Source organism: Amycolatopsis sp. NPDC004772 (assembly GCF_053601215.1).
In genome coordinates, this window is sequence record NZ_JBSGBK010000037.1 from 1 (window position 1) to 57,671 (window position 57,671).

Consider the following 57,671-nt stretch of genomic DNA (forward strand, 5'->3'; position numbering starts at 1 on the left):
GGGGGGTGGTGTTTGGCTGCGCGGGACGTGATTGACGTGCGGGCGCGGGGTTTGATTCGCGGGCGGCCGGTCATGCTGCTGCGACGACGAGTTCTCAGCTGGGTACCGAGCGCCGGCGTTCATCGGATGGACAATGCCGACAAGTGGTCTTGTCCCACAGGTCGGCCATGATCCGGCGGACGACCACTTTACGGTAGCGTCTTCAAGAAGGCCACCAGGCTACGGGCCTGAACGTTGACGTAATGGCTGTGCCTCAGCAGTTCGGCGAGCTGGCCCGCGGCGACCCAGGTGTAGTCGGCAGGCAGTAGCTCGGGGAGCGTCTCGTCCGCCTCGATTATCATGTACTGGCTCGCCGCGTTCCGGAACCGGCCACCTTCTTCCGAATGGAAAGCGGCGTAGCGAATCCGCTCCGGGCCGGCTGCCATGACGTAGTCCAGCAGAAACGGTGCGTCGCCTGGAGCGTAGTTGGCGGGAACGCATTGCACGGTCGGGCCGAGCTCGATGGCGCCGAGGAAGCCTGCCTCCATCGTCGCGCGGACCAGAACGTGCAGGACGCCGCGGAACTCCGTGACGACGAAAGCCACGATCCCGTGACCGTGCTGCTCGATCAGCGGTTGGTGCCAGCTCGACACCTCGCGGGTTCCCGCGCGAACCGACACCCCGACGACACTGAAGAACCTGCCGTCACCTCGCGTGATTTCCCAGTCGGTGCGGTTCCACTCGGGGAGGTTGGTCAGGCGCACCCGTTGTGCGTCGAGTTCGCTGTCGACCTGCCGTTCGGTGAGCCACCTCAGCAACGCGTGCGTGCTTCGGTGCGCGCCGGGCAGGGTGGCGTCACGCGACCACGCGGGCACCGAACTCGCCGGCAGGCAGGACAGCACCGTCCGCGAGTCCATGTTGACGACGTAGTCGCGAGCCAGAAGTTCGTTGATCTGGCCGAGAGTCAGCCAGCAGAAGTCTTGTCCGACCTCGACGTGCTCAGCTACCTCGACAACCATGTTGCGATTGCGCTTGCGGTAGAACCACGAACCGTGCTCGGACTGAAGCACGTCGACGATCACCTTGCCGCGTCGCGGGCCGATGAAGTGGTGCAGGTAGGCCACCTCGTTGCCGCCGTGCGCCCTGCGGTAGTTGCTCTTCGTGGCCTGCACCGTCGGCGACAGCTGCACGAGGTTGACGTTCCCCGGTTCCATTTTCGCCTGCATGAGGAAGTGCAGGACGCCGCCGAACCTCTTGGCGACGATGCCGAGGATGCCGATCTCCGGCTGGTTGATGATCGGCTGATGCCACTCCGGCACCGCTCCGTCCGTCGCCCGCACCCGCAACCCTTCGACCGTGAAGAACTGGCCGCTGCGGTGGGTCAGATTTCCACTGTCGTCGGCGAACGACCAGTGGTCGAGTTCGTCGAGCGGGACACGCGAGACCTCGAAATCGTGGGCCACGCAACGTTCTGCCAGCCAGTCGTCGAACTCGACAGTGGACACGTGGAATCCACGCGTCGTGGCCGCCGACACGGCGAGGTCCGCGACGAGGTCGGCCTCCGATCGCTCCTGCTCCAGTGGGCTCGCCATCACCGCTCCCGACCGTCGGTGCGCGCCCGCACGCCGACGAGTTGCATCGACACGAAAACGTCGCCGGCTGCGGCAAGTTCGTCCGCACCCGACGTCGGCTGGAGGATAGTGATCACGCTGTGCGCCTCCCTGGGCACGAAGCCAGTCGATCCGGTGCCCAGAGTGTGCGCTCGGGCGGTCGGCAAAGTCGTCTTCCCGAATGCGTCGCGTGTTCTTGCGGTTTACCTGAATTCCACGCCTCGGCGGACCGGACTGCTTCACCCTTGCTCTCGTTGTTCGCCGTGCTGTCGCGAATCGTCCCGGCGTGTCTAACCTTGAATCGTGGAAGAGACTGGCGAGTATCACGCCTACCTGGCACTCGACGTACTACTGTCGATCCAGCGTACGCGGACGGGCGAGCACGACGAGCTGCTCTTTCTCGTGACGCACCAGGTCCACGAACTTTGGTTCAAACTGATCCTCCACGAGCTCGCCAGGTTCCAGGACCACCTGGCCGACGGCGCCGACGGCGCCGCCCTGCGCACGCTGCAGCGCACCGCGGTGCTGGTTCGTGCCGTGGTCGCCAACGCCGACGTGATGGCGACGTTGACGCCGCGCCAGTTCAACGGCTTCCGGCACGCACTCGGCGGCGGGAGCGGGGCGCAGTCCACCCAGTTCAGGCGTATCGAGGCCGTGCTCGGCAGGCGAGATCCGCAGATGTTCGAGTACTACCGGGTCGGTGCTGGTGAGCGCGCCGAGCTCGAGCGGGTTCTCCGTCGACCGACCGTCTTCGACTCGTTCGCCCGTTTCCTCGACGACCGCGGGTATCCCATGCCGGACTCCGTGCTGGACCGCGACGTGTCCAAGCCATCTGCTCCGTCCGAGGACGTGCAGCAGGCCCTCCGGAAGGCCTACCTCGAAGACGGCGTGATAGCGCAGATCTGCGACGCGCTCATGGAGGTCGACCAGTGCTTCCAGCAGTGGCGCTACCAGCACGTGAAGTTCGTCGCGGCGATCATCGGCGACAAGACCGGCACCGGCGGATCGTCGGGAGTCTCGTACCTGCGTTCGACCTTGTTCCACCAGATGTTCCCCGACCTGTGGGCGATGCGCAGCAAGCTGTGACCGGCCGGCGATCCGTTCGCAATGGAGGAGACGCGACCGGGAGTGACACCGGAAAAGATGCCTGAATAGACGTGCACTTCAATTCTGCCCAGGCCGAGGCCACCGAGGAGGCCATGGTGACGACGCTGCAGCCCCCCACCCGAGACGAACTCGTCGACCGAGCGACGAAGCTCGTTCCGCTGCTCCGCGATCACGCCCAGTGGACCGACGAGAACCGGCGCCTGCACGAGGAGACGATCGAGGCCCTCGCGGGCGCGGGTGTCTTCAAGATGCGGATCCCGGCCCGCTACGGCGGTTACGAGTGCGACACCCGCACCGTGGTCGACGTCGCGGCCGAACTCGGCCGCGGTGACGGCGCCGTCGGCTGGATCGCTTCGGTGTGGTGGATCCCCGGGTGGATGGTGGGCCTGTTCCCCGACGCCGTCCAGGACGAGGTCTACGCCACCGAGAACGCCCGGGTCTGCGGGACGCTCAGCCCCACCGCCATGGCCGCGAAGGCGCCGGGCGGTTATGTCGTGAATGGACAGTGGGGCTTCATCAGCGGTGCGCTGCACAGCCACTGGCAGGTCGCGATCGCGGTCACCCCGAACGACAGCGGCGAGATGGAACCGATCGTCGCCCTGATCCCGATGGCGGACCTGGGAATCGTGGACGACTGGAACACCACCGGCCTGCGCGGCTCCGGCAGTGTCACCACGGTCGCCGAAGACGTGTTCGTCCCCGCGGAGCGCACGCTGCCGCTGATGGCGCTGCTGACCAACCAGTCCGCCTCGGTCCTCAACGCGGACATCGACATGTACCGCGCCCCGCTGGCGGCCCTGGCCTCCGCGTGTTCGGTCGGCAACGTGGTCGGCATGGCCCGGGCGGCGTGGGACTGCTTCACCGACCGGATGCCCGGCCGCAAGATCACCTACACCGACTACACCGACCAGCGCGAAGCCACGATGACGCACCTGCAGGTGGCGGAGGCCAGGGTCGCGATCGACGAGGCCGCCTTCCACGCCTACCGGGTCGCCGACCTCGTCGACGCGAAGGTCGCCGACCACAGCGAGTGGTCCACCGAGGACCGGGCCCTGGCCCGGATTGCCATGGGCGCCACCTGCAAGCGCGCGCTGGAGGCGGTCGACACGCTCTACGTCGGCAGCGGCGGCTCGGCGATCTTCTCCAGCGTGCCCATCCAGCGCACCTGGCGCGACCTGCACGCGCTCACCCAGCACGCCCTGAACACGCCGCACATCCTCTACGAGATCTACGGCCGGGTGCTGTGCGGCCTCGCCCCGAACACGCAGTTCTTCTGATCAGCCAAGGAGCGATATGTACGACTACATCATCGTCGGTGCGGGATCGGCAGGCTGTGTCCTGGCGGCGCGGCTGACGGAGGACCCGGACATCCGGGTCTGCCTGGTCGAGGCGGGCCCGACGGACAGCCATCCGAACATCCAGGTGCCCGCCGCGTTCGCCAAGCTGTTCCGGACCCAGGTGGACTGGGACTACGACACGCACGACGAGGCCCAGCTGAACCGCAGGCGGGTGTTCCTGCCCCGCGGCCGGGTGCTCGGCGGGACCAGCTCGATGAACGCGATGGCCTACGCGCGGGGCAACCCGTACGACTACGACTCGTGGAACCAGCCGGGCTGGGCCTACGCGGACCTGCTGCCGTACTTCAAGCGGTCCGAGGACAACGAGCGTGGCGCGTCGGCCTACCACGGCGCGGGCGGGCCGCTGTCGGTGTCGGAGAACCGGTCCAAGAACCCCAGCACGGCGGCGTTCATCGCGGCGGCGACGGAGGCCGGGTTCGCGGCCAACGACGACTTCAACGGCCCGGAGCAGGACGGTTTCGGCTTCTACCAGGTCACCCAGCGCAACGGACGTCGCTGCAGCACGGCGGCGGCGTTCCTGCACCCGGTGATCGACCGGCCCAACCTCACCGTCGAGACCAACCTCCAGGTGCACCGGGTGCTCATCGAAGACGGCCGGGCGACCGGCGTCGTCGGGTACCGGCTGGAGGACGAGATCGTCCTGCGGGCCGAACGCGAGGTGCTGCTCTCCGGCGGCGTGTACAACTCCCCGCAGCTGCTCATGCTTTCCGGTGTCGGCCCCGCCGACACGCTGCGGAAACTCGGCATTCCGGTGGTCGCCGACAACGAGGAGGTCGGCGCGAACCTGCAGGACCACGCGCTGGTGCCGCTCATCCTCACGCATTCCCAGCCGATCAGCCTGCTGGCCGCCGGCGAGCCCGCCAACGTCGAGCTGTACCAGCGCGAGGGCCGCGGGCCGCTCGCGTCCAACGGGCCCGAGGCGGGTGGCTTCGTGCGCACCGACAGCGCCTTGCCCGCGCCCGACGTGCAGTTCTTCGCGGCGCCGGGCATGCTGGCCGACAGCGGCCTCGGGCCGCCGACCGCGCACGCGATCTCGTTCGGTCCCGCGGTCGCCACCCCGCAAAGCCGCGGCCGGGTGCACCTGGCGTCCGCCGATCCCACGGCCAAGCCCCGGATCGTGCACGGCTACTACTCCGATCCGGCGGACATGGAACGCACCCTGGTCGCGCTGCGCATGGCGATGGACATCGGCCGGCAGCCCGCGATGCGGCTCTACAACGAGGGCGTGTTCCGCTACCCGGACTCGGAGTCGGACGCGGACCTGGAGTCTTACGCCCGGAAGTACACCCAGTCGATCTTCCACCCGACGAGCACGTGTGCCATGGGCACGGTGGTCGACGGGGACCTGCGGGTCCGGGGCATCGACGGGCTGCGGGTGGTCGACGTGTCCGTCATGCCGGAGGTCGGCCGCGGGATCCCCAACGCGACGGCGATCGTCCTCGCGGAGAAGGCGGCCGACCTGATCCGCGGCATCCCCGCCCCGGAAGCGGCGGAGTTGCCGGAGGCGAGGGCGCTGGCCGCCGCCGACCGGGGTCGCTGACCGGGCGCCAAGCCACTCCGGGCTTGGCCGAACGGGCCGCCGGAAACGGGGTGGTCACCGGCCGGCGCGGTCCGCGCCAGGATCCCCGCCGCACCCACCTGGAGCCTGCTCCAGGTGGGTGCGGCATTGGCACGCTGGTGCGACGACTGGCCGGCGAGTTCGAGCACGTCGAGGGGTTCGGTAGGTGGCGTGGTCGTCGTGGTGCTGTCGCCGCACCGGGTGTCGACGGAGAACGCGCCGCTTGCTGCGGAGCTGTCAACCACTTCACCGTTTACAGGTGCGACCGCCGCGGTCGAGGCGAGAGCGGCGACACTGCGCCGTACGCGATCGAGCGCGAGTTCGGGGACATTGCCGCGCTGATCGAGGACGCGGGCGGGTCGGCGTGCCTGTACGGGTGTCCTCCTGCGGCGCGCTCGCTCTGGAGGCCGCGGCCGCGGGACTGCCCGTCACCAAGGTCGGCGCGTTCGAGGTTCTCTACGACGTCGTATCGCGGGACGGCATGATCGCGCCGACCATCCGTCGGCTCGGTCGTCCGAGGAGACATCGCGCAGTTCTCGCGCCTTCAGGCATCACCTGAGACGGCGCATGCGCTGGCCGGGTCGCGGACGATCAGCGGCCCTGCCAGCCGTGCACGATGTGATGGCGGGGCCCGAAGTGGCGATCCACTGACATCCTCGATCGTCGTCGTGACAGGTCCTCCACGTCAGTACACGTCGAGCCGCGCTGGGGTCGAGGGGACCGGCCGCAGGCAGGCGGCGTTGTGCTCGTCCAGGAGACGCTGTGCCTCCTCGGTCGCCTGCTCGAACCTCGGACCGGGGTCCGCGCCTGACAACAAAACGTCCTTCATCGCCCTGGTCATGGCGTGCTGGATGCCCGCGAAGTCACCCACCAACGCACCGGACGTCGCGGCGCACTGCGCCGACGTGCTGAGCTGGTCACTGGCCACTCGGTGATGTGGATTGGCTGCGAACCAGCCCTCGCTCTCCAGCGTGTCGTAAGCCTCGTTGGTGATCGGGAGGAATCCGTGCGCCCGGTGCCATCGAATGATGCTCGACGGCTTGATCAGGTGCTGGATGAACGCGAGCGCGCCGTCCCGCTTGGCTTCGTCGAGACCGTCCCGCAGAAACAGGGAGTACCCCGACACCAGGCTCCCCACGTAGGGCACCGACGAGTTGAACGGCATCGGGCTCGCGGTCACCTCGAAGCCGTTCTCCTCGCCGGAACGGACGAACTCCTCGGCCTGCTTCGACGAGCTCAGCGCGAACACCGCATCCTGCCGGGCGAATGTCTCGAACGCGCTCCAGAAGGCTCCCTCTGAGTAGACGTAGTGGCCGGCCGCATGCAAGTCCCGCACCCACTCGACCCACGAGATCATTTCCTTGGAGGCAAGGTCGACCACGGTAGCCCTGGCTTCCCTGCCGTTGCCGTTGTTCGCGATGAGACCGCCCTGTTGCGCCAGTGCCTGCTGGAAGATCCAGCCGTTGTTGGGCCAGGCCGCCCCGTAGGCTGGAGCTTCGTCGAGCCGCGCGACCGCCTCGCACGCCGTAACGAGCTCATCCCAGGTCCTGGGGGGAGTGTCGATCCCGGCCTTGCGCAGAATCGTCATGTTCGAGTACAGCAGAGGAGTGGTGGCCGTCATGGGCACGGAGAACAGGTCGCCCTGATACGTGTAGAAGTTCCGTGAGAGCGGTTCGATGTCGTCGATCAGCACACGCTGCCCCAGCACTTCCTTGCGGCCGCCGAGAGCCCTCTCGATGGAGGTGAACACCGGCTTACCGTCTGGCGTGTAGGTATCGTAGGCGAGCTGGGTCGCGGTGGCGTAGTACTCGGCGATGTCCGGTGCTTCCCCGCGCTCGACGGCGCGCGCGACTTCTTCCGCCATCGTCCAGGGATCGTGACCCTCGACGCGCACCGCGTACTCCGGGTGGGCCCGCTCGAACTCGCGGGCCATTTCCAGAATCGGCTGGAGGTATCCTTCACCGTCGTAGGTTCCGGACGGGCGAGCTTCACCACCGGGCGGAGTGAACTGATGTTCGATGATCCACGCGGTAATTTCGGTCACGCCTGCCCCGGCCATATCCTTCTCCGTTCTCGCCTACGTGAACTGCCAGTGTCCAGACGCCGCATGCGCGCGAGGACGCGCCGCTATTATTTCGGCGACCGGACGGATCCGGCGTCTTCTCGAGTGCGACGTGACTTGCCTCGGGTCGAGGCATACGGCAATCCGTGAGTTCGGCGACGACTCCCGCCGCGCGCTGGCTGCCGGCTATCAGGCGCTGCTCATCGGGGGTGGCGACGGGGTGATTCCCGAGTGGACGCGGCAGCTCCGGATCGGAGCTGCCGCGTGACGACCTCCTAGAGGGTCTCGATCCAGAACCGGCCGACAGCAACGAACGCCGCGAGCAACCCGAGCACGAGCGGCGAAACGAACTGTTCCTTGCGCCGGATGTGCACGACTACCGCGCCGATCATCGTCAGGAGCAGGCCTGTTGCGGCGGTGGGGACGAGCCAGGTGGCCCCCGAGACGAACGCGGGCGCAATGAGGCCGATCGCGCCGAGGATTTCGAGCGTGCCGATGGTCTTGATCTGGGCGTCGGAGAAGTCCTCGACGTACGTCATGCCCTTGTCGTACAGCTTCTTCTTCGGTGTGGCGAGCTTGCTGGCTCCCGCCCCCAGGAAGGCGATCGCGAGCAGACCGGCCACGATCCACAGTGCAATGTTCATTGCGATTCCTCTCGAACTTGATGCTTCAAGAAAGCAGCCTGACCGCCGGTTCAGCTCGTCATCGCCGCACCGACATCGAACTCCGTGCCGAACGGGTCCGTGATGTTCGCGACCCGCCCGTAGATCATGTCGTAGGGTTCGGCCGAAGTCCCACCCGCGTCGACCGCTCGCTGCGCCGCCGCATCGGCGTCGTCCACCTGGAACAAGGTTCCCCAACGGGACTTCGTGGCCGTTGGGTCACCGGCGATGCCGCCGATCTCGTGGCCATCCGGTCTGCGCAGGAACGTGAAGTCGAGCTCAGGCCGGTCCGGGTGGGCATCCAACGTATGGCCGAAGACCGCGACGTAGAAGTCGCGCGCGGACCCGGATTCCGCGGTGACCAGGTCGTTGCGGAGCAGGGCGTTCGGCTCGTTGACGATCTCGCAGCCGATGTGGGCACCGGCCTGCCACAGTCCACACTGCGCACCGGTGGTGTCCTTGATGATCGCCGCCCGGCCCTGGTCCAGCACGTCCATCGGGCCGGTGACGATCGCGCCGCCCGCGTCCCGGGCCCGGGCGGCCGCGGCGTCACAGTCATCCGTCGCGAAGTAGACGTTCCACCAGAAGTCCGTGGCGTCGGGATCGGGGTTCGGCCTGATGGCCGCGACGGGTCTGCCCCGTAGCAAGCACTGGGTGTAGTGGCCGAACTCCGCCGGTCCCACATCGAACTCCCAACCGAACAACGCGCCGTAGAAGGTCATCGCGCGGTCGAGATCCGGGATGCCCAGATCGATCCAGGTCGGTGTGCCAGCGGGCTGCGTGGTGGTCAGCTCGCTCATCGTCTCTCCTTGTCGTGTCCGGGCCTGGTACCGGTGCTGGCGCTGGCCGAGTGGGCCGGGTTGCCGGAGTTGATTTCGACCGAGTGCTCGCGGTAGCGGCAGCTACTTCTTGTTGCGGTAGCGGGCCATGGTGAGCGGGCCGAAGACCGCGACGAGAAGTACGGCCGAGACGAGCACCCAGCCGATTTCCCCGGCCGGGACCGAGCCGTGCATCAGGCCGCGTACCACGTTCACCAGGTGGGTGATCGGGTTGACGTCGATGACCGCCTGCATCCACCCGGGCATCGTCTTCGGGTCCACGAAGATGTTGCTCACGAACGTCAGCGGGAACATCACCATCATGCTGACCCCCGCCACCGAGTTCGGCGTGCTCAGGATCAGGCCGAGCATCGTCCACAGCCACGACAGGCAGAACGAGAACACCAGCAGCAGCGCGACCGAGAGCACCACGCCGGCGGCGCCACCCTCCGGCCGGAACCCCAGGATCAGTCCGAGCCCGATGACGACCGCCGACCCGATCGAGTAGCGCACCAGATCGCCGAGCAGGGCGCCGACCAGCGGGGATGGCCGCCACACCGGAAGTGACCTGAACCTGTCGAACACCCCCTTCTGGATGTCGGTGTTCAGCGTGATGCCGGTGTTCATGGTGATCATGACGTTCGCCTGCACCAGGATGCCCGGAATCAGGAACTGCAGGTAGTCCCCTGTCGACCCGGCGAGCGCGCCGCCGAACAGGTAGGTGAACATCAGCGTGAACATGATCGGGAACATGGTCACGTCGACGAGCTGCTCCGGGAGGTGCTTGATCTTCAGCAGAGCGCGCCAGCCGAATGTCAATGAGGTGCGCACCGGGCCGGGTCGGGACGGGCGCTCACCGACCAGTAGCACACGGCGCAGCGCGTCCTCGGTGACTGGCGCCGACGCCTGCTCGGCGGGCGTGGTGGTCATGGTGGTCATGCGGCCTCCTCCTCGGGGGTGTTTTCGGCGGCGCGTCCGGTCAGGGTGAGGAACACCTCGTCCAGGCTCGGCTGACCGAGCGCGAACTCGGTGACGTCGATGCCGCTGCGGGACAGTTCGGCCAGGGAACGGGCGACCCGTTCGGGGTCGGAGATCCTTGCGGACAGCGCGGCCGGGTCAGCGGAGAGCTCGACCGGCTCGTCGAGCGCGGCGGCGAGGACCCGTTCGGCGTCGGCCCGCTGCTCGGGCGCACGTAGCCGTACGTGCAGCGAGCCGGCGCCGACCGAGGCTTTGAGCTGGCCGCTCGAGCCCTCGGCGATCACCTTCCCGTGGTCGATCACCGCTATCCGGTCGGCCAGCTGGTCGGCCTCGTCGAGGTACTGCGTGGTCAGCAACACGGTGGTGCCCTGGGCGACCAAGCCCCTGACGATCTCCCAGACCTGGTTCCTGCTGCGCGGGTCGAGCCCGGTCGTGGGCTCGTCGAGGAAGATCAGTTCGGGGGGGACGACCAGGCTCGCCGCGATGTCGATGCGCCGGCGCATCCCGCCGGAGTACTTCTTCACCTGCCGGTCGGCCGCCTCGGCAAGGCCGAACGCGTCGAGCAGGTCGGCCGCCCGCTCCTTGCCTCGGGGGCGTGAGTAGCCGAGCAGCCTGGCGAGCAGCAACAGGTTCTCCGCCCCGGTGAGGTCCTCGTCGACCGACGCGTACTGCCCGGTGAGGCCCACCCTGCTTCGCACCGCCTGGGCGTCACGCACGACGTCGTAGCCGAGCACTTGCGCCTCTCCGGCGTCGGGCTGCAGGAGCGTGGCCAGCATGCGGATCGTGGTGGTTTTGCCCGCCCCGTTCGGACCGAGCACGCCAAACACGCTCCCGGCGCTCACGGACAGGTCGACACCGGCGACCGCGTGGGTCTCGCCGAAGCTCTTCTTCAACCCTCTCGTCTCGATCGCGAGTTTTCCCATGGGTTCGAGTCCTTCTCTCGGTGTTGCGGACGGATTAGTTGAGCCTAGTCAAGTTTGATTACTTGGTCAGAGTGGCACAGGGAGGAGCGTCTAGTCAAGTTTGATTAGAGGTGCATTTTGAGGGGATCGGGGACCGTTCGCCACGACCCCGGATCGTCGGCCATGGTGTAGGCGCCCTCGGACAGTCGTTTGCTCAGGCTCTTCGCCCACTCCAGTTCGGTGCGTGCGTGTCCCGCCCACAGTTCGGCCTGCTCGCGGACGTGCTCGGGGATGTGCTCGGGGATGTCCCGAGCGGGGTGCTCTCGCCACTCGGCCCGCACTGCGAGTTCCGCTTCCAGGCGTGCGACCCGCTCGCTGACGTGCGCGATGGCGTCTGACCTGGTCAGCATGGGCAACATGGCGATGGACGCGTTGAGCATGTCCGGGTCGTGGGTGCGCCGGAGGCCGTCGCGTACCAGTTCGACCAGCTCGTCACGTCCCTGAGCGGTTGCGCGGTAGAGAACGCGTTCCGGTCCGGAGTTGCCCGGCTCGGCGTGTTCGGTGAGGAGGCCATCAGCTGCTGCCTTCTTCAGTGCGTGGTAGATCGAGCCGGGCTTGATCTTGGCCCAGGTTTCCGCACGCCAGCTCTGCAGTTCGGACCGCACCTGGTAGCCATGCGCGCCGCCGGAGAGGTGCACGATACCGATCACCAGGAGCTTCGTCGCCGACATGCGCCCACTCTGCTGAATGTGCCGTCGGCGGACGTCACGCGGAGTGTCGTCTCGTTCATGGCTTCGCTCCACTTCTCGATGCGTGTCCGTCACCGTCGGAGCAGGCCGACCAGGCTTGAGGTCCTGGACCTGCGAGCCCAGGCGATCACCACAGCCCCGACCAGGAGGGCCAGTGGCAGCCACGCGCTCTCCTCCAGAAGGAACACGTTGGTGATGGCCGCGCCGACCAGTACGGCGGCCAGCCCGAGAGCGGCGAGGCCCGAGAGCAGCGGGATCAGCAGCCCGACCGCGCCGGCGATCTCCAGGGCGCCGACCACGTAGCGCAGCCACTGACCCGCTCCGATCTCGGTGAACATTTCAACCATGAAGGGTGCGCCGGTGACCTTCATGATGCCGCCCTCGGCGAACTGGAGGGCCAGGCCTGCCTGCAGCACCCACAACCCGACGTTGGTTGCGCGGCCGGGCTTGCGGGTGATCGCCGGAGCGTCGGTGTGCACTGTGGTGCTCATCGCACTGTCTCCTTCTATCTGCGAACGGATTGCTCGAGCTAGTCAAATTTGAGTACTTGGTCAGAGTGCCACGGGGAGGACCGTCTAGTCAAGTTTGATTAGAAGTGCATCTTGAGGGGATCGTGGACCGTTCGCCACGACCCCGGGTCATCGGCCATGGTGTAGGCGCCCTCGGACAGTCGTTTGCTCAGGCTCTTCGCCCACTCCAGTTCGGTGCGTGCGTGTCCCGCCCACAGTTCGGCCTGCTCGCGGACGTGCTCGGGGATGCCGGGGTTCGGGTTCTCCCACCCCTCGGCCTGCACGACGAGTTCCGCTTCCAGGCGTGCGACCCGCTCGCTGACGTGCGCGATGGCGTCTGACCTGGTCAGCATGGGCAACATGGCGATGGACGCGTTGAGCATGTCCGGGTCGTGGGTGCGCCGGAGGCCGTCGCGGACCAGTTCGACCAGCTCGTCACGTCCCCGGGCTGTCACGCGGTACAGAACGCGCTCCGGCCCGGAGTTGCCCGGCTCGGCGTGTTCGGTGAGGAGGCCATCAGCTGCTGCCTTCTTCAGTGCGTGGTAGATCGAGCCGGGTTTGATCTTGGCCCAGGTTTCCGCGTGCCAATTCTGCAGTTCGGACCGCACCTGGTAGCCATGCGCGCCGCCGGAGAGGTGCACGATACCGATCACCAGGAGCTTCGTCGCCGACATGCACCCACCTCCGCTCAATCGCCTCGGCAGCCAGCGCAAGCGCTGCCTGCGCTCGGTTCACCCACTTGTAGGCACCAGCATATGAGCATCCCGGTACGGACCGCGGTGAGCACGCCGAACCCGATGCGGGCTGACCGTGCCGGAGGCGGCGACATTGCGCGATCTGGTGTTCGCCGGTGCGGCGCTGCACAACACCGTCGAGCGGGCAGACACCGAGGTGGCGGGCGATACCGCGCGGCTCGCTGCCACTGCTTTCCCACAGCGTGCGGTATCCGGCGCCACAGGCCCCGGGCCGCCGGATCCCGTGTCGCCGGCCCCGTTTCACCTGGCCCCGGGGCACCGAACGCCCGGATACCGCCGTCAGCGTAGGAGGTCGTCGGGGGTGAGCGGCAGTCCGCGGACCCCGGACACCGGTGGCGAGGTTACGCCGGCCGACAGTTCAGACTCCGCGGGCTCACGGTTGCAGTAGCCCATCCCCAACCGGACACCATCAGCTCGTGCTGAGCAGAGTCCGTGTGCGTATTGGTCGTGTCCGGAGGGGTGTGGTAACTCAGGACATCGGAGCTGGGCGAAGTCGGCCGGCAGATCCTGTTCAGGGTTGCGCCACGCCTCAGCGCCGACCACCCAGATCTCCTTGCACCGCAATAGCTGCCGCGGCGCCTGGAACGGGGCGATCTCGTACACCATCCGGGCCACCCGTTCCCGTTCCCGTCCCCGGGTGTCGGTGCGATAGATCAGGCTTGACCAGTCACCGGATCCGAGCGGCTATTAGGTCAGGTTCCCCGCTGTCGCGTACCGGCGGATCAACGCCAACGCCTCGATCACCGGCCGGTGATCGAGGCGTTGGCGCTGCGAAACTCCAGGTGAGACCTGGGAATCCGACCTTGAACTGATTTACCGCCGCGCGATGTGAATACAGTGCCCGCCCAGGTGCGGGCGGGCCGTGAGCCGCTGAGGCTCACCGGGATGTGAGAGCCTCGCCTTCGCCCTGTCGCCGCAGCTCGGCGTCGAGCTGGACGCACTGGTCGTACTCGGGCAACAGTCCCTGCCGGGCGGCGTCCTCGAGCGAGATGGCGGCCCGGTCCCGGGGCGAGAGGATCATCTCCAGCCCGTCCGGGATCGGCAGCGCCAATCGAGGGTCCAGCGCCGAGACAGCGAGTTCGTTCTCGGCGACGTAACTGCCATTCAGCATGTAGGACATCACCGTATCGTCCTCGAGGGCGATGAAGGCGTGTCCGACCCCCACCGGGAAGTACACCGACCGGAACGATTCCTGGTTCATCTCGACGCACTCCCACCGTCCGTAGGTCGGTGAGCCCACGCGCAGATCGACGACGATGTCCAGAGCGCGACCGTGGGCGCAGCTCACATACTTCGCGACTCCGGGCGGCGTTCGGGTGTAGTGGACCCCGCGGAGCGCCCCGCGCCGGGACCGGCTCTGGTTGGCCTGTCGCACGGGAAACGTGCCCTGGCCCCGCGCCTGGGCGAGTGCGGGTCCCTGGAACGGTGCCACGAAGAGCCCCCGCTCGTCGGGGTACGCCGAGGGCGTGAACTCGAGCGCACCCTCGACAGCCAGTTCTCGGATCTCCACGTGTCTACTCCTCTTTCGTCGAGCCGTCTCAGATTCTTCCCAGCACGTCACGAAGAGCTTCGACGGTGTGGTCCTGATCGTCGCGCCGCAGCGAAGCGAACATCGGCAGGGAAAAGATTTCGCCCGCGAGTTTCTCCGTTACCGGTAGCGAGCCCTCTCGGTACCCGAGATAGGCGAACCCCGTCATCAGGTGAACCGGCCACCGGTAGCTGACGTTCAGCTGAACACCATGCTCCTGCATCGCCTCGATGATCGAATCGCGTGCCGGGTGCCTCACCACGTAGACGTAGTAGACGTGCTCGTTTCCCTGCACGGTCGACGGCAGCTTCAGCGCGGTATCGCCGAGATCGCGCCCGTAGCGCGCTGCGACCGCGCGTCGTTGGTCGATGTAGCGATCCAGCCGGGTGAGCTTCTTCCGCAAGATCTCGGCGTGCACTTCGTCGAGCCGACTGTTGTGCGCCGGCGTCGCGACGGTGTGGTAGTCGGACTCCATGCCGTAGAAGCGCAAGCGGCGCAGTGCACGGTCGGTCTCCTCGTTCCGCGTCAGCACCGCACCGCCGTCGCCGTACGCACCGAGGACCTTGGTCGGGTAGAACGAGAAGCTGGAGGCATCCCCCCAAGTACCGGCAAGATGTCCGTGCTGGCGGGCGCCGTGGGCCTGGGCGCAGTCCTCGACCACGGCCAGCCCGTGCTCACGGGCGATCGCGCCCACAGCGGCCATGTCGACGCACTGTCCGTAGAGATGGACCGGGACGATCGCCTTGGTCCGAGCCGTGATCGCAGCACTGATGAGGGTCGTGTCCATCAGGAAGTCGTCCTCGCGGACGTCGACGAAGACCGGTGTCGCACCTGTCGACACGATTGCGACAACGGTGGGAGCCGCGGTATTGGACACGGTGATGACTTCGTCTCCGGGACCGATGCCCAACGCCTCCAGCGCAAGCTTGATGGCGTTCGTGCCGTTGTCGACGCCTACGCAGTGCGCGACGCTATGGTAATCGGCGAACTCCTGCTCGAACATGTGCACGCTCTTGCCGAGGACGAGCTTTCCGGAGCTGAAGACCGTGTCGACACACTCGAGTATCTCCTCGCGCTCCTGCTGGTACTCGTCGAGATAGCCCCATACGTGGACCGTCATCGTCAACTCCATTTCTGCTTTCGGTCGCGGGGCGTCTTATCGCGAGTTCGCGGAGGCCGACGACACCGCATTGCGGAACTCCGCGGCAATGCGTTCCACGTCAGCGTCGGTCAGCGCCTGGTGCAGGGGCAGGCAGAGCGTCTGGTCGACAGCGCGCTCGGCGCGGGGCAGGCTCGCCGACGATCCGTAAGCCCGGACACGGTGCAGTGCCGGGTAGCGGAAGGTGGTGTAGATGCCGCGGTCGAGGAGCATTTTCGCCACCCGGTCGCGCACCTCGGTCTCCATCTGGACCCAATACAAGTAATAGGACGACCGGTGGTCGGCGGGGAGCGGCGGGGGAATGCGAACACCGGCCAGGTCGACGAGTTCGCGGTCGTAGAATTCGGCGACCGCCCTGCGGCGCTTGACGAATGCCTCCACCTTGGGGAGCTGCACCAGCCCCATCGCCGCCTGCATGTCATTCATGACCGTGCGGCCGGAGAACGACGAGACCTCGAACTCCCACCAGCGCGAGTCGACCAGGGGTGCTTGCGACAGCCCGCTGAACTGTTCCAGCCCCAGGTACGCCAGCTTCCTGGCGCGCTCGACCATCTCGGGGTCGCGGGCATACAGCATGCCACCGTCGCCGGTGACCAGAATCTTCATGCTGTCGAAGCTCCACAGCCCGATATCGCCCACGGTTCCACACGCCTGCTCGCCGGCGCGCGACGCGACCGAGCAGGCCGAATCCTCGATGAGCAGGATGCCGCGCTCCCGGCACAGACGGGCGATCTCGACGACATTGCCCGGGTAGCCTCCGTAATGCAGGAGGACCACTGCCCGGGTCCGCGGGGTCAGTGCGGCCTCGACGTCGTCCACGGTCGGGTTCAGCGTCCGCTCGTCGACATCGCAGAAGACAGGACGCGCACCCGTCGCGGCCACTGCATTGCCCGCGGCGACGTAGCTGACGGTCGGCAGCACTGCCTCACAGTCCGGGCCGAGGTCGGCGAGCTTCGCAGCGATGAACAGGCCTGCCGTGCACGAACTGATCGAGGTCACCTGTTCGGCGTCGACATCGAGGTGCCCAGCGAACGCCTGCTCGAAAGCATCCGCCCGAGGACCCTTGCCCAACCAGGCCGAGTCGAAGACCTCTGCGAGCGCGGCAAGTTCGTCCTCGCCCACTGTCGGCTGGAAGATTCTGATCACCGAGGCCTCCTGTACTCCGACGTCTCCAGCCGGTGGCTGGTTCTTTTCGTCTGTGATAATGAGTATGCAGATCACCGTTGCCGGTGACCAGGCTGCCGTGCACTCGCCGACTATGAGAATCTCACGAAACCGGTGGGATAGGTCCAGGTTCGGTTCATGTAATTCTCCGTTTCGCCGTCCGATGGACCGTGATACTTTTTTTGATAAATATTTGAGGGAACGGCCTTTCGGCGTGGCGCGATGCGAATCGACCAATGTCCGACACTATCGGAGGAGTACTCGTGGCCGAAGTAACCCCAAGCGAGCACGGGAAACGAGCGACAATCGGGCTCGTCATCCTGGCGCTGCCGACGCTGATGATGGCCATGGATCTCAGCATTCTGTACGTGGCGGTGCCGGCTCTGTCGGTAGATCTCGGTGCAAACTCGACGGAGCAGTTGTGGGCTCTGGACATCTACGGTTTCGTGGTCGCCGCACTCCTGATCACCATGGGGAATCTCGGTGATCGCATCGGACGCCGACGCCTGCTTCTGATCGGGGCGAGCGCGTTCGCCGTGGTGTCGGCGGTGGCCGCGTACTCGCCGAGCATCGAGGTGCTGATCGCGGCGCGTGGTGTCCTCGGCATCGCCGGAGCGACTCTCATGCCTTCGACGCTGGCGCTCCTCAACAGCCTGTTCACCGACAAGCGGCGCCATGCCATGGCCATCGGCGCCTACATGAGCTGCTTCATGGGCGGTATCGCGCTCGGCCCGGTCGTCGGCGGCGTCCTGCTCGAGCACTTCTGGTGGGGCTCGACGCTCCTCCTCCCAGTACCTGTGATGGTCCTCCTGGTGGTGGCCGCTCCTTTCCTGCTGCCCGAGGCGCGGGGCGGCGAGATCCGCGGCCGCATTGACCTGCTCAGCGTCGTACTCTCGCTCGTCGCGATCCTCCCGTTCGTCTACGGCGTGAAGGAGATCGCCAAGAACGGCCTCACGGGCGTCGCCGTCGTTGCCCTCGTCGTCGGGGTACTCGCGGGCGTGATATTCGTGCGGCGGCAGAGTCGTCTCGCCGAGCCGCTCCTCGACGTCTCGCTGTTCCGCAACCGGGTCTTCGCCTCGGCAGCGACCCTCATGTTGCTGATGGGGATCATGTCCGGGTACGCCTTCCTCGTCGCGCTGTACCTCCAATCGGTGGCCGGTTACTCCCCGCTCTCGACGGGCTTGTGGCTGATCGCCCCCACGTTCGCGGGCATGGTCGGGTCCATGCTGGCCCCGGCGTTCACGCGCCGCATCCCGCCGGGCAAAGTGATCGTTGCGGGCATGATCATCTCGGTGCTCGGGCTCATCGCGGTGACCCAGGTTGGCCCGGAGAGCGGCGTGGCCCTGCTCATGTCCGGGTTCGTGGTGGCGTCGCTGGGGTCCGGTCCGGCGGGCGCATTGGGAGCCGGGCTCATCATGACTTCGGCTCCGCCGGAGAAGGCGGGCTCGGCGGCCGCTGTCTCGGAGACCAGTGGTGACTTCGGTGTCTCCCTCGGCATTGCCTTGACAGGCAGCATCGCCGCGGCCATTTATCGCAGCGCCTTCAGTGACCCGGTTCCGGGCGTCGACGCCGCGACCGCACGGGAGAGCGTCGCCGGCGCGATGTCGGTGGCCCAGGGTACTCCAGGGCCGGCCGGCGAGGAGCTGGCGCGCAAGGCGGCCGAAGCATTCACCGATGGGCTCAACGTGGCCGCCGCCTTCGGGGTTGTAGTCGCGCTCGTTCTCGCAGTCTTCGCGGGCATCTCGCTGCGCCACGTCCCAGCCCACGGGGACGGCAAGGACGGGGCCGAGGATGCCGGCACCGCCTCGCCCACGGACACGGATGCGTCGACCGACGACCGCGGCACTGTTCGCGACCTCGTGGACGAGCAGGGCATCGACGGCGCCGAAGACACCGAGCACTCGCGGACGAGCCGATGACGTACGGAGCCGATTTCGTCGACATCTACGAGACGGTCTACAAGGCCCGTGGCAAGGACTGGGTGCGTGAGGCCGAGGCGGTCGTCGCGCTCGTGCGCGAGCGGTATCCGCACGCCGGATCGTTGCTCGACGTGGCCTGCGGGACAGGAGCCCACCTGGAGACGTTCGCAGAGCTGGTGGGCGACGTCGAGGGGGTCGAGCTCTCGGAGCCGATGTTGCGGCGCGCATGGGACCGCTTCCCGTCCCAGGTGCACCGCGGCGACATGCGCAACTTCCGGCTGCCGCGCCGATTCGACGCCGTCACCTGCCTGTTCCATGCCATTGGGTACGTCGAGAGCCGCGAGGAACTCCATGCGGCGATCCAGGCGATGGCCGAACACTTGGTTCCCGGCGGCGTGCTCGTCGTCGAGCCCTGGTGGTTCCCCGAAAATTTCCTTGACGGGTACCTCGCCGCCGACTCGGCGCATGTCGAGGGGAGTGCCATCGCTCGGGTATCGCACACCTCGAGTCAAGGTCGTCACTCGCGGCTCGAGACCCGGTACCTCATCGCCCGCGCCGAAGGGATCCGGGAGGTCACCCAGGTCCACGAACTCATGCTCTTCACCCAGGATGAGTACCTGCAGGCCTTCGAGGAAGCCGGCTGCCCTGCAACGTACTCCGCCGAAGGCATCAACGGGCGGGGCATCTTCGTCGCAGTCAAGGGTTCCAGCACCGAAACCCAAGGCGAGGGGGAGCCGTCATGAGCACCTTCGGTACAGTGCGCTCCCCGGACGGGACGCGGATCGCGTACGAGCGCTTCGGCAGTGGTCCCGCCGTGGTCCTCGTGTGTGGGGCGATGGACGACGGCACCGAGAACGCTCCGCTCGGTCTCGAACTCGCGTCGCGGTTCACCGTCTACAACTACGCGCGGCGCGGACGGGGCGACAGCGGGGACGTCGCACCGTACGCCGTTCGCCGCGAGATCGAGGACTTGGCCGCGGTGATCGACGAAGCCGGCGGGTCGCCCCATGTCTTCGGGGCGTGCTCAGGTGGGGCGCTGGCGTTGGAGGCAGCGGCGGCTGGTGTCGCGATGAACAGGCTGGTCGTCTACGACTTGCCCTACGACATGGGTGCGGACGCGGAGGTTCAGCACGGTCAGTACATACAGCGCGTACGCGCCCTGCTCGACGAGGGCCGGCGGTCCGAGGCGTTCGAGCTCTCGATGCGCGCTTGGGGCTCGCCGGAGGAGTCGGTGCGGCGAGCAAGGAAGCATCCGAAGTGGTCACACCTGATCAGTCTGGCTCATACGCTGCCTTACGACGCCGCCTGCATGGGGACCACCAATCAGCCACCGGCCGAGCGGTTCTCGCGGATCCGCGTGCCCACGCTCGTGCTCAACGGCAGTGCGTCGCAGGACCACCCGACAATGAGCGAGCTCCGACCGAACTTCTTCGGTGAGGCGGCCGACGCCGTCGTCGCCTGTGTCCCCTCGGCACAGCGCGGCGTCGTCGCCGAAGGACCGCACGTCATCGACGCCGAGAGGCTGAAGGGCCCGGTCGGCGACTTCCTGCTCGACGAGTCCCCTGCCCGCACAACTGTGTGAATGGAGAAGCCATGCGTGTCATGATCACGTGCTTTCCGGCGCCCGCTCACTTCTGGCCGCTCGTACCCTACGCGTGGGCGTTGCAGAGCGCGGGTCACGACGTGCGGGTGGTGGCGCCGTCCGGGTTCCCCTCCCCCTCCGGCATCATATCCACGGACTTCGCGCAGCGCGTCACCGAGTCCGGCATCGTCGCTGTACCCTGTGGGCCGCAGACACCGCTGGCGGTACACGATTGCGACGACCCGGGCTGGGCCGACGTGCTCCCGAACCCGGACGAGACCGAGCGATACGTGCGGGCGTTGTCCGTGCACGAGCGCGTCGAGCGTGACATGTGGGACGTCTTCTACCACTACGCGATCCTCGCCATCCGGAACTACCAACCGCCGCGGCCGCGCGAGGACATCGACGACATCGTCGCTTTCGCGAAAAACTGGCGCCCGGATCTCGTGCTGTGGGAGCCGTGGTTCCCCTGCGGCGCGGTCGCGGCCAAGGCGAGCGGAGCGGCCCATGTCCGTACCCTCATCTCTCCCGACTACACAGCGTGGGCCCACGAGCGGTTCGTGAGCAGGGGACTGCCGAGCATCCTGGCGGAGGCGATGCAACCGCTGGCCGAGCACCACGGCGTGACGGTCGACGACGAGCTGTTGATGGGGCAGGCGACGCTCGATCCGATCCCCGCGGGCATGCGGCTACCCACCCGGACTCCCACCGTTCCCGTCCGGTACCTGCCCTACAGCGGCGGGAGCGTGTCCGAGCGCTGGTTGCGGGACGAACCGACGCGACCGCGAGTGGCGATCAGTCTCGGGGTCTCCGCCCGGGCCGTCGACAAGGGCGACAGCACGGGCCGGATCCCGGCGCTGCTCGAGGCGGTGGACGGGCTGGACGTCGAGGTGATCGCAACCCTCAACAAGGACCAGCTCGCCGACCAGGTCGGGACGCTGCCGGACAACGTTCGCGCCATGGACTACGTCCCCTTGTCACAACTGCTGCCGACCTGCTCCGCGCTGGTCAACCACGGGAGCTTCGGGACCGTCATAGCTGGTCTCGCCAATGCCGTACCGCAGATAGTGTGCGACACCGACGAGCCGACGAGGCACTTCGGCCGCGCGACCCCGGACGGCATCGAGTGGGATCGAACGTCGCCCAAACAGGGCTACTCGACCCTCACATCGAACTACCTGGCCAACCGGGGTGCGGGGGGCCGGCTCGACCACCAGAAGCAGTCGATCTCCGAGATCCGCTCGATGCTGCGTCGTGTCGTCGAGGACCCCGAAGTGCGCGACGCCGCGCTCCGGCTTCGGGAGGAGGAGTGGGCGTCGACACCGACTCCCGCACAACTCGTGCCGTGGCTCGAGAAACTCGCCCAAGAACGCTGATGGTGGATCTCGACTCCCGGGAGTGATGCGCCCCGGGTTCTGTGCAGGCTCTGCTCTCAACGAGGATGCAGAGCATGCCGGCGCCGAAGAAGTACGGCGACGAGCTCGCGGTGGTCGTCGACTATGTCGACGGCCACCGCGAGCGGGTTGTCGGGGGGAAGCTCGGGGCGGCCAGGAATCGCGCGCCAAAACCCGAACCGACAAGCCCTCGATCCTCGAGTCCCGCCGGATCGCCGCGAACAAATCGACCTTGCTCCGTTGCACGTTGCGCCTCCACGGTCAACCGCGACGGCATCCTCCTCCGATGACCTTTCAAACCACGCTGGGCGTGCTGGTCTGGTCGCAATATCGAAGACGCAGCCTGCGTTGGCGGCTGGAAGACTCATAGGGTAGGGCAGGCCGGAGCGGCATGGACTTGTGCAGACCGGCAGTCCTGCCGCGCCGGGGAATATTCCGATGGGAGCTTCGAGATGGCCTCTACACTGCCAGAGACCTTTCTGAATCAGGTTCGCCGGCGGCCCGAAGCGGTTGCCGTGCGGTCAGCCGACGGGTTTCTGACCTTCGATGAACTGAACCGCCGGGCCAATCGCTTAGCCAACCTTCTGATCGAGCGTGGAGTGGAAGCGGAGCAGCCCGTAGCGGTATGTTCCGGCCGGTCGTTCGACCTGGTCGTTGCGACACTCGCGGTGATCAAGGCGGGCGCCACGTATGTGCCCCTGGCCACGACGATGCCGCCGGAGCGACTGCGGTCGATCAGCGACCAGCTCAAGGTGCGGATGGTCATCACCGACGGTTCGACGCCCGCGGCCACGCTGTCCAGCTTCGGCGAGGTGATCCCGGTCAGTGACGCTGAACAAACGCAAGAGTCCGAGCCGGTGGTTTCGGTAGCTGAGGACCAGCTTGCCTACGTTCTCTTCACTTCAGGATCGGGTGGCGCGCCCAAAGGTGTCGGAGTTTCTCACCGCAGTGTGATCGGGCTCATCGAAGACCAGACCTGGAACGATCCAGTGTTCAGTCGGATTCTCATGATCGCGCCGTATGCATTCGGAATGTCCACGTTTGAATTGTGGGCACCGTTATTGCGCGGTGGAGAAATTGTACTGGCGCACCCGGGCGAATTCGACATCGATGCGCTGCGCGATGATCTCAGGCGGGGCGGCGCGACCGCAGTTCACTTGACATCGGGGCTCTTCAGGCTCGTTGCCGAGGAGGATCCTACCTGCCTTTCATCCGTGCGTGAAGTCATGACCGGTGGTGACGTCGTCTCGCCGGAGGCGGTGCGTCGGATCCTTTCCGCAAATCCGGATATCCGGGTCAGGGTGATGTACGGACAGACTGAGACCACTCTGTTCGCCACCCAGCTGCCGTTGACGCAGCACGCGCAGGTCGGTGCTTTCGTCCCGCTCGGTCAGGCTCTCGATGACAAGCGACTTCACGTGCTCGACGAGAGCTTGAACCGAGTAGCCGAAGGTGGGGTCGGCGAACTGTACGTTGCGGGCGGCTGCCTGGCGCGGGGGTATGTCGAGCGCCCGGATCTCACTGCGGAGCGGTTTGTCGCGGACCCGTTCGGCGCTCCAGGCGAGCGGATGTTTCGTACCGGTGATCTGGTCCGGCAGACCGCCGGCGGCTCGCTCGAGTTTCTCGGGCGGGCTGACCAGCAGATCAAGATCCGTGGCTTCCGGGTGGAGCTGGGAGAGGTCGAGGCCGCACTTCGAACGCATCCGGCCGTGGCGGATGCGGTGGTCGTCGGCACCGCGAGCGACGAGGATCAGCGGTTGGCCGCCTACGTCGTCCCCGGTGCGGGCGGCGTCGACTTCGGCGAGCTGCGCACCCACCTGGCCAGAGCTCTGCCCGATTACATGGTGCCCGCCGCGTTCGCCGCCATCGACGCGATACCGGTCACCGTCAACGGGAAGGTGGCTCGAGATGCTCTCCCCGAGCCGGAGTTCGACCGGGCCCAGCAACATCGTGCGCCGCTCAGCCCACGTCAGGAAACGCTGTGCGCCATCTTCGGCAAGACCTTGAATGTCGACCAAGTCGGCCTCGACGACAGTTTCTTCGATCTGGGCGGTCAATCGCTCCAGGCGGCGCGACTCGTGTTGCGCATCGAGGCTGAGCTGGGCGTGAAGCTCAGCGTAGTGGAGATCTTCGATGTCCCCACCGTCGCGCTCATTGACCAGCACATCACCGCGCTTCACGGCGACCAGGTCGCCAGGGCGAGCTAACAGGACAGGAAGGATTCCGAATATGTCGAATCCGTTCGACCGCGAGGACGGCCAGTTCGTCGTGCTGGTCAACGAAGCCGGTCAACACTCCCTCTGGCCCGAGTTCGTGGCGGCGCCCGCGGGCTGGCGGGTGGCCCTCGCTGCGACAGATCGCACGTCCTGTCTGCGTTACGTCGCGACGAACTGGACCGACCTCCGCCCACGTGGTGCCGGCCGCAACCAGGGTGTGGCGTGATGGCGGTCGAGCAGAACTCCGTCTACACGGGCATGAGGGTCGACCACGTTCGGTTCTTCGTCGAGGATTCCGCATCAGCGGCGGACCTGTGGACCCGAGGCTATGCCTTGCCGGAGTTCCAGCGGATCGAAGACGGCCGAAGCCGCACCGTCGGAGTTGGGCGCGATGACATCCGGCTGCTGCTCACCGAGCCGCGTGTCCCGGACCACCAGGCCGCCATCTACCTCTCCCGACACGGAGACGGAGTCGCCGACATCGGGCTCGGCGTGGCCGACGCTCGGACTGCGTTCCACGAAGCGGTACGTCGCGGCGCTGTACCGCTACACGGGCCGACCGAAGATGACGGGGTCGTGACGGCGAGCATCTTGGCCTTTGCGGATGTCGCCCATACCTTCGTGCAGCGCGCCGCGAGCGGACCGCTTCCCCCGGCCGGTTCGCCTTCCGCGCGTGACATCGGCGCTGCTGCTATCGACCACTTCGCTGTCTGCCTGCCCGGCGGGCAGCTCGATCCCACCGTGGCGTTCTACGAAGAGGTACTCGACTTCCGCGTCGTGTACGAGGAGAAGATATTCGTCGGTAGGCAATCCATGAATTCCAAGGTTGTGCAAAGTACCTCCGGCGCCGTCACCTTCACTCTGATCGAGCCGGACTTGGCCAAGTCGCCAGGCCAGATAGACGCCTTCCTGCGTGACCACGTCGGTGCGGGGATCCAGCATGTGGCGCTCCGGGTGCCGGACATCGTGCGGGCGGTCGACCAGGTCCAGGCGGCTGGTGTTCAGTTCCTTTCGACGCCCGGACGGTACTACGACCGTTTGGATGAACGGATCGAGCTGGAAAGGCATTCGGTAGAAGATCTGCGCGTACGTGGCATTCTGGCTGATGAGGACCATGACGGGCAGCTGTTCCAGATCTTCGCCAAGTCGGTCACCCCGCGCAATACCTTCTTCGTCGAGCTGATCGAACGCCTTGGCGCGACAACCTTCGGGAGCGGAAACATCAAGGCGCTCTATGAGGCGGTCGAGCAAAACCAAGGTGCAGTCGAGGACGCAGCATGAGCGATGACACGTTTCCGCCAGCGCCGCGCCATCGGCGTTGAGGTCCTCGCACCTCCCCATCAGCGGTCAAGTCTTCGGGGGCGCCGGGCGGCCAATCCTCCTGGGCCATCAGCGGCAGAGGCAGGAAAGTCATACCCGGCACCCCTGGGTGCCGCGAACCCCTACGACCGGCCCGAAACACCTGGCAAGAAGGTAAGAAACCATGACGACCATGGACACTTCGACCGGCGCCGGCGAGCGGTGGCCGCTGTCAGCGAATCAAGAGTTCCTGTGTGCCCTCGATCAGGGCGACGCCGAGGGGCCGTTCGGTCCTCGTCACCATATCGTCCACGGGTGGCGCATCCATGGACAGGTCGACGTGCAGGCGTTGCAGCGCGCGCTCGATGACATCGTCGCGCGCCACGATGCGTTGCGCTCTGTGATCATCCGCGATCCGGAAGCGCGGTGCCAGGTCGTCCATCAGCCGACTCCCGCGGAACTGACCGTTCGGGATCTTCCAGGGATCGAGCCGGAAGAGCGGGGACGCCGAATCGACGCCTTGCTTGTCGAGGAGGAGACGGCCGACTTCGACGCATCCTCGGTACCGAAAATTCGCGCGGTCCTCAACCGGTTCGACGACCACGACGCCCTGCTCGTGCTCGTCGTGCACCACGCGGCCGCGGACGGGTGGTCCGTGCAGGTCATCTTCCGCGATCTCGCGGCCCGATATGCGACCCGGACCGGACACGGGGGCCATGAGCTCGCAGAGCCGCAGCAGTATCGCGACTTCACGACGTGGCAGCTTGCGAGATTGGGCGGTCCCGCCGAGAATTCGTCGCGTCGTTACTGGCAGGACAAGCTGCGCGGTGGGGAAACCCTGACCATGCCTGCGGACCGGCCGCGATCGATGGGCTTGCCGCAGACAACAGCCATGTACCGGTTCGAAGTGGACGCTGAGCTGATGGCCGGCGTGTCCGCGCTGGCCAGGGAAGTGCGTGGGTCCTCCTTCATGGTGCTCCTCGCCGCCTTCACGATCGCGGTCAACCGGCTGTCCGGAGCCACGGACATCTCCACCCCGACTTTGACGCCTGGCCGTGGTTATGGCCTTTACGACGAGGCAGTCGGTCTATTCTTCAATTTCGTACCGATCCGCGTGGATGTCACGGAATGCGCCAAGTATCGGGACGTGCTGCAGCTCACTCGAAACACCTGTCTGGAGGCGTACGTCCACGACATTCCGGCGATCCCGGGCGAAGCGCCCGAGTTCATGCGACCGATGTCGGTGGACAATGAGGTTCCGATCATCTTCCAGGTCTTTCCGTTTCCCTTCCCTGTCGACGGCACCCGGGTGGGAGACCTGGAGTACAGCGAGATCCGGCGGCGGTTCGGCTCACAATCACGCACGTCGGATATCCCGGACGGCGTATTGTGGACACTCACCATCGACACGACGGGCGAGCTTATCGGTAACATCGCGTACAAGGACGGGCTCGTTGACCGAAGCTCCATCGCGCAGTGGGTGAGCCGATTCCGTGCTGAACTGAAGAACTTGGTGACCGGGCCCGACGACGTGGTGCTGCTTCTGCGAAGTGCGTCGCGTAATTTGGTTGAGTGATTGGTGTAGCGGTGACGAGCCATGCCAGCAGGATCTAGCCCCCAGCCTCTCTAAGAGCGTGTCTTAGAGAGGCTGGGGGTGCTGGTGGAGCCGTTGGTTCCGGAGTTCCGGGCTCGCCGGCGGGGTGGCGGGACGGCGCCGTTGCCGGCTCGTGCGGTGTTCACCGCGATCGTGTACGTGTTGACCAGTGGGTTGATGCGGCATCGGTGCGTGCGAAAAGGGGGAATCGCCGACCGGGCCGAGTCCGGTCGACCGCGGCAAGCCCGGTTCGAAGGCGATCCCCGTGATCCGATTCCGCCGTGGCCCACGTCGCCGCAAGCCTGGCGAGCTCCACGCGGACAAGGCCTACGACCCATGCTGAACTACCCGCCTGGGCCCCGCCGGCGCGGCGTCCGGATCGCCCGCAAGGGCATCGAGACCAGCGAGAAAGTCATGGCTGAGCTCGGGATCGAGGGCATCAGCCCCGCGCACGTTCGAAGGTCCGCACCACGGTGACCGACCCGGCGGCGTCGTTCCCGCCGGACCTGGTGGCCCGTCGTTTCGACCAAGGGCGGCTGGACGCATTCCCGCCGCGTGCCCGGGCAGCTCGCTGCCCGGGCGGACTCGAGAGGAACTCCGGCATCGGCCGTGGCCTTGCCGGGGCAGACCCTGGCGAGACAGACCAAGGACCCCGCACGTCACCAGCTCACGGACGAGCGGGAAGACTATTTTCCCGGCAGGCTACCCTGCGCCAGAACCCACAGCCCGCGCCGGGCTTGTCGCCGACGGAACCCGGCCCGGACTGTGTGCCTGACCGAATTCAACTACTACTGTCGACTACGCTGCGGCGCGCGAGTAGTTGTCTCGCTTATACGCCAGGGTCACGCCATCGAAGACCGGCAGCATGCTCAGGTCGACCCGGTCGTCGTCGCATAGTGCGGCGTTCAGCGCGCGGAGTGAGTCCGTCTCCTGGTCGCTGATGTCGGGGTGCGCCACCTTGCCTGACCAGAGCACGTTGTCCAGCACAAGCAGTCCGCCCGGCCGGAGTAGTTCAAGGCATCGTTCGAAGTAGTCGGCGTAGCTTTCCTTGTTGCAGTCGATGAACGCGAAGTCCACAGTGCCGGCGGCACCGTCGGCCAGCAGTGCGTCCAAGGTCTCGACGGCGGGACGGATTTCCACCTGGATACGGTCGGCGACCCCGGCCCGTTCCCAGAAAGGGCGGCCGATCTCGGGCCACTGCGCGTTGACGTCGCACGTGATGACGCGCCCATGTGCGGGGACGGCGCGGGCCATGGCCAGCGTGCCGTACCCGGTGAACGTCCCGACCTCGACGACGGTGGTGGCCCCCGTCAGCCGGACGAGGAAGCCGAGCAACTGCGCTTCCTCTGGTGGAGTCAACATGCCGTGCTCGAACGAGAGCCGCACGGTGGCCGCCCGCAGTTCACGCGCGATGTCGTCTTCGCGAAGGGAAACATCCCGCACGTACTTCTGGATTTTATAGTCCAGTACCAAATTGCGGAGCACCCGGTTCCTCCTGATCTCGGCGATGGCGTGTGGTGAGTTCAGCTCGCGATGCCCAGTTCCAGTTGAGCGAGTTCACGGGGGGCGATGGTGGCCAGATAGATGTGCACTCCGGCATGCGTATGCAGGGTCGACATATCCCGCCAGATCCGCTCGAGCCGTTCGCCCGCACGTACGGCGCTGGTCCCGGCGGTGGGATACAGAATGTCGGATACCGTGGTCCAGGCCATCCGTACGACCTCGCGGCTGATGATCGACATCCGGAGCTCCACCTCACGGGTGACATTCCCCTGCTCGGCCGTCTCATGCCATTGCCGCAGCACGTCCGTCATCGCCGCCCGTGCCGCCGCGATGCGTCCAGCCGCTTCGCCGTAACGGAGCTGAAAATCCGGGTCCTCGGCACGCGGTCCGAACGGCGGATACGTGACCGGACGTTCCCGCGTCAGCTCGGCGTAGACATCCAGCGCCGCGGTGGCCATGCCCACGGCCAGCGCGCCGAGCTGAAAGGTGAACGGGGCCACCACGCTGCCGCCGTACAAGGTGCTGCGATGCAACCGAAGCCCTGGCGTTCCCCCGACGACGGAGATCATTCCCATATGCGTACCAGGCAGCGCGTAGTACGCCGGGATATGCGCCTTCTCGACTTTGACGCTGTGCGAGCCACTGCCTTTCAGGCCAAGCTGGGAACCCCAGTCGTCCAGCCGCCGCCACTGGTCCCTCGGCACGATGAACATCAGCTGCTCGGGCGGTTCTCCGTCCGCTCCCGCGACGAAGGTCTGGCCGACGAAATGAGTGGCGTAGGGCGAGCCGGAGGCATAGCGGAACACGCCGTCCACGATCCAGCCGCCGTCTTCGGCAGGCTCGGCGAACCCGGCCGGCCCGATGACTCCCGGGCAGATGAAGTCACCGCCCGCGAACAGCTCATTCTGCGCTTCTTCGCCATAAACAGCAGCAATCAGATGGGCGTGGGACGCCCCAAAGGTGTACATCCACGCCGTCGACGCGCACCCCCGCGCGAGCCTTTCAACCACCTGCATGTGAGTGTCGATACCGAATTCGTAACCGCCGTATCGCCGCGGCACCATTAGCCGGTAGAAGCCGGATTTGAGCAGCAGTTCATGCGTGTCGAGCGCATAGAATCCGCGGGCCTCCGTCTCCTCCTGTCGGTCGACGAGCGTCTCGGCGATCCGTTCGGCGCGGGCCAAGACTTCGTGCTCGGTCAGGCCCGGCTCTGGCGGAAGCGGATAGTCCTTCGCCGAGGTATCCATGGCGGCAGTCATGTGCTGACCCTCCTTCCATCGAAACATGATCACGTCAGCCAAGCAGGGCGCGGCTTGCCGCGCCGATGTCGGGGAACGAGGCGAGGTCCGGCACCTGCCAGCCGTTCAGGTCATATTCGGCAAGGCAGCGGTCGACGAACGCACGATAGCCGTCGAGCTTGCCGTCGCCGAGTTGCCCGCGAAGTAGTTCGGTCCTGGTGTTTTCGTGGTTACCGGTATAGTTGCGCTCGTAGAGTTCGTGCCTGCCGCCGAATTCGGTGCCGACCGTGTCCCAGAGCAGTTTCATCACCTTTACCCGCTCGACGGCATCGACCCCGTTCGATCCGCGCAGGTACTTGTCAAGGTACGGCCGGATGTCATCGTTGTGGAAGTCCTGCGCGCTGGAGTTGAGGTAGATCAGTCCGCTCGCGACATCTTGCAACACGATCTCCCTGATCCTCGCGTAGCCGATCTGGGAGAACCAGCGGTAAGCCATGGCGTAGTCCGGGTTGGGCAGGACAGCGCCACCCCGCCACGGCACCGGGTTCCGCGCTGCGGCGTCGGACAGCCCCCAGAACAGATTGCGCCAAGCGAGCACTTCCCCTAGTCGCGTCTGTACCCCGCGGAACTCGGAGACCCCGGTGATGTCCAGCGCCTTGGCCAGCAGGCCGGCGATGAACTCCAGTTTGACCGCGAGCCGCGTACAACCGTGGAACATGGCGCGCTCGTTGAACCCGGAATACCCGGTGAACATGCCGACCTTGGCCGTATCCCCATAGATGAACACGTTTTCCCACGGGATCAGCACCTTGTCCAGCACCAGCACGCTGTCGTTCTCGTCCAGCCGCGAGGACAGCGGGTAGTCGAACGGGCTGCCGGTCAGCGCGGCCGAGGCGGCGTACGACTGGCGACAGATCAGTTTTTGGCCAGGGGCGTTCATCGGCACGGTGGCGACAATGGCGAACTTGCGGTCTTTGATGGGCAACCCGGTGTGGGCGATGAAGTTGTAATGCGTGAGCGCGGAGTTCGTCGCGACGACCTTCGCTCCGCTCACCACCAAACCGCTGTCGGTCTCCCGCTCGACGTGCACGAACACATCGGCGACCTCGTCCGGCGGCCGGTTCCGGTCCACCGGCGGATGTACGAAGGCGTGGTTCCAGTACAGGACCTTCTGCTGTGACTCCCGGTACCAGCGCTTCGCATTGTCGGTGAACGGCTTGTAGAAGTCGGCGTTCGCGCCGAGCGTGCCGAGGAACGACGCCTTGTAGTCCGGACCACGGCCCATCCAGCCGTAGCTCAGCCGTGACCACGCGGCGATGGCCTGTTGGTCGGCGATCAGATCGTCCGCGCTGTGCGGCGTGGTGAAAAACCGGTGCGTGTAGCCGCCGGGGCCGCCGGCGTCGGTTTCGGTGGTCAGCACGTCCCGATGCTCCGGGTCGTGCAGTGCGTCGTAGAGCCGGGCCGTCATGCGCGCCGAGTTGCGGAACGCGGGATGTTCGGTGACGTCCTTGACCCGGTCGCCATAGAGGTAGATCTCGCGGCCGTCGCGGAGACTTTCAAGATATTCGGCGCCGTTCAGCGGCCGGGTCTGTTCGGTCATCGCGTTCTCTTTACCTCTCAGGCCGCGGTGCTCTGCGTGGCGTCGATAGGTGCCGAGGGACCGGCCATCCGCTCGTCCGACCCGGCGCACGTCCGCTCGACCTGAGCGGAGAACAGGTCCCGAATGGAATCGGCTGACATCGCATCTCCTGTGCCTGATGGGTTCTGACGTGCGGCCTCGGTTCCGGCCGGACATGGCGGCGCGGTCCTGGCCGACACCACGGCTGGGCCGCTTTGCTCGCGGTGACGCCACGTGACGCCACCGACCGCCACTTTCGTGGGAATGTCTCCTCAATCTCGATCGAGGTCGAGGAGACACCCGCTCCTAGCTGTTGACAGGGCTCGTCTGCCTCGACATGACCCGCCAGTCGCCGTCCTTCTTGACGAGCACCCACAGCGAGCGAGCCAGGTCTTCCGGTTCGATGTCGTCTTGGCCCTTCTTGACGACACCTCCCTCGGTGACCGCGATCGCCACCGAGTCGGTCAGCAGGCGGACCTCCTTCGGCTCGTCGGTCAGCCGGGTTCCCTGGAAACCACCGGCGAAGGCGTCGGCCAGGTACGCGCGGATGTCCTCACGGCTGCTCAGCTGGGCATCGCCCACGAGCATGCTGCCGTTGTCGACGAACAGGTCGGCGATGGCGTCGGCGTCGTTCGCGTCCCACCCGGCCCGTACGCGCAGCTGCGCGGTCACCACGGCACCCTCGACCCCATTGGGGTAGGGGCCGTAGTGCGACGCCCACTTCTTCGCACCCTCGACGAGGGCTTCGGCGTTGCTGCTCATTGGTTCGTCCTCCAAGCGAGTCTTGTCAGGTGTTTTGCTGGTCGCGGCGGATTACCAGCGCAGGGTCGCGCCGCCGCCACGCGGGCTGTTCTGGTAGGCGGCGAGCTGCCACTGGCCGTCCCGCTTCACGACGACCCAGCTCGACAGCACCGCCAGTTCCGGCGCGATCTCGGTCTCCCCGGGCGCGAGAATCCCGCCGTGCGTCCGGAACACGGCGACGTCGTCGGTGACGAACCGGAAATCGACCGGTCGTCCCGTCACGCCCGTTCCCTTGAACGGACCGGAATAAGCGGCCGCCATGAAAGCCTGGATCTCTTCGCGGCCGCGCTTGTAGACGTCGCCGGGAAGCAGCATCACACCCTCTTCGGTGAACACCTTCGCGACGTCGGTCGCGTCGTTGCGCGACCACGCCTCGATCAGCCGCAGCGGCACGCCAAGGGCTTCCTTCTGCTTCTCGCCGGTGAACTCGCCGTAGTAGGCGTCCAGGGCGTCGCTGGTCGCCTCGGCCTCATGAATCGCGGTCATTGAACGTCCTCTCGAAATCAGGACACGCACTTCCAGTAATGGCCTGTCGATTATGGTTGCCGGTCACGGGCCCGGCCGTCTCCTCGCTTGCCGACCCGCGTCCGCCCGCAGCTCCGCCAGGTCGCCGACGGTGCGTACCGTGGCGACCTGGCCCCGAACGCGGCGGCCACCCCGGCGAAATCCGTGCCGGGGGACTCGATCGTCCGGGGATCGGCCCCGGCGCCCCGTCGCGAGCACCGATCGCGTCGGCGGATCCGGCCGTGTTCATGTCGAACGGGCGTGGGCCGCCGGTCGGCGCATCGTCGCAGATGACGATCACGGAGCTGCGATGTTTCACCGCCTTGCTCAACGTCGTGGCGGTGTTGGGAAGACCGGCTCCATGCGTGGTGGCGCAGACCGCGGTCTCGCCGGTGGCCCGGTAGCAGGCGTCGGCCATCGCCCCGCCTTCGTGCCGGGCGGCCACGTAGTCGACGCCGTGCCGGATCAGGCCGGCGCCGCCACGGGCGAGCTCCCTCACCAGAACGGACACCAGGTCCGCCATGTCCCGCGTCCCATCGTCGATGAATGGTCTATGTGGGACCACGTTCGCAGCACCCGCGGAACCGGTGCATCTCCCTGGCTGCTTCCCGCAGGGCGATCGGCACGAGAAGCGCACGGTCGGAGACGCCCTGGTGAGAACCGTGCTGTGACGCTTGACCACGTGAATGGGCCACTGACCGGGCGACGAGTACGTCGAGAGCTGCCGTGACGGCAGGAGATCCACCTCTACGGCGACCGGGTGAGGGACGTGACGACCCATCCTGGTGCTGGACAAGGTGTGCCCAATCCGGACTACGGGATGGCCTACCGCATGGTTGTACGGCCAGCTCGATTGCTGCCCGCGACAACAGCGATTCTCGCACGATTCCTGCGCGGCCACGGCCGGGGCATTATCAGAGAAATCGTGCGTCGCCAATAGGCCGTGCGTTTCGGACGATATGGAAGGTAGTCCATGACCAGCTTCGACGTTCCGCGCATTCTTGCGAACGCCAGGACGGTGGCCGTATGTCGGGGCGGACGGGATGCGCGAACGGCGGGAATGTGGTGGTCCTGATGGGTGCCGAGCGGGTCGCGATCGTCGGGGGTCGGGCTGTGTTATCCGGACGCCGACTCGCCGGGTGAGCTGTGGGAGAACGTGCCGGCGGGGCGCCGGGCTTTCCGGCGGTTGCCGGACGAACGGATGAACAGCCGGGAGCACCAGGACGGCTGGGCCGTGCTGGCCGCCGGCGGGGCGAAGATCGCGACCTGGGCGACGATGGTGCACGACAGGCCCGCCCCGTTCGCGGTTTCCGTGCTCGCCGGGGACCAGCAGGAGGTGGCGCGGCACTTCGCCGACTCGCGGCGGCCGGGCCCAGTTCGACGCCATCGAGTGGGTGCGCGGCCCGCGTGCCGGTACCCCGCTGGTCGCCGGTGCCCTGCCTGGTTGGAATGCGAGCTGGTCAAGGTGTACGGCGGGGCGACCACTCGATCTTCGTCGGCGAGGTGCTCGAAGCCACTCGCGGCGTGGCTGATGGCCGGCTCGGCCGGGGCATCGTGGGGAGCGACCTCGTCGCCGAAATGGAACGCGAGTGGGCGCGGCGAGGCCGCGAGAACCACGACGTCCGGGCGGACCGGATGGCCGCCTGATGAGTTCCGACCCGGCCGAGCACTCGCGGCCGCTCAGGCAGCGGCACGGCCTGCTGCGCGCGGAGATCGTCGCGGAAAAACGGAAGGCGGTCGAGCGGAATTCGGCATACCACTTCCATTCTATCGACAATCCAGCGACACACTATGGTGGGCGAGTATATTCCGATCGGCCGAACTGATAAACCGATAATGCCGAAGGTGGGGGCGTTTGTCGTGACACGGAAGCCTTTGGGACAGTTGGCCAATTTCTCGTTGTTGTCGGCGGACGACAACGACATGATTGCAGAATCGAACGATACGGCCACGGAATTCGCCGATTCCGAGCGGTTGCTGCACGAATTGTTCCACCGCGCCGCGTTGCGGCACTCCGAAGAGCCGGCGGTCATCCACCCGGGCGGGCAGCTGACCTACCGGCAGCTCGGCGACCGGGTGAACAGGCTCGCCGCCCGGCTGCTCGCGACGGGTGTGCGGCCCGGTGACGCCGTCGCGATCGTCATGGACAAGGGGTGGGAGCAGGTCGTCGCCGCGCTCGCGGTGCCCGCGGCGGGCGGGTTCTTCGTGCCGGTGGATCCGCGGGTGCCGCGGGATCGCTTGCACCACTTGCTCGACCACGCGGGCGCCGCGATCGTGGTGACCCAGCCCTGTCTGGTCGAAGGGGTGGACTGGCCGGACGGCGCCGTCGTGCTGGACGTCCCGGACACCGAGCCGGGCACGCGGGAGCCGGTGAGCACGCCGGACCGGGGCCCGGACGACCTCGCCTACGTGATCTACACCTCCGGCTCGACCGGTGCACCCAAGGGCGTGATGATCAACCACCGCGGTGCGGTGAACACCTGCCTGGACATCAACGAGCGGTTCGGGGTCACCACCGGGGACCGCGTGCTCGCCTTGTCGGCGCTGACGTTCGACCTCGCCGTGTACGACGTGTTCGGCGTGCTGGCCGCGGGCGCGACGATCGTGGTCCCGGCGCCCTCCCCGGCACCGGATCCGGACTACTGGGCGGAGTTGACCCACCGGACCGGGGTGACCGTGTGGAACTCCGTGCCCGCGCTGATGGAACTCGCGGTCGCCGCGGCACGGCCAGGGGCATTGGCGAGTCTTCGCCTCGTCATGCTGAGCGGGGACTGGATCCGCGTCGGGCTCCCGGCCGATATCGCACGCGCCTGCCCGGACGCCAAGGTCATCAGCCTCGGCGGTGCCACGGAGGCGTCGATCTGGTCGATCCTCCACGAGATCGGCGACGTCGACCCCGCATGGACGAGCATTCCTTACGGGCGGCCGATGGCGAACCAGACCTTCCACATACTCGACAAGGCGATGTCCCCCTGTCCGATCGGTGTGCCCGGTGATCTCCACATCGGCGGGGTCGGCGTGGCGATGGGCTACTGGAATGCCCCGGAGCTGACCGCGGCGAGCTTTGTCGACCATCCGGAGACCGGCGCTCGGATCTACCGCACCGGTGACCTCGGGCGGTACTTGCCGGACGGGACGATCGAGTTCCTCGGCCGGGACGACTTCCAGGTGAAGATCCAGGGTTTCCGAATCGAGCTCGGCGAGGTCGAGGCCGCGCTGCGGCAGTGCACGGGGGTGGCGGACGCGGTCGCGGCGGCCGAGGTTGGCGACGGTGGTGCGCGGCTGGTGGCCTTCGTCCGGGGCGCCGACGGGCTGGATCCCGAGCAGCTGCGTGCGGATCTGGGGCGGACGCTGCCCGCGTACATGGTCCCGTCGAGTGTCGCCGTCGTCGGCAGCTGGCCGCTGACGGGGAACGGGAAGGTGGACCGGGCCGCCCTGGTGCGCGGGCACCTCCCGGTCGCGGAGGGCGGTGGGGAGCCGCGGGACGCACTCGACGAGCTGCTGGCCGAGCTGTGGGCCGACACGCTCGACCGGGACGCGGTCGGCACCCGCGACAGCTTCTTCACGCTCGGTGGCCAGTCACTGCTCGCCGCCCGGCTCGTGATGGCCATCAACGCGGTTCTCGACCTCGAGGTGCCGGTCCGGGCGCTGTTCGAGGCGCCCACGGTCGTCGCCTTCCGGGACTGGCTCGAGGTCAAGCCGGAGGTCGACGCAGACGCGCTGCTCGGCACCGCGGAGGCGTTGCTCGCCGACGGGTACGAGATGGACGACGACGAGAGCGCGGCTCGATGACCGCCTCGCCCAGGAGGCGTCCCGCCGCCGTGCGTGCAGCCCTGCGCAAGGCCGCCGCCGGGACCGGCGTCTACCCCGACGAGCAGCGTCTCGTGCCGTCCGCCGGCCAGGAACGGCTGTGGTTCCTCGACCAGCTCTCCCCTGGCAGCCCGGCCTACAACGTGCCGCTCGCGTTCCGGCTGAGCGGCCCGCTCGACGTCGCCGCAATGGGCCAGGCCCTCGCCGCGGTCGTCGCGCGGCACGACTCACTCCGCTCGAACATCGTCGCCGCGGATGGCACGCCGGTGCTCACGATCACCCCGGACCACCGGGTCACCATCGCCGTCGACGACATCGGCAGCGACGCCGCCGGCGAGCAAGCCTGGCTCGGCAGGCACATCCGGGCGCCGTTCGACCTGGGCCGCGACCCGCTCGTGCGGGCCCGGCTCGCCAGGTTCGGCGCGGATCACCACCTGCTGCTGGTGGTGATCCACCACGCCGTGTGCGACGGATGGTCCCAGGACGTCCTGGTTCGCGAACTGTCCACTGCGTACGATCAGCTTGTCCGAACTGGACAGACGAACCTGCCGCCGGCGCCGGCACAGTACCCGGACTTCGCCGCGTGGCAGCGGGAGCGGCTCGCCGAGCGCAGCGCGGCCGAGCTGGCTCACTGGCGCGAGCACCTCGCGGGTGCGCCGGAGTCGCTCGAGCTGCCGACCGACTTCCCGCGCCCGTCCGCCGCCACCCTGCGCGGAGACGACCTGCCGGTCACCGTGTCCCCGGAGACCTCGCGCAAGCTGCGGGCCCTCGCCCGGGCCGAGGGCACGACGCTGTTCCCGGTGCTGCTCGCCGCGTTCCAGACGCTGCTCGCCCGCTACACCGGCAGCCGCGACGTGGTCGCGGGCACGCCCATGGCGGGCCGGGTCCGAGGTGGCACCGAGGATGTGATCGGGTTCTTCGTCAACACGGTGCCCTTGCGGGTCGACGTCGGCGACGCGTCAGTACGGGAGCTGGTGACCCGCTGCCGGGAAGCGACGCTCACCGCCTACGAACACCAGGAACTGCCCCTCGAACTGCTCGCCGACCGCGTGCGCGGCACCGGGCACGACACCCTCGTCCGCGCGCTCGTCCAGCTCGACGACGCACCACGCGTGCTCGCAGCGGGTGGCGCGGAGTGGACGCCGGTGGCGGTCACCAACGGCGCCGCCCGCTTCGACCTCGACTTCATGGCGGTCGACGGCGGGGAGCTGACCGGGCGGCTACGCTACGCCCGTGACCTGTTCACCCGGGCGACCGCGGAGCGCATGGCGGGTCACCTCGGTCTGGTGCTCGCGGCGTTCGCCGAGGACCCCGACCAGCAGGCGCTGCATATTCCACTGTGGACGGACGAGGAGCGGGCGCTGGTCCGCGCCGCCAACGACACCTCGGTGCCGGCACCAAGCGCGTGCCTGCACGAGCTGGTCTCCGCGCAGGTGGCGAGAACTCCGGACCTGATCGCCGTCGCCGACGAGCACACCGAGCTGACCTTCCGCGAGCTCGACCGGCGGGCCAACCGGCTCGCTCACCGGTTGCGCGAGCTCGGTGCCGGACCGGACATCCTGGTCGGGGTCTGCCTCCCGCGATCGACAGAGCTCGTCGTGGCCCTGCTCGCGGTCCTCAAGGCAGGTGCGGGCTACCTGCCGCTCGAACCCGACCTCCCGCCGGTACGGCTCGCGCGCATGGTCGCGGATGCGCGCCCGGTCGCGGTCGTGACCGAGACCGAAGCGACCCGCGCACTGCGGAGCACCGACCTGCCCCCGGTCGTCCTCCTCGACCGCGACGACCTCACGAACCTCCCGGACGAAGCACCCGGCACCGGCGTGACACCGGATGCCACCGCATACGTGATCTACACCTCCGGCTCGACCGGGTCGCCGAAGGGAGTCGCGATCCCGCACCGGGCCGTGGTGAACCACCACCTCTGGCTCGCCGGCGAGCTGGGCCTCGACCGCGCCGACGTCGTCCTGCAGAAGACACCGTTCGGGTTCGACGTCTCCGTCTGGGAGCTGTTCCTGCCGCTGATGACGGGAGCGCGCATGGTGCTGGCCCGTCCCGGAGGGCACCGCGACCCGCGCTACCTCGCCGAGCTGATCGACGACGCGGGCGTGACCGCGGCGCACTTCGTGCCGTCGATGCTGCGGACCTTCGTCGACGCCACCGGAGTCCCCGCCGGCACGAGCCTGCGCGTGCTCATCTGCAGCGGTGAGGCGCTACCCGGTGACCTGCGCGACCGGGTGCTCGCCGAGTTCGACGGCTCCCTGCTCAACCTATACGGCCCGACCGAGACCACGATCCACAGTACCGGCGCCTGGGCGTCCACAACGGACCGTGGCGCGGTCGCGTCGATCGGCCGTCCGATGTGGAACACCACGGCGCACGTGCTCGATCCCGACGGCAGGCCGGCGGGGTTCGGGCTGCCCGGCGAGCTATACCACGGCGGGACCGCGGTCGGCCGGGGTTACCTGCACAAGCCGGGGCTGACCGCGGAGCGATTCGTGCCCGATCCCACCGTGTTCGGAGGCCGGCGCTACGCGACCGGCGACGTGGTCCGCTGGCGGCCGGACGGCACGCTCGAGTTCCTCGGCCGCACCGACCACCAGGTCAAGGTCAACGGGCAGCGGATCGAACCGGCCGAGATCGCGACCGCCCTCGCCGCGCACCCGGCGGTGGGCGAGGTCGCGGTGCGCCCGGTCGCCGACCGGGCGGGCACCACCACACTCGCCGCGTACCTCACCGTCGCCGGTCCGGCGCCCGGACCGGCGGAGCTGCGTGCCCACCTCCGAGAACACCTGCCGGCAGGCTGGGTGCCGCAGCACTTCGTCGTGCTGGACGCACTGCCGCGCACAGCCAACGGCAAGCTCGACCGGGACGCGCTCCCCGCACCCGAACCGGCACCGGCGAGCAGCACGCCCCTCCGGACCGATGGCGAGCGTGCGCTGGCCGGAATCTGGGCCGAGGTGCTCGGCAGGGCGGACATCGGCGCCGACGCCCGCTTCTTCGACCTCGGCGGCCACTCACTCCAGTTGATCCAGATGGTGGCGCGGCTCGAGCGCGCGACCGGGGTGCGGGTTCCGGTGCAGATCGCGTTCGAGGCGGCCACGCTCGCCGACCTCGCCCAGTACGTCGAGGCGCAGGCCGGTGGCGAGAGCACGCCGCCGGTCCGCGTGTCGCGTCGAAGCGGCACCGACGCGCTGTCATACGGCCAGGAACGGCTGTGGTTCCTCGACCGGCTGGTGCCCGGCTCCCCGGCCTACAACGTGCAGCTGGTGCTCGCGCTGCCCGAACTACTGGACGTGCCCGCACTGCGGGCGGCACTCACCGAGGTCGTGCGCCGCCACGAGATCCTCCGCACCGTCTACGACGACACCGACAGCGGCCCGGTCGGCCGGTTGCTGCCCGCCGAGCCGGTGCCACTTCCGGAGGTGGACCTGACGGCGCACGCGGACCAGGACGGCGCGGTCCGGGCCGCGGCCGACACCCAGGCACGGCTCCCGTTCGATCTCGCCACCGGACCGTTGCTGCGGGCCGAGTTGCTGCTGCGGGCCGGTCGGCCGGTGCTGGTGCTGACGATGCACCACATCGTCACCGACGGCTGGTCGCTCGGGCTGCTCGTCGACGAGCTGGCCGGGCTGTACCACGGGCGCACGCTCGCCGAGCCCGCGCTCCAGTACGCCGACTACGCCGCGTGGCAGCGGGACCGGATGGCGGGCGAGCGGCTGGACCGCGAGCTCGACCACTGGCGGTCCGTGCTGGACGGGGCACCCGCGATCCTCGACCTGCCGGGCACCGGCGTCCGGCCACCCGTGCCGACCTACCGCGGCGGCATCCGGCGGTTCACGCTCGACGCCGGCCTCACCTCGGCGGTGCGTGCGGTGGCCATGGCGCACGGCGCGACGCCGTTCATGGTGCTGCTGACCGGGTTCACGCTGCTGCTCGCCCGGTTCGGCGGCAAGGACGACCTCGTGGTCGGCACGCCGGTGGCCGGGCGTACGACCTCGGAACTGGAGGACGTGCCCGGCTTCTTCGTCAACACCGTCGCGCTGCGCGCCGATCTGTCCGGCGCCACGACCTTCGCGGACGCGCTGACGGTCGTGCTGGACGCGGCAGTCGCCGCCTACGAGCACCAGGACGTGCCGTTCGAGAAGGTCGTCGAGGCGGCGGCGCCGCACCGGGACCTCGCCCACCAGCCGTTCCACCAGGTCATGTTCGAGCTGCACACGCCCCGCCCGGCCGGCGAGACGTGGGCCGAGGTGTTGCCGGTCGGCGTGTCCAACGACACGGTCAAGAACGACCTGACCCTGGTCGCCACCGACTCGGGCGACCGGTTCGACTGCGGGCTCCGGTTCGCCACCGACGTGTTCGCCGGTGCGGAGGCGGACGTCCTTGTCGAGGGATGGCGCACCATCCTGGCCGCCATGGTCGCCGACCCGTCCGCACCGCACGCCGACGTGTCGCTGCTGACCACGGCGGGACAGGCCCTGCTCGACCGCGCGGGCGACACCGCCACACCGGTCCCCGACACCGGAGTGGCCGCGCTGGTCGCCGCGCGGGCGGCGCTGCACCCGGACGCGGACGCGGTGGTGTGCGGGGACGAGGTCGTGACGTACCGGGATCTGGACCGCCGGGCCGCCCGGCTGGCGGGCCGGCTCATGGCATCGGGCGCCGGACCCGAACGGCTCATCGCGGTGCGGCTGCCGCGCGGCGTCGACCTCGTCGTCGCCCTCCTCGCCGTCTGGCGCACCGGAGCGGGCTTCGTCGCATTGGATCCGGAGCTGCCGCCGCGGCGGGCCGCGGACGTGCTCGCCGACGCACGGCCCGACCTCGAGCTCACCGAACTGCCCCCACTCGAGGACGGGCCCGAGCCGCCGCCGCGGCTCGTCCACCCGGACGGCCGCGCGTACGTCGTCTACACCTCCGGTACGACCGGCACCCCGAAGGGCATCTCCGGCACCCACCGCGGAGTCGCCAACTACCTGGCCGATCTGAGCCGGGCCGGTCTCGTCACCGCTGCCGACACGGTGACGGCGTTGACCACCGTGTCCTTCGACGCGTCGCTGCGCGACCTGCTGCTCCCGCTCGCCGTCGGCGCACGCGTCGTCCTCGTGCCGGGCGGTGCGGCCGATCTCGACGCGGTTGCCGGCGCCATCGCCGAGACGACGGTCGTGCCCGCCGTCGTGCCGTCGCTGCTGCGCATGCTCACCACACGCGGGAGGCAGTGGCCGGATCTGCGGACCGTGCTGGTCTCCGGTGAGCCGCTGCACCCCGAGGACGTGGCCGCGGTGGCGGCCGTCGCGCCGAATGCGGCCGTCTACAACATGTACGGGCCCAGCGAAACGACCATGACCACCACCCGCCACCGCGTCCGGCCCGGCGCGACCGACCGGATCCCGGTGGGCACGGCGATCGGCAACACCCGGGTCGAGGTGCTCGACGAACGGTTGCGCCCGGTGGGGATCGGCATGCCGGGCCGCGTCTTCATCGGTGGCGCGGGCCTCGCACGCGGCTACCACCGGCAGCCGGGGCGCACCGCCGAGCGGTTCGTTCCCCACCCCACCAGGGCCGGGGAACGGTTGTACGACACCGGTGACCGCGCCCGGTACCTGCCTGACGGGACTCTGCAGTACCTCGGGCGCACCGACCACCAGCTCAAGGTCAACGGGGTGCGCATCGATCCGAGCGAGATCGAGGCAGCGCTGTGCGCGCACCCCGCGATCGCCGAGGCCGCGGTGCACGCACCCGGCGGCAGGCTGGTGGCGTGCGTGGTGCCGGCGGGCATTTTGCCCACGCCCCAGCGCATCCGCGCCGATCTGGCCGACCGGCTGCCCACCACCCACCTCCCGGCCGGTTTCGTCCCGCTCGACCGGCTCCCGCGCACCACGACCGGGAAGATCCGCCGCGATGCGCTCCCCGTACCCGCGGCGGAGGCGGTGACCGACCAGCACCCGCGCGACGGTGTCGAGGAGCTGATAGCCCGCGTTTGGCGCGACGTCCTCGACGTGCCGGAAGTCGGGGTGCACCAGGACTTCTTCACCCTCGGCGGACATTCGCTGCTCGCCGCACGGACCGTCGCCGGGCTACGGGAGTCGCTGGGCGTACTGCTGCCCGTGCGTGCGTTGTTCGAGAGCCCGACTGTCGCGGAGCTCGCGACGCGGGTCCGTGACGCGGAAGCCGACCCGCTGCCCGAACTCGTGCCGGCTTCGGGCGAGCCGGTGCTGACCGCCGCGCAGCGTCGGTTGTGGTCCCTGGAACGGAGTTCCGGGCGGTATGCGTGCTACAACGTGCCGATCGTCCGGCGGCTGCGCGGCGAGCTCGACCACGACGCGCTGGCGACGGCCCTCACCGGGCTCGTCGCACGGCACGACGCGCTGCGGACGGTCTTCCCCGCGCACGGCCCGCAGCTCCGGCCGCCCGCGCCGGTGCCGCTCGAGGTGGTCGACGTGGCTCCCGCCGACCTGGCAGGTGCGGTCGCGGCGCGGACCGGGCAGCCGTTCGACCTGGCGGCCGGGCCATTGCTGCGTGCGACGCTGCTGCGGCAGGGCCCGCGGGACCACGTCCTGTGCGTGGTCATCCATCACCTCGTCGCCGACGGGTGGTCGGTCGGCCTGGTTCTCCGCGACCTCACCGCGCTGTACCAGTCCACTGTGGAGCTTCCGTCGGTCGCGCGGTACGCGGACTTCGCCGCGTGGCAGCGGGCGTATCTCACCCACGAGTTCGTCGCGGCCGAACTCGACCACTGGCGTCGCGAACTCGCCGGGGCCGGCACGCTGTTCGAGCTGCCACCGGACTACCCGCGGCTCACCGGGCCCGCCCGGCCGGCCCGTGGCAGGGTGACCCGCACCCTCACCGCCGGGCAGAGCGCCCGGGTCCACGAGCTGTGCCGCCGGCTGCGGGCGACACCGTTCATGGTGCTCATGGCGGCGTTCCAGGCCGCGCTCGGCACCCGGTTCGGCCGGGACGACTTCACGGTCGCGGTGCCCATGGCCAATCGCGACCGCCCGGAGCTCGACGCGATCGTGGGGTACGTCGCGAACATGGTGGTGCTGCGGGCCGATCTGACCGGCCGGCCGGACTTCGCCACGCTGGTCGACCGCACGCGGGGCCGGGTGCTCGACGCCCATTCCCACCGCCACCTGCCGTTGGAACTCCTGCTCGACGAGCTGGCGCCCGACCAGGCCGCGAGCCACGCGCCGCTCGCGCAGGCGCTGTTCAACATGCAGGACTTCCCGCACCGCGCCGTCGAGGTTGCCGGACTGGAGATCGAGCACACCGGCCTGAACGAGGTCTGGGCCCGCTACCCGATCACGCTGTTCGCGCACGACCGGCCGGGAGGTGTGTTCCTCGACCTGATCTACGACCAGGAGCTGTTCGACCCGGGCCGGGCCGGGTCGCTCCTGGACACGATGGTGACAGCGACCGAGGCGGATGGCGATGACCTTGCTGCGTAACGGCCCGTTCGTGCGCCTGTGGACGGGACAGACGATCTCCGAGTTCGGCTATCACCTCTCGCTGGTGGCGTTGCCACTGGTCGCGGTGATCCAGCTCGACGCGACGGCCACCGAGATGGGGCTGTTCGTCGGCATCGGCATGGCACCGATGGCGTTCGCATGGCCGTTCTTCGGGGTGCTCGCCGACCGGGTCGACCGCCGCCGGATGCTGGTCGCGACCTACACCGGCCGCGCGGTGCTGCTCGGTTCGCTGCCGGTCGCGGCGCTACTCGGCCTGCTCTCCATGCCGTGGCTGATAGCCGGGTACTTCCTGGTCAGCACGCTGCACGTGGCGTTCAGTGTGGTGTCGCCCTCGCTGCTGCCCGCGCTGGTGAGCGGGCGCGAGCTGGTGGACGCCAACAGCAAGCTGGAATTCACCCGTTCCGCCGCGATGATCGTCGGTCCGTCGATCGCCGGGTTCCTGGTGGAGTTGCTCGGCGCCGCCAACACCGTCGCCATCGACGCGGTCTGCTACCTGGCGGCAGCCGGGTTGATCGTCACCCTCACCGTGCCGAAGCGGGCGGGGGCGGCGGAAACGACCGCGGCGCCCTCGGCGGCCTCGGTCTGGCGGGACATCCGCGAAGGCCTGTCGACCGTGTTCGGCGACCGGCTGCTGCGCCCGATGGCGATCTCGTCCGGGATCATGAACGCCTTCTTCTACATCCGCACCCCGATCCTCGCCCTGTTCGTGCTGGAGGACCTCGGTTTCTCGGCCGGGAGCCTCGGGCTGATCCTGGCCGCGGCCGGGCCGGGGGCGCTGGTCGGCTCGTTCGTCGTGCGCAAGGTCAACGACCGAGCCGGCCTCGGCACCACGGTGACCTGGGCGGCGTTCGTCGCGGGCGGGCCGGTGCTGATCGTCCCGCTGGTGCCGGACAACAGCTGGTGGAGCCTGGGGTTGCTGATCCTGTCGACCTTCACGGTGAGCGCGGGGGTGCAGACCTACAGCATCAGCCTGGTCAGCGCGCGGCAGATCATGACACCCGACCACCTGCTGGGGCGGGTGAACGCGACGTTCCGCTGGGTCGCCTGGGCGGCCACCCCGGTCACCGCGGTGGTGAGCGGGCTGCTCGCGGAGCTGTTCGGGCTGCGCGGGGCGATCGCGGTCGCGGGCGCCGGACTCCTGCTTCCCGCCCTGTTCCTGGCGTTCTCACCAGTCCGCGGCACCCGGATCGTCCCAGGCCTGGCGGGACAGCCGTCATGACGCTCGCCCACGACGACATGATGCCGCTGGCGGAGTACCTGGGCGCCCACCGCACGGCCATCGAGGAGGCGGCCCGGCGGCTGCGGTTCCGCATCCGGCACACGCCGCTGCACGCGCTGCCCTGCGGGACCCGGCTCAAGCTCGAGTCGACGCAGGTGTCGGGGTCGTTCAAGATGCGCGGTGCGTACAACGCCCTGCTGCGGCTGCCCGGTCACCCCGCGGGTGTGGTCGCCCCCAGCTCTGGCAACCACGCCAGGGCGGTGGCCACCGCCGGGCGGGCGCTGGGCATCGCGGTGACGGTCGTGGCACCGGAGAACGTACTGCCCACGAAGCTCGCTGCCGTCCGCGACCTCGGCGCCGAGGTGATCACCCACGGCGTCACCTTCGGCAACCGCGACGGGCTGGCCCGCGCGATCGCCGCCGAACGCGGCTGGCCGTTCGTGCACTCTTCCGACGACTGGGACGTCATCCATGGTCAGGCCACAGTCGCCGAGGAGATCATGGCCGCGGTCCGGGATCTCGCGACCGTCGTGGTGCCGGTCGGCGGTGGCGGCCTGCTCGGCGGTACCGCTCTCGCGGTCAAATCCCGCGCCCCGCACGTCGCGGTCATCGGGGTGGAGCCGGAACGGGCCGCGGACGCCGCGGCCAGCCTGCGCACCGGCCGGCTGCACCGGCTCCACGGCGAGGCCGACACCATCGCCGACGGGGCCCGGGTGGCGAGCCTCGGCGAACGGCCGTTCGAGGTCGTTGTCGGCAGGGGGCTGGTCGACGACATCGTCACCGTCTCCGAGGACAGCATCCGCACCGCGTGGCACGCCATGGCAGACGTGCCGGCCGAACCGACCGCGGCGCTGCCGCTCGCCGCGCTGCTCGACAGAGCGGTTCCCGCCGGCACCGGCACGGTGCTGGTCATCAGCGGCGGCAACGTCAAACGCCCCGCATCGGAGACGTGAGATGGACCTTCGCCCGACCCCGGATCTCATCGAGGAGCAGTGCCACCGCGCACCGGACGCGACGGCGGTGACGTTCGAAGGCACCCACCTCACCTTTAGCGAGCTCGATGACCGGGCCGCGCGGTTCGCGGCCCGGCTGCGCGAGCTCGGCGTCGGCGCGGAGACGGTGGTCGGCGTGTGCCTGCCGCGCGGCATCGACCTGATCGTCACGCTCGTCGCGATCTGGCAGGCGGGTGGGGCGTACGTGCCGCTCGACCCGGACTACCCGCGCGAGCGGCTGCGGTACATGGTCGCCGACGCCACCCCGGCGGTGCTGGTCACCGACACCACCGGCCGGGCGGGAGCGCTGCTCGACGACAACGAGCACCGGCCCGAGCTGGTGTGCCTCGACCGGGACCGCGGCACGGTCCTGGCCGGGGCCCGGATCGACCTGCGCGTCCGTACCGCGCCGGACAACCTCGCTTACGTCATCTACACGTCGGGCTCGACCGGGCGGCCGAAGGCCACGATGCTCGACCACCGGTCGGTGGCCAACTACCTTGCGTGGACCAGGGATCTGCTGCCGGTCGGCGCCGGCGATGCCGTGCTGCTGCGCACCGCGATCAGCTTCGACCCGTCCGTGTGGGAGCTGTTCCTCCCGTTGACCACCGGCGCCCGGCTCGTCGTGCCGAAGCAGGACGGGCACCGCGAGCCCGACTACCTGTCCGCGTTGATCGCCAGGGAACGAGTCACGGTCGCGCAGTTCGTGCCGTCGCTGCTGCACCTGTTCCTCGACGAGGCCGACCCGGCCTCGTGCGCGAGCCTGCGCTGGCTGGTGGCGGGCGGCGAGGCGCTGCCCGCCGCCCTGGCCGACCGGGTGGCGGCGGCCCTCGACGTCGAGTTCTACAACCTCTACGGGCCGACCGAGACCACGATCTCCTCGACGTTCGCCCGGTGCCGGGGCGGCGAGTCACCCGTGCCGATCGGGGTCGCTGTGCCCGGCAACACGCTGCACGTGCTCGACGAGCACCTGCGCCCGGTCCCGCCCGGCACACCGGGTGAGCTGCACATCGGGGGCGTCGCGGTGGGCCGGGGCTACTTCCGCAGACCTGGCCTGACCGCAGCCCGGTTCGTGCCCGATCCGACCGTGCCCGGCGGACGCCTGTACCGGACCGGTGACCTGGTCCGCGAGCGTCCGGACGGGCAGCTCGACTACCTCGGGAGGCTGGACAACCAGATCAAGGTCAACGGAGTCCGGGTCGAGGCGGGCGAGATCGAGGCGGTGCTCACCGGCCATCCGGGGGTCGCGGCCGCCGTGGTCCACCAGCGCGACGGACGGCTCGTCGCCTACGTGGTGCCCCGTCCCGGCACGCCGGGGCCGGGCGCGCGGGAGCTGCGCGAGCACCTCGCGGACTCGCTGCCCGCCATGGTCGTGCCGCGGTACTACGTGACGTTGCCGCGTTTTCCGCTCAACCCCGCGGGAAAGGTCGACCGAGCCGCGCTCCCCGCGCCCGGCCCGGAGCGGGCCGAGGACCACGTCGCGCCGTCGAACGACCTCGAACGGCGGCTCGCCGGGATCTGGTCGGCGGTACTGGGTGCCGACGGGGTCGGCGTGACCGACCACTTCCTCGACGTCGGCGGGCACTCGCTCGCGGGGATCCGGGTCGTCACCAGGATCGCGCGGCAGCTGGGCGTCCGGCTCACGTTCGCCGACCTGGTGCGTGCCGGCACGGTCGCGGGTCTCGCCGACCTGATCTCCACCCGGGGGCGGGACGCGGCGGACGAACCGCGGCCGCTGCCGCGTGACGGACGGCCGCTGCCGCTGTCGTTCGCGCAGGAGCAGCTGTGGTTCGTCGAGCAGGTGGGAGACCAGGCAGGCACCTACAACCTGGCACTGGCCCTGCACCTGTCCGGGCCTCTCGACGTCGACGTGCTGCGCGAGGCAGTCACCGGGTTGCTCGCCCGCCACGAGACGCTGCGAACGACCTTCCACGCCGAGAACGGTGTGCCGTACGCCCGGGTGCACCCGCCCGGGGCGGCGAGGATGGCGGTCGACGATGTCGCACCGGACGAGGTGGCCGCCGCGCTGGCCGAGGAGACCGCGCGGCCGTTCGACCTGGCGACGTACCCGCTGGTGCGGGCCCGGGTCTTGCGGGTCGGCGCGGACGAGCACGTTCTGGTCGTCGTGGTGCACCACATCGTCGCCGACGGGATGTCGTTGGACGTGCTCGCTCGCGACCTCGGCTCGATCTACGCGGGTGCGGAACTGCCCGTGCCCGCCATGCAGTACGCCGACTTCGCCGCCTGGCAACGAGAGCGGCTCACCGGCGCTCGCCTCGACGCCGGGCTCTCGTACTGGAAGTCCGCTTTGGATGGTGCGGAGCTCGTGCTCGACCTGCCGAGTGACCTGGTGCGCCCGGCGGTGCAGGACTTCCACGGCGGCCGGGTCTCGTTCACCGTCGACGGCATCTTGTGTGCCCGGCTGCGCGAGCTCGCCAGGGCCGGGCAGGCCACGCTGTTCATGGTGCTGCTGGCCGGCTACCAGGCACTGCTCGCCCGGTACACCGGCCGGGACGACGTGCTGGTCGGTTCCCCCGTCTCCGGGCGGGACCACGTCGACTTCGAGCCGCTGGCCGGGCTGTTCGTCAACACGGTCGTGTTTCGCACCTCGGTGTCCGGCGACCCGAGTTTCCGGCAGCTGCTCGATCGGGTGGCGGAGACCGCGCTCGGCGCCTACGCGCACCAGGACGTGCCGTTCGAGCGTCTCGTCGAGGCGCTGGCACCGGACCGCGACCTCACCCGGCATCCCATCGTGCAGGCGCAGTTCGTCGTGGAGAGCGATCCAGCGGCCGCCTTCGCCGTGCCCGACCTTGCCGCGCGCTCGGTGCCGGTCCCGGTGGGCGGGGTCAAGTGTGACTTGCGGCTCGCGGTGACCGAGCACGCCGGCGGCCTGACCGGGACGCTCGAGTTCGACAGAGACGTCGTCGACCAGGCCTGGGCGGAGACGTTCGTGGCGCACTGGCTGCGGCTGCTCGACCTCGTCGCCGCCGAACCGGACCGCCCGGTGATGCGCGTGCCGCTCACCCCGGCACCGGTCCCGCGACGGGTCACCCCCGCGGTGGCCGACCCGTGGGAGCCGGTGGCCCGGCAGATCGCTGCCCGGCCGGACCGGGTCGCGGTGCGTGCCGCCGGGACCGACGTCACGTACGCCGAGCTCGGCGCCCGTGTCGACCGCCTCGCCACCCGGCTCGTGGCGGCCGGTGCGGGACCGGAGACGCTCGTCGCCGTCCACCTCGGCCGGGACGCGGATCTGGTCGTCGCCCTGATGGCGGTGTGGCGGGCCGGGGCGGGGTTCGTGCCGCTCGACCCGGAGCACCCGCCTGCTCGGCTGGCCGGAATCCTCGACGACACCCGCCCCGGCGTGTTGCTGACGAAGAAACCTCTGCCGGGGTTCGCGGGCCCGGTGGTCCAGGCAAGCGACCGGCCGGTCGACCGGATCGCGGAGTTCCCCCGGGCCGAGCCGGACAGCCTGGCCTACGTCGTGCACACCTCCGGCTCGACCGGGGCGGCCAAGGGGATCGCGGGCACGCGCCGCGGCGTGGCGAACTATCTCGCGGATATGCGGCGGCGCGAGTACGCGGGCCCTGGTGACACCGTGGCGGCGATGACGACCGTCTCGTTCGACGCGAGCCTGCGCGACCTCGTGTTCCCGCTGACGGTCGGCGCGCGGATCGCGCTGCTGACCGACGGGGTGGCCGATCTGGACACGGCCGTCGACGTGCTCGCAGCCGAACCGGTGAGCGTGGTCGCGTCCGTCGTCCCGTCGGTCCTGCGGGTGCTCACCGGCCACCTCGCCCGGCGCAGGGTCACGCTGCCGGCACTGCGCACCGTCCTGGTCAGCGGCGAGCCGCTGCACGCGGGTGACGTACTCGACCTCGCCGTGGTCGCGCCCTCGGCGCGCGTGGTCAACATGTACGGCCCCAGCGAGACGACGATGACGACCACCGCACACGAGGTCCGGGCGCCCGCGGTGCACCGCCACGTGCCCGTCGGCCGGCCGATCGACGGCACGTGGGTCGAGTTGCTCGACGACGAGATGATCCCGGTGGGCACCGGCCTGCCCGGCCACGTCTACGTCGGTGGCGCCGGCCTGGCCCGCGGCTACCACGGCAACCCGACGCTGACCGCGGACCGGTTCGTGCCCCACCCGACGCTGCCGGGGCAACGCCTCTACCGCACCGGCGACCGGGCCAGGCACCTGCCCGACGGCACCCTGCAGTACCTCGGGCGGTCCGACGACCAGCTCAAGGTCAACGGCGTCCGCTTCGACCCGGCTGACGTGGAGGCGGCGCTGCGGGCGCACCCGACCGTCGGCCGGGCGGCCGTCGCGGTGCACGGGGTGCTGGTGGCGTACGTGGTCGCGGACCCCGCCGTGGCGGCGGTCGCGGAACCGGTCGTGCTGCGCGCGTTCCTCGCCGAGTCGCTGCCGCACGCGCTCGTGCCGTCGGCATACGTGCCGCTGACCGAGCTGCCCACGACACCGACGGGGAAGCTCGCCCGGCGCGCGCTGCCGGCCCCACCGGAGCCCGCGATGGCAGGCGGGCGGGCGCCGGAAACGGAGGCGGAACGGGTCCTGGCGGCCGTCTGGGCGCAGGTGCTCGACGTGCCGGCGCCGGCGGCGGACGCCAACTACTTCGCGCTCGGCGGCGACTCGATCCGCGCCATCCAGATCGTCGCGCGGGCGGCGAGCGCCGGGCTGCACCTGACCCCGCGGCAGTTCTTCGCCCACCAGACGATCGCCGAGCTCGCCGCGGTCGCCACACCGGTCGAGGCGCCGGTCGTCATACCGCCGGACTGGGCCGCCCGGCGTGCGGCGATCCTGCGCCGCGACCCGGCCGCGGCGGACGCGTACCCGCTGGCACCGACCCAGGAAGGCATGCTCTTCCACGTACTCGCCGAACCGGGCAGCGGTCTGTACGTCAGCCAGACGGTGTGGCCGCAGGAGGGGCTCGACCCGGACACGTGCACCGCGGCGTGGGCGGAGCTGGCGCGCCGCCACCCGGTGCTGCGCACCCGTTTCGTGCTCGACGACCGGCAAGAACCGTGGCAGGTGGTGGACCGGCACGCCACACCGGCCGCCGACGTCGTCCTCGGCACCGCCTGGCCGCCGGACACCCACCGCAAACGGCTCGAGGAGCTGTTGCTGACCGACCGCATCCGGGGCTTCGACCCGTTCGAGGCGCCGCTGGTCCGGCTGACCATGGTCGACCTCGCAGACGGGGCCTGGGTGGTGGCGTTGACCAGCCATCACCTCGTGCTGGACGGCTGGAGCCTCGTCGCGCTGGTCGACGAGTACCTCGCCGTGTACGACGCGCTCCGCGCCGGCGCACCGCCACCGCACGACCCGGCGCCGTCCTGGTCGGCGCACATCGCGTGGCTCCGTGCGCAGGACCACGAGCTGGCCCGCCCGTTCTGGCAGCGGTACCTGGCGGGCTTCCGCGAGCCGACCCCACTGCCGTCGCGCGCGTCCGGCGGGTCGGGGCACGCGCAGTGCGAGCGCCTGCTCGACCTCGGTGACCGGCTGACCGGGTTCACGAGGACACACCGGGTCACCGCGAACACGGTGCTGCAGGCGGCGTGGGGTCTGGTCTTGTCCCGGTACGCGGGCACCCCGGACGTCGTCTTCGGCGTGACGCGCAGCGGCCGGTCAACGGAACCGGACAACACCCGCATGCTCGGGATGTTCATCAACACGCTGCCGGTGCGGGTCACCATCCCGGCGGACGGGGACCTGGTGACGTGGCTGCAGGACAACCAGCGCCACCAGGCGGAGCTGCCGTCGGACCACACACCGCTGGTGCGGGTGCACGGCTGGAGCGAGGTGCCGGGCAATGTGCCGCTGTTCGAGACCATCCTGGTGGTCGAGAACTATCCGGTGCGCGAGTCGGTCCGCGAACGACTCGCGCCGGCGGGCGCCACCGCGGTATCCGCGAAGACGTGGACGAACTACCCGTTCACCCTGGTGGTCACACCGGGCGACCGGATGCGCCTCGAAGCCGTGTTCGACCGGGGGCGGTACGACGACCGCTTCGTGGCGCACGTGCTCGCCAACTTCGAAGCCGTGCTGGACAACATCATCACCGACACCGAGGAGCCGCAGTGACGTACCGGGTGGTCGTCAACGACGAGGAGCAGTACTCGATCTGGCCGGCGGACCGCGAAGGCCCGCCCGGCTGGACCGCGACCGGGTTCACCGGCACGAAGGAGGAGTGCCTGTCCCACATCGACGAGGTATGGACCGACATGCGCCCGGCAAGCCTCCGTCGCGCCATGTCTGCTTCGGACGGACCGGTCACGGGACAACGTGTCTCGAAGCACCCGGGCTAGTGCTCTGTCCAGATAGGTTCGCCGGGTCGGTCAGGCGGCGGTGGTGAGGGGTTGTCCGCCCCAGCGGATGCCCTTCTCACTGCGGATGCGTGCGCGTTCACGACGCTGCGCGGAGAGCACATCGGGGTGCCGGGCGTTGGCGTTGCGCCAGCGCAGGTAGTCGTGCAGCCTGCGGGCCAGCACCGGGTGGTTGGGATGGTCGGAACCGGCGATGACAAAGGCGCGTAGCGGCCCGAAGTGCGCCTCGATGGGGTTGGCCCAGGACGAGTAGGTCGGGGTAAAGCAGAGTTCGACCTTGTTGCGTGCCGCCCAGGTGCGAATCGCGTTGCCGCGGTGGGCGGAGAGGTTGTCCAGGATGATGTAGATCGGTGCCCCGTCCGGACGCGCGGCGCGGATTGATTTGAGTGCGGCCAGGGTGTGCGCGGCGGACTTCTTCCTGCGCACGACGCCCCAGAGGGTGTCATCGCCCACGGAGTAGCAGCCGTGGAAACTGCCGGACCCCGTGCAGCTTGTGGTAGTTCGCAGGCAGCCGGTCCGGATGTCCTTTGCGGGCCCATCCGGCACCGAGGTGGGGCCGGATTGTGAGCGGGCCGAACTCGTCGAAGGCGAACACCCGCTCCGGGAACTTGCTGGTGACGTGCTCGATCCTGGCCAGCTTCGCGTCCCGGTCCGGGTCGTTGGACTCCTTCCAGGTCTCGGTGCGCTGGAAACTGATTTCGTGCCATCCACCCACCCTGGCCGCAAGCCGATCACCAGCCCCAAACGCCGACCGGCGTGTCACCAAACCGGCCAACGTTCATGGACAGAGCACTAGCTGGACAGCGGGGTGTAGTCGCCGAGTTGCCGGGCACGGCTGGGGCGATCCCGCTTGACCGGCGGCGGCCCAGCGGCGACAGGCCATGATCTCCTCTCGGGGGTACTTACCAGACGGTAACTTATCTTCGGTGTATCCAAAAGCGCATACGTGCCGGCAACGCCGTCTTCCCTTGACTGGTCGGCATGAGCGAACCGGCACTCGGGATGACGATCTATGGGTGTGCACCCGATGAGGCCCTGCTGTTCCGGGAGCTGGCGCCGCGCTTCGGGGTGACGCCGACCATCACGGACGCTGCCCTGTGCGAGGCCAACGTCGGGCTCGCCGCCGGCCGCCGGTGCGTCAGCGTCGGCCACAAGTCGCCGGTCGACGACCGGACTCTTCTTGCGCTCAGCCGGATCGGCGTCTCCTACCTCTCCACGAGGAGCGTCGGCTACGACCACGTCGATGTCGGGTACGCGCACAGCGTCGGCATTTCCGTGGGGAACGTCGCCTATTCGCCGGACAGCGTGGCCGACTACACGCTCATGCTCATGCTCATGCTGTCGCGGGACGCCCGGTCCGTCATCCGGCGGGCCGGCGAGCACGACTACCGGTTGAACGACGTGCGGGGAAAGGAACTGCGCGATCTGACCGTCGGGGTGATCGGGACCGGACGGATCGGCGCCGCGGTCGTCCGGCGGCTGCGCGGGTTCGGCGCCCGGGTGGTGGCGTACGACAGCCGGCCGCACGCGGACGTCGACTACCTGCCGCTCGAAGAACTGCTGCGGTCGAGCGACATCGTCACCCTCCACACGCCACTCGACGCCGGTACGCGTCACCTCCTGGACCGGGGGCGGCTCGAGCTGATGAAGCCCGGTGCGTTCGTCGTCAACACCGGGCGAGGGCCGCTTCTCGATACCGGAGCCCTCGTCGAGGCGCTGGAAACCGGCCGGCTGGGCGGGGCCGCACTCGATGTCCTCGAAGGAGAAGAAGGCGTCTTCTACGCCGACTGGCGGGGGCGGCCCGTCGAGAGCGACCTGCTGGTGCGGCTGCAGAAACTGCCGAACGTGCTCGTCAGCCCGCACACCGCCTATTACACGGACCACGCGCTGCGCGACACCGTCGAAAACTCCATCGTCAACTGCCTGAAATTCGAAAGCGGGGAACGGCATGGCCAAGGTTAGGCTCGGGATCATCTTCGGGGGCGGTTCCGAAGAACACCCCGTCTCGGTCAAGTCCGCGCAAGAGGTCGCGAAACACCTCGACACCGGGAAGTACGCACCGAGCTGGGTCGGGATCACGAAGACCGGGGCCTGGAAGCTCTGTGACGGACCGGAAGCGGGCTGGGAAGACGGGCGGACCGTCGTTCTGTCGCCGGACCGGAGCGTTCCCGGGCTGCTCGTCCTGGAAGACGGGAAGTACGAGACGATCGAGCTGGACGTGGTGCTGCCCGTGCTGCACGGCAAGCTCGGCGAGGACGGGGCGATCCAGGGTCTGCTGGAACTCTCCGGCCTTCCCTACGCCGGCTGCGACGTCCAGAGTTCGGCTCTGTGCATGGACAAATCACTCGCCTACGTCGTCGCCCGGAGCGCGGGCATCGCCACGCCGAACTTCCGGACCGTTCAGGCGGGCGAGGACGTCGACGGGCTCACCTATCCCGTTTTCGTGAAGCCGGCCCGTTCCGGCTCCTCCTTCGGCGTCAGCAAGGTGTCCGGTGCGGACGAGCTGGCGGCGGCCATCGCGACCGCGGCGCAGTACGACTCGAAGGTCCTGATCGAGGAGGCCGTGGCCGGCAGCGAGGTCGGGTGCGCGATCCTGGGCCGCGGCCCGGAGCTCTTCGCCGGCGAAGTGGACCGGATCGCCCTTTCCCACGGCTTTTTCCGGATCCACCAGGAGGACGCACCCGAAAGCGGCTCCGAGAACTCGACGCCCGTCGTGCCCGCCGACATCCCGGCGGAAACCCGCGCCCGCGTCCAGGAGACGGCGAAAGCCATCTACCGCGCGTTGGGCTGCGGGGGACTGGCCCGGGTGGACATGTTCCTCACCGACGACGGCACGGTGGTCCTCAATGAGGTCAACACCTTGCCCGGCCTGACGTCCTACAGCCGTTACCCGCGGATGATGGCCGCCGCCGGGGTGCCGCTCCCGGACCTGATCGACCGGATCGTCGCCGGGACCGCCCGATGAACGACGACTTCGCCTTCGTGGACGAGGTGGTACCCGGCATCCGCTGGGACGCCAAGTACGCCACCTGGGACAACTTCACCGGCAAGCCGGTGGACGGCTACCTGGTCAACCGGATCGTCGGCACGAAGACCTTGTGCGCTGCCCTCGGCGAAGCGCAGGAGAAGGCCGCGTCCTTCGGTTTCGGCCTGGTGCTGTGGGACGGCTACCGCCCGCAACGCGCCGTCGACCGCTTCCTGCGCTGGGTGGACGAACCCGAGGACGGCCGCACGAAGCTGTGGCACTACCCGAACATCGACCGGCGCGCGATGTTCGCCAAGGGGTACGTGGCCGCCAAGTCGGGGCACAGCCGAGGCAGCACCGTGGATCTGACGCTCTACCACCTCGACACCGGCGAGCTCGCCTCCATGGGCGGTGGCCACGACCTGATGGACGCGATCTCGCACCACGACGCCCGGGGGATCCCGCAGGCCGAAGCCGCGAACCGCGCCTGCCTGCGGTCCATCATGGAGGGTTGCGGGTTTGCCGCGTACGAGCGCGAATGGTGGCACTACGGCCTGAAGGACGAGCCCTACCCGGACACCTATTTCGACTTCCCCGTCGCGTGATCGGGCAGCCGGACGGTGACGCGGAGGCCGCCCGCCGGTCGCGGGACCAGCGTCAGCGTTCCGTCGTGGGCCTGGGTGATGCTCTTGACGATGGCCAGGCCGAGGCCGACGCCCGCCTGGTCGGTGCGGATGCGCTCGGTGCCGCGCTGGAAAGGCTCGGCGAGGGTGGCCACCAGGGGCCGCGGGAGGTGGTCGCCGGTGTTTTCCACGGTGAGCACCACCGTCCCCGGCTCGGCGCCGGTCGTGACCCACACCGCGCCGCGCTCGGGCAGGTTGTGGACGATCGCGTTGTGCACCAGGTTCGTCGTCAGCTGCAGCAGGAGCGCCGGTGAGCCGAGGGCGGGCGCGGCGTCGCCGGACGTCTCGATGGTGACACCCCGCTTCTCGGCGAGGGGCAGGAGCGTTTCGGCGGCTTCCTCCGCGACCAGGGACAGGTCGACGCGGTCGCGGCTGAAGGCCCGCTGCTCGGCGCGGCTGAGCAGCAGCAGGGCCTCGGTGAGCTCGATCGCCCGGGTGTTGACGACGCGAAGGCGTTCGTCGAGCTCGTCGGTGGTGCGTTCGGGGTCGTTGCGGGCGACGTCGAGGAGGCTCTGCGTGATCGCCAGCGGCGTGCGCAGCTCGTGGGAGGCGTTGGCGGCGAACCGGCGTTGCTCGGCGACGTGCGTCTCGAGCCGCGCGAGCATGGTGTCGAAGGCGTCGGCGAGCTCGCGGAACTCGTCGGCGCGGCCGGGCAGCCGGATGCGGTGGGAGAGCGAGCCGGTGGCGGCGACGCGCGTGGCGTCGGTGATGCGGGTCAGCGGGTCGAGCATCCGGCCGGCCAGGACCCAGCCGCCCAGCAGCCCGAACACCAGCAGGAAGACGATCACGACGGCCATGAACGGCACGAACGCGCGCACCAGGCGTGCGCGGTTGATCCAGAAGTTGCCCTCGGTGATGATCCAGCCGTTGGGCAGGAAGTACAGGTAGAAGGCCAGGACGGCGCCCAGCAGCAGGAGGCCGGCCAGCATGACGAACCCGGCGTAGCTGAGGGTGAGCTTCAGGCGGGCGCTCAACCCCGGTTCCCTAGCCACGGTCCTCGTCGCCGGTGTCGATGCGGTAGCCGACGCCGGGCACGGTCGCGATGATCCCGGGTTCGCCGAGCCGCTTGCGCAGCACGGACACCGTGATGCGCACGGCGTTGGTGAACGGGTCGGCGTTCTCGTCCCAGGCCCGCTCCAGCAGCTCTTCGGCGCTGATCACCCCGCCCCCGGCGGCGACGAGCACTTCGAGCACGGCGAACTGCTTGCGCGTCAGGGCCACGTACCGGCCGTCGCGGTAGACCTCGCGGCGGAACGGGTCCAGGCGCAGGCCGGCGATTTCGTGCACCGGCGGCCGGTTGTGCGCGCGCCGCCGGTCGAGGGCGCGGAGCCGGAGCACGAGTTCGCGGAGCTCGAACGGCTTCGTGAGGTAGTCGTCGGCGCCGAGGCCGAAGCCGGTGGCCTTGTCGTCGAGCCGGTCGGCGGCGGTGAGCATGAGGATCGGCAGGCCGCTGCCGGAGGCGACGATGTGCCGGGCGACCTCGTCGCCGGACGGGCCGGGGATGTCGCGGTCGAGGACGGCGATGTCGTAGGTGTTGACGCTCAGCAGCTCCAGCGCGGTGTCGCCGTCGCCGGCGGTGTCCGCCGCGATGGCCTCCAGCCGGAGGCCGTCGCGGATGGCGTCGG

44 protein-coding genes and 2 pseudogenes (1 of these 46 running past the window's edge) are annotated in these 57,671 nt (G+C 68.8%); 23 read left to right on the forward strand and 23 right to left on the reverse strand.

Features of this window, described 5'->3' with window-relative positions; genetic code table 11:
* Nucleotides 1–188 precede the first annotated feature (188 nt).
* Nucleotides 189–1,571, reverse strand: coding sequence for an NDP-hexose 2,3-dehydratase family protein (locus ACWEF6_RS22460; RefSeq protein ID WP_449684742.1), 1,383 nt, complete (start codon nucleotides 1,569–1,571; stop codon nucleotides 189–191).
* A gap of 321 nt (nucleotides 1,572–1,892) precedes the next feature.
* On the opposite strand from ACWEF6_RS22460, the gene ACWEF6_RS22465 reads away from it, so the two are divergent.
* From ACWEF6_RS22465 to ACWEF6_RS22475, 3 genes are all read left to right on the forward strand, one after another.
* The gene (locus ACWEF6_RS22465) at nucleotides 1,893–2,675 is read left to right on the forward strand and encodes a tryptophan 2,3-dioxygenase (protein ID WP_449684743.1); all 783 of its coding nucleotides are present in this window, start codon (nucleotides 1,893–1,895) and stop codon (nucleotides 2,673–2,675) included.
* A 113-nt stretch (nucleotides 2,676–2,788) separates the two neighbouring features.
* A complete protein-coding gene (locus ACWEF6_RS22470) occupies nucleotides 2,789–3,973 on the forward strand; it encodes an acyl-CoA dehydrogenase family protein (protein ID WP_449684795.1) in 1,185 nt (394 codons plus the stop codon).
* Between the two features lie 16 nt (nucleotides 3,974–3,989).
* Nucleotides 3,990–5,594, forward strand: coding sequence for a GMC family oxidoreductase (locus ACWEF6_RS22475; RefSeq protein ID WP_449684744.1), 1,605 nt, complete (start codon nucleotides 3,990–3,992; stop codon nucleotides 5,592–5,594).
* A gap of 703 nt (nucleotides 5,595–6,297) precedes the next feature.
* Here ACWEF6_RS22475 and ACWEF6_RS22480 read toward each other — a convergent pair.
* The 11 genes from ACWEF6_RS22480 to ACWEF6_RS22530 form a co-directional block, all read right to left on the reverse strand.
* Nucleotides 6,298–7,671, reverse strand: a complete 1,374-nt coding sequence (locus ACWEF6_RS22480) for an extracellular solute-binding protein (RefSeq protein WP_449684745.1) — start codon at nucleotides 7,669–7,671, stop codon at nucleotides 6,298–6,300.
* Between the two features lie 278 nt (nucleotides 7,672–7,949).
* Complete coding sequence (locus ACWEF6_RS22485; RefSeq protein WP_449684746.1) at nucleotides 7,950–8,318, reverse strand: DoxX family protein; 369 nt, start codon at nucleotides 8,316–8,318, stop codon at nucleotides 7,950–7,952.
* A 50-nt stretch (nucleotides 8,319–8,368) separates the two neighbouring features.
* The gene (locus ACWEF6_RS22490) at nucleotides 8,369–9,136 is read right to left on the reverse strand and encodes a VOC family protein (RefSeq protein ID WP_449684747.1); all 768 of its coding nucleotides are present in this window, start codon (nucleotides 9,134–9,136) and stop codon (nucleotides 8,369–8,371) included.
* A gap of 102 nt (nucleotides 9,137–9,238) precedes the next feature.
* A complete protein-coding gene (locus ACWEF6_RS22495; protein WP_449684796.1) occupies nucleotides 9,239–10,084 on the reverse strand; it encodes an ABC transporter permease in 846 nt (281 codons plus the stop codon).
* A gap of 5 nt (nucleotides 10,085–10,089) precedes the next feature.
* The gene (locus tag ACWEF6_RS22500; RefSeq protein WP_449684748.1) at nucleotides 10,090–11,055 is read right to left on the reverse strand and encodes an ATP-binding cassette domain-containing protein; all 966 of its coding nucleotides are present in this window, start codon (nucleotides 11,053–11,055) and stop codon (nucleotides 10,090–10,092) included.
* A gap of 104 nt (nucleotides 11,056–11,159) precedes the next feature.
* The gene (locus tag ACWEF6_RS22505; protein ID WP_449684749.1) at nucleotides 11,160–11,765 is read right to left on the reverse strand and encodes a PadR family transcriptional regulator; all 606 of its coding nucleotides are present in this window, start codon (nucleotides 11,763–11,765) and stop codon (nucleotides 11,160–11,162) included.
* A gap of 89 nt (nucleotides 11,766–11,854) precedes the next feature.
* A complete protein-coding gene (locus ACWEF6_RS22510; protein WP_449684750.1) occupies nucleotides 11,855–12,274 on the reverse strand; it encodes a DoxX family protein in 420 nt (139 codons plus the stop codon).
* A 98-nt stretch (nucleotides 12,275–12,372) separates the two neighbouring features.
* Entirely contained in the window at nucleotides 12,373–12,966 is a 594-nt protein-coding gene (locus ACWEF6_RS22515) for a PadR family transcriptional regulator (RefSeq protein WP_449684751.1), read from the reverse strand.
* 958 nt (nucleotides 12,967–13,924) lie between these two features.
* Entirely contained in the window at nucleotides 13,925–14,557 is a 633-nt protein-coding gene (locus tag ACWEF6_RS22520; protein WP_449684752.1) for a dTDP-4-dehydrorhamnose 3,5-epimerase family protein, read from the reverse strand.
* 28 nt (nucleotides 14,558–14,585) lie between these two features.
* Nucleotides 14,586–15,695: a DegT/DnrJ/EryC1/StrS family aminotransferase gene (locus ACWEF6_RS22525; protein ID WP_449684753.1), complete on the reverse strand. Its 1,110-nt coding sequence runs from the start codon at nucleotides 15,693–15,695 to the stop codon at nucleotides 14,586–14,588.
* 36 nt (nucleotides 15,696–15,731) lie between these two features.
* Nucleotides 15,732–16,880 carry a DegT/DnrJ/EryC1/StrS family aminotransferase gene (locus ACWEF6_RS22530; protein WP_449684754.1) on the reverse strand — a complete coding sequence of 383 codons (1,149 nt, stop codon included), beginning with the start codon at nucleotides 16,878–16,880 and terminating at the stop codon, nucleotides 15,732–15,734.
* Nucleotides 16,881–17,161: 281 nt separating this feature from the next.
* Between ACWEF6_RS22530 and ACWEF6_RS22535 the strand changes: the two genes are divergently transcribed.
* From ACWEF6_RS22535 to ACWEF6_RS22575, 9 genes and pseudogenes are all read left to right on the forward strand, one after another.
* Entirely contained in the window at nucleotides 17,162–18,817 is a 1,656-nt protein-coding gene (locus ACWEF6_RS22535; protein WP_449684755.1) for an MFS transporter, read from the forward strand.
* Nucleotides 18,814–19,560 (forward strand): class I SAM-dependent methyltransferase, encoded by a 747-nt coding sequence (locus tag ACWEF6_RS22540; RefSeq protein WP_310974013.1) that lies wholly within the window; start codon nucleotides 18,814–18,816, stop codon nucleotides 19,558–19,560. Before ACWEF6_RS22535 ends, ACWEF6_RS22540 begins: the two co-directional genes overlap by 4 nt.
* Entirely contained in the window at nucleotides 19,557–20,399 is an 843-nt protein-coding gene (locus ACWEF6_RS22545) for an alpha/beta fold hydrolase (protein WP_449684756.1), read from the forward strand. The genes ACWEF6_RS22540 and ACWEF6_RS22545 overlap by 4 nt, the downstream gene beginning before the upstream one ends.
* Before the next feature lie 11 nt (nucleotides 20,400–20,410).
* Nucleotides 20,411–21,775, forward strand: a complete 1,365-nt coding sequence (locus ACWEF6_RS22550) for a nucleotide disphospho-sugar-binding domain-containing protein (RefSeq protein WP_449684757.1) — start codon at nucleotides 20,411–20,413, stop codon at nucleotides 21,773–21,775.
* 470 nt (nucleotides 21,776–22,245) lie between these two features.
* On the forward strand, nucleotides 22,246–24,000 hold the full coding sequence (locus ACWEF6_RS22555) for an amino acid adenylation domain-containing protein (RefSeq protein ID WP_449684758.1): 1,755 nt from the start codon (nucleotides 22,246–22,248) through the stop codon (nucleotides 23,998–24,000).
* A 22-nt stretch (nucleotides 24,001–24,022) separates the two neighbouring features.
* Nucleotides 24,023–24,235, forward strand: a complete 213-nt coding sequence (locus ACWEF6_RS22560; RefSeq protein WP_449684759.1) for an MbtH family protein — start codon at nucleotides 24,023–24,025, stop codon at nucleotides 24,233–24,235.
* A complete protein-coding gene (hppD, locus tag ACWEF6_RS22565; RefSeq protein ID WP_449684760.1) occupies nucleotides 24,235–25,290 on the forward strand; it encodes a 4-hydroxyphenylpyruvate dioxygenase in 1,056 nt (351 codons plus the stop codon). The genes ACWEF6_RS22560 and hppD overlap by 1 nt, the downstream gene beginning before the upstream one ends.
* A gap of 202 nt (nucleotides 25,291–25,492) precedes the next feature.
* Nucleotides 25,493–26,884 carry a condensation domain-containing protein gene (locus ACWEF6_RS22570; protein ID WP_449684761.1) on the forward strand — a complete coding sequence of 464 codons (1,392 nt, stop codon included), beginning with the start codon at nucleotides 25,493–25,495 and terminating at the stop codon, nucleotides 26,882–26,884.
* A 191-nt stretch (nucleotides 26,885–27,075) separates the two neighbouring features.
* Nucleotides 27,076–27,316 (forward strand): annotated as a pseudogene (locus ACWEF6_RS22575) (IS5/IS1182 family transposase); the annotation flags it as partial.
* 384 nt (nucleotides 27,317–27,700) lie between these two features.
* Here the strand turns inward: ACWEF6_RS22575 and ACWEF6_RS22580 are convergent.
* The 7 genes from ACWEF6_RS22580 to ACWEF6_RS22610 all read right to left on the reverse strand — a co-directional run bounded on the left by ACWEF6_RS22580 (nucleotide 27,701) and on the right by ACWEF6_RS22610 (nucleotide 33,089).
* On the reverse strand, nucleotides 27,701–28,387 hold the full coding sequence (locus ACWEF6_RS22580; RefSeq protein ID WP_449684762.1) for an O-methyltransferase: 687 nt from the start codon (nucleotides 28,385–28,387) through the stop codon (nucleotides 27,701–27,703).
* Between the two features lie 38 nt (nucleotides 28,388–28,425).
* Nucleotides 28,426–29,664 (reverse strand): acyl-CoA dehydrogenase family protein, encoded by a 1,239-nt coding sequence (locus ACWEF6_RS22585; RefSeq protein WP_449684763.1) that lies wholly within the window; start codon nucleotides 29,662–29,664, stop codon nucleotides 28,426–28,428.
* A 34-nt stretch (nucleotides 29,665–29,698) separates the two neighbouring features.
* The gene (locus tag ACWEF6_RS22590) at nucleotides 29,699–31,243 is read right to left on the reverse strand and encodes a 4-hydroxyphenylacetate 3-hydroxylase family protein (RefSeq protein WP_449684764.1); all 1,545 of its coding nucleotides are present in this window, start codon (nucleotides 31,241–31,243) and stop codon (nucleotides 29,699–29,701) included.
* Nucleotides 31,244–31,260: 17 nt separating this feature from the next.
* Nucleotides 31,261–31,383, reverse strand: coding sequence for a hypothetical protein (locus ACWEF6_RS22595; RefSeq protein WP_449684765.1), 123 nt, complete (start codon nucleotides 31,381–31,383; stop codon nucleotides 31,261–31,263).
* Nucleotides 31,384–31,567: 184 nt separating this feature from the next.
* Nucleotides 31,568–32,023 (reverse strand): SgcJ/EcaC family oxidoreductase, encoded by a 456-nt coding sequence (locus ACWEF6_RS22600; RefSeq protein ID WP_449684766.1) that lies wholly within the window; start codon nucleotides 32,021–32,023, stop codon nucleotides 31,568–31,570.
* A 51-nt stretch (nucleotides 32,024–32,074) separates the two neighbouring features.
* Entirely contained in the window at nucleotides 32,075–32,548 is a 474-nt protein-coding gene (locus ACWEF6_RS22605) for an SgcJ/EcaC family oxidoreductase (protein WP_410610134.1), read from the reverse strand.
* Nucleotides 32,532–33,089 carry a thiamine pyrophosphate-binding protein gene (locus ACWEF6_RS22610; protein ID WP_449684767.1) on the reverse strand — a complete coding sequence of 186 codons (558 nt, stop codon included), beginning with the start codon at nucleotides 33,087–33,089 and terminating at the stop codon, nucleotides 32,532–32,534. The genes ACWEF6_RS22605 and ACWEF6_RS22610 overlap by 17 nt, the downstream gene beginning before the upstream one ends.
* Before the next feature lie 551 nt (nucleotides 33,090–33,640).
* Between ACWEF6_RS22610 and ACWEF6_RS22615 the strand changes: the two are divergent.
* The 8 genes and pseudogenes from ACWEF6_RS22615 to ACWEF6_RS22650 form a co-directional block, all read left to right on the forward strand.
* Nucleotides 33,641–33,785, forward strand: a pseudogene (locus tag ACWEF6_RS22615) (beta-ketoacyl synthase N-terminal-like domain-containing protein); the annotation flags it as partial.
* 230 nt (nucleotides 33,786–34,015) lie between these two features.
* Complete coding sequence (locus tag ACWEF6_RS22620; protein WP_449684797.1) at nucleotides 34,016–34,213, forward strand: DUF6222 family protein; 198 nt, start codon at nucleotides 34,016–34,018, stop codon at nucleotides 34,211–34,213.
* Between the two features lie 276 nt (nucleotides 34,214–34,489).
* Nucleotides 34,490–36,358: a non-ribosomal peptide synthetase gene (locus ACWEF6_RS22625; RefSeq protein WP_449684768.1), complete on the forward strand. Its 1,869-nt coding sequence runs from the start codon at nucleotides 34,490–34,492 to the stop codon at nucleotides 36,356–36,358.
* A 29-nt stretch (nucleotides 36,359–36,387) separates the two neighbouring features.
* Nucleotides 36,388–43,821: an amino acid adenylation domain-containing protein gene (locus tag ACWEF6_RS22630; RefSeq protein WP_449684769.1), complete on the forward strand. Its 7,434-nt coding sequence runs from the start codon at nucleotides 36,388–36,390 to the stop codon at nucleotides 43,819–43,821.
* Nucleotides 43,805–45,061 carry an MFS transporter gene (locus ACWEF6_RS22635; RefSeq protein ID WP_449684770.1) on the forward strand — a complete coding sequence of 419 codons (1,257 nt, stop codon included), beginning with the start codon at nucleotides 43,805–43,807 and terminating at the stop codon, nucleotides 45,059–45,061. Before ACWEF6_RS22630 ends, ACWEF6_RS22635 begins: the two co-directional genes overlap by 17 nt.
* A complete protein-coding gene (locus tag ACWEF6_RS22640) occupies nucleotides 45,058–46,014 on the forward strand; it encodes a threonine ammonia-lyase (protein WP_449684771.1) in 957 nt (318 codons plus the stop codon). Before ACWEF6_RS22635 ends, ACWEF6_RS22640 begins: the two co-directional genes overlap by 4 nt.
* Before the next feature lies 1 nt (nucleotide 46,015).
* Nucleotides 46,016–52,156 carry an amino acid adenylation domain-containing protein gene (locus tag ACWEF6_RS22645; protein WP_449684772.1) on the forward strand — a complete coding sequence of 2,047 codons (6,141 nt, stop codon included), beginning with the start codon at nucleotides 46,016–46,018 and terminating at the stop codon, nucleotides 52,154–52,156.
* Nucleotides 52,153–52,380: an MbtH family protein gene (locus ACWEF6_RS22650; RefSeq protein ID WP_449684773.1), complete on the forward strand. Its 228-nt coding sequence runs from the start codon at nucleotides 52,153–52,155 to the stop codon at nucleotides 52,378–52,380. The genes ACWEF6_RS22645 and ACWEF6_RS22650 overlap by 4 nt, the downstream gene beginning before the upstream one ends.
* 30 nt (nucleotides 52,381–52,410) lie before the next feature.
* Here the strand turns inward: ACWEF6_RS22650 and ACWEF6_RS22655 are convergent, their stop codons facing one another.
* Nucleotides 52,411–52,851, reverse strand: a complete 441-nt coding sequence (locus ACWEF6_RS22655; protein WP_449684774.1) for a transposase — start codon at nucleotides 52,849–52,851, stop codon at nucleotides 52,411–52,413.
* Complete coding sequence (locus ACWEF6_RS22660; RefSeq protein ID WP_449684775.1) at nucleotides 52,841–53,113, reverse strand: hypothetical protein; 273 nt, start codon at nucleotides 53,111–53,113, stop codon at nucleotides 52,841–52,843. The genes ACWEF6_RS22655 and ACWEF6_RS22660 overlap by 11 nt, the downstream gene beginning before the upstream one ends.
* A 266-nt stretch (nucleotides 53,114–53,379) precedes the next feature.
* Here ACWEF6_RS22660 and ACWEF6_RS22665 point away from each other — a divergent pair, with 266 nt between their 5' ends.
* From ACWEF6_RS22665 to vanX, 3 genes are read left to right on the forward strand one after another with little or no spacing between them, the layout of a single operon-like run.
* Nucleotides 53,380–54,360 carry a D-isomer specific 2-hydroxyacid dehydrogenase family protein gene (locus ACWEF6_RS22665; protein WP_449684776.1) on the forward strand — a complete coding sequence of 327 codons (981 nt, stop codon included), beginning with the start codon at nucleotides 53,380–53,382 and terminating at the stop codon, nucleotides 54,358–54,360.
* On the forward strand, nucleotides 54,347–55,363 hold the full coding sequence (gene vanA / locus ACWEF6_RS22670; protein ID WP_449684777.1) for a D-alanine--(R)-lactate ligase: 1,017 nt from the start codon (nucleotides 54,347–54,349) through the stop codon (nucleotides 55,361–55,363). The genes ACWEF6_RS22665 and vanA overlap by 14 nt, the downstream gene beginning before the upstream one ends.
* Complete coding sequence (vanX, locus tag ACWEF6_RS22675) at nucleotides 55,360–55,968, forward strand: D-Ala-D-Ala dipeptidase VanX (RefSeq protein WP_449684778.1); 609 nt, start codon at nucleotides 55,360–55,362, stop codon at nucleotides 55,966–55,968. Before vanA ends, vanX begins: the two co-directional genes overlap by 4 nt.
* Here the strand turns inward: vanX and ACWEF6_RS22680 are convergent.
* Both ACWEF6_RS22680 and ACWEF6_RS22685 read right to left on the reverse strand, forming a co-directional pair.
* Nucleotides 55,944–57,020, reverse strand: coding sequence for a sensor histidine kinase (locus tag ACWEF6_RS22680; protein WP_449684779.1), 1,077 nt, complete (start codon nucleotides 57,018–57,020; stop codon nucleotides 55,944–55,946). The two genes, vanX and ACWEF6_RS22680, sit on opposite strands and share 25 nt — an antisense overlap.
* Nucleotides 57,021–57,030: 10 nt before the next feature.
* On the reverse strand, nucleotides 57,031–57,671 hold the 3' portion of the coding sequence (locus ACWEF6_RS22685; RefSeq protein WP_449684780.1) for a response regulator transcription factor. The gene runs 37 nt beyond the window's last position; the window shows 641 of its 678 coding nt (coding positions 38–678); its start codon lies off the right edge, out of view; the stop codon is at nucleotides 57,031–57,033.

Excerpts from the sequence above, each read along its gene's own strand:
- ACWEF6_RS22460 (WP_449684742.1), bottom strand. The coding sequence starts at position 1,571 with ATGGCGAGCCCACTGGAGCAGGAGCGATCGGAGGCCGACCTCGTCGCG.
- ACWEF6_RS22470 (WP_449684795.1), top strand. The coding sequence starts at position 2,789 with ATGGTGACGACGCTGCAGCCCCCCACCCGAGACGAACTCGTCGACCGA.
- ACWEF6_RS22475 (WP_449684744.1), top strand. The coding sequence starts at position 3,990 with ATGTACGACTACATCATCGTCGGTGCGGGATCGGCAGGCTGTGTCCTG.
- ACWEF6_RS22480 (WP_449684745.1), bottom strand. The coding sequence starts at position 7,671 with ATGGCCGGGGCAGGCGTGACCGAAATTACCGCGTGGATCATCGAACAT.
- ACWEF6_RS22485 (WP_449684746.1), bottom strand. The coding sequence starts at position 8,318 with ATGAACATTGCACTGTGGATCGTGGCCGGTCTGCTCGCGATCGCCTTC.
- ACWEF6_RS22490 (WP_449684747.1), bottom strand. The coding sequence starts at position 9,136 with ATGAGCGAGCTGACCACCACGCAGCCCGCTGGCACACCGACCTGGATC.
- ACWEF6_RS22495 (WP_449684796.1), bottom strand. The coding sequence starts at position 10,084 with ATGACCACCACGCCCGCCGAGCAGGCGTCGGCGCCAGTCACCGAGGAC.
- ACWEF6_RS22500 (WP_449684748.1), bottom strand. The coding sequence starts at position 11,055 with ATGGGAAAACTCGCGATCGAGACGAGAGGGTTGAAGAAGAGCTTCGGC.
- ACWEF6_RS22505 (WP_449684749.1), bottom strand. The coding sequence starts at position 11,765 with ATGTCGGCGACGAAGCTCCTGGTGATCGGTATCGTGCACCTCTCCGGC.
- ACWEF6_RS22510 (WP_449684750.1), bottom strand. The coding sequence starts at position 12,274 with ATGAGCACCACAGTGCACACCGACGCTCCGGCGATCACCCGCAAGCCC.
- ACWEF6_RS22515 (WP_449684751.1), bottom strand. The coding sequence starts at position 12,966 with ATGTCGGCGACGAAGCTCCTGGTGATCGGTATCGTGCACCTCTCCGGC.
- ACWEF6_RS22525 (WP_449684753.1), bottom strand. The coding sequence starts at position 15,695 with ATGACGGTCCACGTATGGGGCTATCTCGACGAGTACCAGCAGGAGCGC.
- ACWEF6_RS22540 (WP_310974013.1), top strand. The coding sequence starts at position 18,814 with ATGACGTACGGAGCCGATTTCGTCGACATCTACGAGACGGTCTACAAG.
- ACWEF6_RS22545 (WP_449684756.1), top strand. The coding sequence starts at position 19,557 with ATGAGCACCTTCGGTACAGTGCGCTCCCCGGACGGGACGCGGATCGCG.
- ACWEF6_RS22550 (WP_449684757.1), top strand. The coding sequence starts at position 20,411 with ATGCGTGTCATGATCACGTGCTTTCCGGCGCCCGCTCACTTCTGGCCG.
- ACWEF6_RS22555 (WP_449684758.1), top strand. The coding sequence starts at position 22,246 with ATGGCCTCTACACTGCCAGAGACCTTTCTGAATCAGGTTCGCCGGCGG.
- ACWEF6_RS22560 (WP_449684759.1), top strand. The coding sequence starts at position 24,023 with ATGTCGAATCCGTTCGACCGCGAGGACGGCCAGTTCGTCGTGCTGGTC.
- hppD (WP_449684760.1), top strand. The coding sequence starts at position 24,235 with ATGGCGGTCGAGCAGAACTCCGTCTACACGGGCATGAGGGTCGACCAC.
- ACWEF6_RS22570 (WP_449684761.1), top strand. The coding sequence starts at position 25,493 with ATGACGACCATGGACACTTCGACCGGCGCCGGCGAGCGGTGGCCGCTG.
- ACWEF6_RS22585 (WP_449684763.1), bottom strand. The coding sequence starts at position 29,664 with ATGACTGCCGCCATGGATACCTCGGCGAAGGACTATCCGCTTCCGCCA.
- ACWEF6_RS22590 (WP_449684764.1), bottom strand. The coding sequence starts at position 31,243 with ATGACCGAACAGACCCGGCCGCTGAACGGCGCCGAATATCTTGAAAGT.
- ACWEF6_RS22595 (WP_449684765.1), bottom strand. The coding sequence starts at position 31,383 with ATGTCAGCCGATTCCATTCGGGACCTGTTCTCCGCTCAGGTCGAGCGG.
- ACWEF6_RS22600 (WP_449684766.1), bottom strand. The coding sequence starts at position 32,023 with ATGAGCAGCAACGCCGAAGCCCTCGTCGAGGGTGCGAAGAAGTGGGCG.
- ACWEF6_RS22605 (WP_410610134.1), bottom strand. The coding sequence starts at position 32,548 with ATGACCGCGATTCATGAGGCCGAGGCGACCAGCGACGCCCTGGACGCC.
- ACWEF6_RS22610 (WP_449684767.1), bottom strand. The coding sequence starts at position 33,089 with ATGGCGGACCTGGTGTCCGTTCTGGTGAGGGAGCTCGCCCGTGGCGGC.
- ACWEF6_RS22620 (WP_449684797.1), top strand. The coding sequence starts at position 34,016 with ATGCGAGCTGGTCAAGGTGTACGGCGGGGCGACCACTCGATCTTCGTC.
- ACWEF6_RS22625 (WP_449684768.1), top strand. The coding sequence starts at position 34,490 with ATGATTGCAGAATCGAACGATACGGCCACGGAATTCGCCGATTCCGAG.
- ACWEF6_RS22635 (WP_449684770.1), top strand. The coding sequence starts at position 43,805 with ATGACCTTGCTGCGTAACGGCCCGTTCGTGCGCCTGTGGACGGGACAG.
- ACWEF6_RS22640 (WP_449684771.1), top strand. The coding sequence starts at position 45,058 with ATGACGCTCGCCCACGACGACATGATGCCGCTGGCGGAGTACCTGGGC.
- ACWEF6_RS22645 (WP_449684772.1), top strand. The coding sequence starts at position 46,016 with ATGGACCTTCGCCCGACCCCGGATCTCATCGAGGAGCAGTGCCACCGC.
- ACWEF6_RS22665 (WP_449684776.1), top strand. The coding sequence starts at position 53,380 with ATGAGCGAACCGGCACTCGGGATGACGATCTATGGGTGTGCACCCGAT.
- vanA (WP_449684777.1), top strand. The coding sequence starts at position 54,347 with ATGGCCAAGGTTAGGCTCGGGATCATCTTCGGGGGCGGTTCCGAAGAA.
- vanX (WP_449684778.1), top strand. The coding sequence starts at position 55,360 with ATGAACGACGACTTCGCCTTCGTGGACGAGGTGGTACCCGGCATCCGC.